Genomic DNA, 57516 nt, shown 5'->3' with positions numbered 1-57516 from the left:
GGCTCGGCAACGGTCGCGTAGACGTCCCAGTTGACCGACTTGGCTTCGCTGCCGGCCGAGACTTCGACCTTGTAGGCGCCGGCTTCAGCGATCGTCAGGCCACGCAGGAGGAGGGCCGAACCCAGGACCTTGTCCTCGGCGCCCTTTTCTTCCGCGACAAATTCGGCCTTCTTGCCGAAGACGGCTTCGTAATCCTGGCCGTTGACGGTGACCTTCACGTCTTCCGGCTTCACCACGGTGTCGAACTCGACCTTGAAGTCGAAGGGCGAGCCGACGAGGATCGTCGCGCGATCCAGCGGATAAACGGTTGCGGCATTTGCGGCGCCGGCGAGCATCGTTGCCGATGCCAGAGCGAGGATGAGTTTACGCATGGGGGTGCCTCTCTTGAGCGGTGCGTTACCCCCTTGCGATAGAAACTCAGCATGACAGGCGTATTACAGCCGTGTCACAGACGGCTTCACCCCTTGGCAGAAATCGCACTCAGCTCTTCGAGGTCGAGGTCCCGTTCCAGTTCGTGCAACGTCTCGTCGTCGATCTCACCGGCGCGGTGGAGCCGGATGAGTTCGCGACGCCCCGTCGCGACCGCTTCGAGAACGAGGTCGAAATGGGCGTGCAGCATGGGTGTGTAGTGCTGTGTGCGCTCGGCATAATCGACGATCGACACGGCCCTGCGCTGATATTTGTCCAGCAATTGCGGATGGATGAGCTTGCCTTCGCTGTCGTAAGCCCGGCTTTGCACGATGACGAATTGCGCCTGGGCCATGGCGGCTTCGGCCTGGCTCATGGTGAGCCGGGCCTTTTCCGACTCCGGTTCACTCAGCCGCGCCCAGGCGATCACACGTCCCAGCGTCGTGCCTTGCAGCAGCACGGTGCCGAGAATAACGGCAAAGGACGTCACCAGGATGAAGTCACGGCCGGGAAAGTTTTCCGGCACGCTCAGCGCCAGCGCCAGCGTGACCACGCCGCGAACACCCGCCCAACTGAGCACGGTCGCGCCACCGGCGCCGACTGGCGTGTATCGCTTGATCCCCAAAGAATTGCAGAGTCTGATCACGAGGTCTGACCCGAACACCCAGGCGAAGCGGGCGAGGGTGAGGGCCACCAGGATCACCAGGATCGGCCATCCGAGATCGGCGATCACCACGCCAAAGCCGCCGCCGCGTTCGACGACGCCACGCAGCGACAGGCCGATCAGGATGAAAACCGCCGCCTCCATCAGGAAGACGAGCACCGTCCAGAAGGAGGTGCCGCGCATGCGCGTCGCGGCCGAAAAGGCCGTGTGTTGATGCCAGCCGGCGATCAGACCGGTGGTCACGGTGGCAATGACGCCCGACACGTGGATGAATTCGCCGAGCAGGTAGGACACCCAGGAAAGCAGGGCCGTGGCGGCGATGATCAGATATTCGTCGCCAAGGCGGCGCACCAGCAAGACCCATGCCATGCCGATGGCGATGCCGACGAGCGCGCCGCCGACCGCCAGCACGAAAAAGCTGCCCATGGCATCGAGGGTACTGAAGACGCCGGTGACGCCGGCGGCAATGGCGAAGCGGAAGAGGACCAGGCCGCTTGCATCATTGAACAGGCTTTCTCCCTCGAGCAGGATCTGCAGGCGCCGTGGCAGCTTTACCCGTTGCAGCACGGCGCGGGCGGACACCGCATCGGGTGGCGAGACGATCGCTCCCAATGCCGCGCAGGCCGCCCAGGGAAGCGACGGGAACAGCAGATGCGTGACGACAGCCACGACGGCGCAGGTGAAAAACACCGCGCCAATGGCAAGCGAGGCGATGCCGATCATATGGCGGCGCAAGGGGCCGAGCGCAATGAACCAGGCCCCATCCATGAGAAGCGGCGGCAGGAAGATGACGAGCACCAGTTCCGGATCGACTTCAATGGCGGGCAGACCCGGCATGAAGGCAAGCAGCGCGCCCCCCGCAAGCAGCGCCACGGATGGCGGCAGCCCGAGCCGGTGGGCTGCGTAATGCAGCGCGATGATCGCCACGAACATGCCGATCACCAGCTCGAACAAATGTGTTGGATCCATAGGGCTTTATCCTGAAATAGCTTTATTACGACACGCTTCATTACAAGGCGCGTTTTGCCAAAACGCAATCGCTCAAGGACAACTACGAGATCAGACCCACGGAAAATTTCTCTACCAAACGGGGTGTAAAATCCCGTTCTACACTGTCTCCGAGATCGCCCTGACGAGCACTGTTGCGGAGACGGCGCCGGGGTCGAGGTGGCCGAGGGAGCGTTCCCGCAGGCGGGCGGCGCGGCCCTTGGCGGCAACCATCGTGGCGGTCGCGGCCGCTCCGTTGTCGGCTGCGGCCGTAACGGCGGCCCAGAATTCCTGTTTCGACCGGCCCTCGGCAACCGCCGTGGTGGCGGCTTCTGCGGCGGGCAGCCAGACGTCGAGCATCGTCTTGTCGCCGCGCTGTGCCTTGCCGCGGTCGCGAATGCCCTCCGAAATCGCGACCAGCATATCCCGGCAGGCGACGAGGTCGAGTTCGGAGCGCTCGGCAAGGACCTGGGCGGCTCGACGAAAGCCTGTCGAATAGAGAGGTCCCGTCGATGCTCCGACCGCGTCAAGGAAGCCGGCCGCCGCCGTCGACATCACCTCTGAAAGGCTCGCCGTGCCGAGGTCCAGTTTCGAAAGCGCCGCGTTCACGGCCTTGAAGCCGATCGACATGGTGATGCCGTGATCGCCATCGCCGATCGCGCCGTCGAGTTCGGACAGGCGATCCTTTTCCGTCTCGATCACCTGGGACATTCTCTCGAACATCCTGGCGAGAGCCTGTGCCGCATTTTCCGACATGTCTTCCTCCCCTTGGGCGCACGCGGCCTCAGCTCCGAGCCGCCTCGTCCGGTTCAGGTGCGTTGATGGTCAGGATCGCCGACTGGCATGGATGGTGCAGCAGATCGGTCAGTTGGCGGTCGAGATGCAGGATCGAGATGGAGGCGCCCGCCATGTCCAGCGACGTGCAGTAGTGCCCTACCCAGTTGGCCTCGATCGTGATGTTCTTGGCGGCAAGCCGTTGCTCCACCCGCCGGAACAGGATGTAGAGCTCCATCAGCGGTGTTGCGCCGAAGGAATTGACCAGCACCGCCACGCGGTCGCCGGGCTCGGCCTTCATCTCCTTGAAGATGTTGTCCATGATCGTGTCGACGATCTCGTCAGCAGTGCGCAGACGCTCGCGCGACACGCCGGGCTCGCCGTGGATGCCCATGCCGAGTTCCATGTCATCCGGGCCGATTTCGAAATTGTGCCGCCGTGTCTGCGGCATGGAGCAGGATTCGAGCGCGACGCCGACCGTGAAGGTGCGGTCGTTGGCCTTGCGGGTGATCGCCTCGCATTCGTCGAGCGTCAGGCCGCGATCACAGGCGGCGCCCGCGACCTTGAAGACGAAGAAATTACCGGCGACGCCGCGCCGGCCTTCCTTGTCTTCGATCGGCGAAGAAACGATATCGTCGGTGGTGAGGACGGTGCGGACGGGAATGCCCTGTTCCTCGACCAGTTCGGCTGCCATCTCGAAGTTCATCACGTCGCCGGCATAGTTGCCGTAGACGAAGAGCACCCCGGCGCCACCGGAGGCTGCGACGGCACACTTGGCGATCGGGTCGGGCGGAGGCGAGGAAAAGATGTTGCCGACGGCCACGGCATCGGCGAGCCCCTTACCGACATAGCCGACAAAACAGGGCTCGTGTCCCGTGCCGCCGCCGATGACGAGGCCGACCTTGCCGGGGCGGGGGCCGTTGCGTGCGACGAGCGCGCGGCGCGATCCGGTCACGGGTTGCAGATAGAGCTTGTGCGCGGCAATCAGGCCGTCGAGCATTTCCTCGACCACGTCGTTGGGATTGTTGAGGAATTTCTTGACATGCGTGCGGTAGGCATTGGCGATGGGCGCGCTTTTCTGCCGTTGCGAAAGCTTGCTGTCGAGGCTTGTCACACCATCGGCGCGCAGGATGCCGGCGCCCGTCGCCGCATCCGTCACCAGCACGTTGACATAGCCGCCGCGCAGGGCCGCCAGCAGTGCCGGCACCTTGTCGAAACCGCCGGCGACGGCGACGCGGGTGCCGATGCCGCGCAGCATCTCCAGCGACATGCCGATCGTGCGATCATCGAGGGGGCCACCGACCGGGCGGCCGCGCTCATCGATGAAACGTCCGGCCAGCACACCCGCCGCGCCCTTGGCGAGATAGTGCTGCAGCGGCACGGATTCGAAGAATCCGCTGGTGTGGATCGTCGAGTTTGGCCGGAGCGACGATATGCCGAAGACAATGCGGTTGGCCCGCGCGAGCGTGTCGAACTGCTCGCGGATCAGCGGCTCGGCAAGCAACATGCGCTGCATTTCGGCAGACGCGACGACGGCGGGTGCCGTGATGTTGACGCAGCGCGCCGAGATCGCCCGCGCGACGGCGGCGGTGGTGAGTTCCGGCGTATAGGCGAAGCTTGCCGTGGTGCCGCCGGTTGCCTGCACGACCGTCACGTCCTGCAAGGCTCCCACTTCCAGATGCTCGCCGACCGAGAGGATCGTGCGGCCCCAGGCGACGGCGAGCGTGTCGCCGGACTTGATCATCTTGGCAAGCGCCTGCGCGCCCGCCGCACCCAGCCGGCCGATCAGTGGCCGCGTGTTGTCGTCATTGGGTACGACCAGGCAATCCGACAGGCCGAAATGGCGCTTCAGTTCCTGCGCGATGGTGAGCGATGCAAGCCGCGCGGGCTCGATGGAGATGTTGACGATGCCTTTTTCGCGAGCGTCGGCGAGGTAGCTGTTGACGGTGGCGCGCGACACACCCATCGCCTCGGCGATCTCGCCCTGCGTCATGCCGTCTTCGTAGTAGAGCCAGCAGGCCCAGACATAGGGGTCGTCGCCATAGCGCAGCGGTATCGAATCCACGCCTTCCGGCCCGTTCGCCCGGCCGATGCCGCCTTTGCGCGGCGAGGAAGTCTTGATTGCCATCAGTTTCGCCGGTCCCCTTCTGGCGGCGAAGATGAAAGCAATGCCACCGGTTTGCAACCTGCCTTCATCAAAAAAGCGGTGCGCGGCCCGTCACGAAGGACAAGGCCGCGCTTCCTGGGAGGAACGCGCAAATTCCGGGCGTCACGAATGTCAGGTCAGCCGCGCGCGCGCGCCGTCGGACAATTCCTTGAGAATGATGGCGCAGGAGGTTGCTCCAGCATCCAGCACGCCGAGCGACCGTTCGCCGAGGCGGCTGGCGCGGCCGATTTTTGCGACCAGATCGATCGTCGAGTCGCGGCCGGCTTCGGCGGCGGCAACCAGGGCTTCCAGCGCGTCGCCGAACGATTTGCCTTCGGCCGTGGCCTTGTCGAACGCCTCGACGGCCGGAACGAGCGTGTCGATCAGCGTCTTGTCGCCGACCTTGGCGGAGCCGATCGACTGGATGCCGGCCAGGCCCGCATGCAGCATCTTGCTGTAGGCCGCGGCGTCGATCTTTTCGACACCCTCGATCGTCTCGGCAAATTCGGTGAACATCACGCCGTAGAGCGGGCCCATCGAGCCGCCGATCTCCGTCATCAGCACGGTGCCGAGCGTATCGAGGGATTCGGCGAGCGGGGCGTTTTTACCCTTTAGCCGTTCCGCCGCCATGGCAAAACCCTTGGCCATGTTCACGCCGTGATCGCCATCGCCGATCTTGCCGTCGATCTCGCTGAGATAGGCGCGGTTCTCGACGATCCGCTCTGCCATCGACAGAACGATGGCGCCGGAGGATGCGTTGTCGAAAGTCTGCATAGGGTCGTCCTCCGGTTACAGGATGATCGTGCACCGCGTCTCGACATCGAGCAGCGGCTTGAGGTCTTCGTCGAGCGCCATGACGGTGAGCGTCGCGCCGACCATTTCCAGCGAGGTGAAGTAGTTGCCGATCCAGGTCTTGACGATCTTCAGGCCGCGGGCCGAAATCTCGCTCTCGATCGTGTCGTTGAGGATGTAGAGTTCGTTGAGCGGCGTGGCGCCGAGGCCCGAGACAAGCACGGCGACTTCGGTGCCCTGCGGCAGGTTATGATCGTCGAGCACGATCTTCACCATGTCCTTGGCGACCTCGTCTGCCGTCTTCAGTGCTTCGACACGAACGCCCGGTTCGCCATGGTGGCCGATGCCGACTTCCATCGTGCCGGGCTCGATCTGGAAGTTCGGATGGCCGACGGCCGGCAGCGTGCAGGGGCCGAGGCCGACGCCGATCGAGCGGCAGTTGTCGATTGCCTTCTGGGCGGTGGCGCGCACCTCCTCGAGGCTGGCGCCGGTCGCGGCCTTCGCGCCGCCCATCTTCCACATGAAGATTTCACCGGCAACGCCACGGCGTTTCTCGCGCTCTTCGGGCGGGGCGGAGCAGACGTCGTCGTTGGCGACAACAGTTGCCACGTCGATGCCGGCCTTGGCGGCGAGCTTCATCGCCATCTTCACGTTCATGTTGTCGCCGGCATAGTTGCCGTAGAGCACAACGACGCCCTTGCCGCCGTTGGCTTCGCGGATGGCATCGTAGAAGCTCTTGGCTGTCGGCGAAGAGAAGAGTTCACCGACGGCGACCGCATCGAGCATGTTCTTGCCCGTATAGCCGATGAAGGCCGGCTCGTGTCCGGAGCCGCCGCCGGTCACCACGCCGACCTTGCCGGCAAAGGGGGCATCCTTGGCGACGATGACGCGCGGGTTTTCCGCGACGCGCACGATGTCCGAATGCGCCTTCACGAACCCCTTGACGGTATCCTCGACCACCAGGTCCGGATCGTTGATGAAACGCTGCATGGTAACTCCTCAAAACTGCGCGAGCCGGTCAGGGCTCAAAGAATGGTGTAACCACCGTCGATCAGAAGATCGGCGCCGTTGATCATGTCGGCACCCGGCGAGGCCAGGAACACCGCGGCGGCGGCGATCTCTTCCGGGAAGGCGAAACGGCCGGTCGGGATGCGCTTCTTGGCGTTTTCACCCTTTTCGCCGGCCCAGGCCGCCTTGCCGAGCTCCGTCAGCACGATGGTGGGGGAAATGGTGTTGACCGTGATGCCGTGTTTGCCCCATTCGGCGGCAAAGGTCTTGGACATGCCGATGACACCGAACTTGGACGCGCAATAGGCGACATGCTCTTCGATCGCGACGGAACCGGCCTGCGAGGCTAGATTGACGATCTTGCCGCCTTTTCCGGCGGCAATCATCTTGCGGCCGACAGCCTGCGTGATGAGGAAGCTGCCCTTCAGGTTGATGTCGATCGTCCTGTCCCACTGGATGAGTGTAAGGTCTTCAGCCGGCGCAAGTGCTACGATGCCGGCGCTGTTGACCGCAATGTCGATACCGCCGAAGGCGGCGACCACGTCATCGACCGCTTTCTGCACGGACGCGGCATCCGCCACGTCGCAAACGAAAGGCCTTGCCGAGCCACCGAGTTCATCCGCCTTCGCCTTGGCGATGTCGGCATTGATGTCGAGCACGGCGATCTTCGCACCCTTCGATGCAAAGGCAGCGGCGATGGCCGCGCCGATGCCGGAAGCGCCGCCGGTGACGAGCGCGACCTTGCCGTCGAGCGGGAAGTTGAGGTCGATATGCGGAGGGGTATCGGTCATCGGTCTGGCTTTCAGCGATTGGGTGGAACGGGGCGGCGTCGCCGCCCCGCATGTCATTCGTTACTTGCGCAGTTCCAGGAGCTTATCGACATTTTCGGTCGTGACCGGCGTCCACGGAACATTGTATTCCTTGTCCTTGCCGTCGTTGAACGCCATGTCGGGATACTGCGCCCAGATGTCCGACTGCGGCTTGTAGTCACCCTTTTTAGCATGGAGGATCGCGAGGTCGAGGGCACCCTGCGCCTGGGCACGGGCGTCCTGCAGGATGGAGGTCATCGTGCCTTCCTTGACGGCGCTGAGCGCATCCGTGATGCCGTCGATGCCGGCAATGGCGAAGTCCTCAGGCTTGAGGCCGGCGGCCTTGATCGCCTCGATTGCGCCGAGCGCCATCTCGTCGTTCTGGCCGATGACGCCGTTGATCTGGCCGGAATGCGAGGTCAGCCAGTTTTCCATCAGCGTCTGGGCTTCGGCACGCGACCAGTTGGCGGTCTGCTGTTCCAGAACCTTGACGTCCGGGCATTCGGCAAGCGCTTTCTTGTTGCCTTCGAGGCGGGAGATCTGCGCCGACTGGCCGATCGGGCCTTCGATGATGACGACGTTGCCCTTGCAGCCGATCTTGTCGAGTACGGTCTTGGCTTCCATGTAGCCGGAGATCGTGTCGTCGGAGCCGACATAGGCAGCGAGCAGGTCGGAATTCACGCGGGTGTTGGAACCGACGACCGGAATGCCGGCGTCGTTGGCCGCCTGCACGGCGGTGGCGCCGGCTTCGATGTCGATCGGCACGAAGATGATCGCGTTGAACTTCTGCGTAATCATCGTGTTGAACTGTTCCTGCTGGACCAGCGCGTCGTAGCGGCCGTCGAAGACCGTCAGTTCGACTTCGCCGCTCTTCACGGCCGGATGTTCTTCGAGGGCGGCGGACCAGATCTGCATGAATTCCGCATTCAGACCATAGGGTGCGGCGCCGATCTTCAGCTTTTCCTGGGCCATGGCGGACGAGGCGAGCAGCACCGTCGCAGAGGCAAGGGCGATCATCAGTTTCTTCATGACATTCTCCTCCTTTGAGAATTCCGGCTGCCTTTTGGCAAGCCGTTTCGACGACGGGCGCAGGGCGCCCGTATTTCCGGGGCTCAAGCGCCCTGATTGCGTTTCTGGTCGAGCATCACGGCGCCGACGATGAGCGCGCCCTTGAGGACCTGCTGGTAGTAGGATTGGATCCCCATCAGATCGAGGCCGTTGTTCATGACGCCGATGATGAGGGCGCCGATGAGCGTGCCGGTCACCCGGCCGACGCCGCCCGACAGGCTGGTGCCGCCGATGACGACCGCCGCGATGGCATCGAGTTCGTACGCGATGCCGGCCTGCGGCAGGGCGGAGCCCGTGCGCGCCGAGAGGATCATGCCGGCGAGGCCGGAGAGGGCGCCCGAGATCACATAGACGAGGAAGCGGATGCGCGTGACGTTGAGGCCGGAGGTCTTGGCAGCATGCGGGTTGCCGCCGACGGCGTAGATGTAGCGGCCGAAGCGCGTGCGCGTCAGCACCCACCAGGAGACCAGGAAGACGACGGCGAGCAGGATGACTGGCATCGGAATGCCGAGGATGTTGCCTGTGCCGATCCAGCGGAATTCCGCGCTCAGCGCCGGAACGGGCCGACCGCCGCCATAGATGAGTGTTGCGCCGCGCGCTGCCGACAGCATGCCGAGCGTCGCGACGAAGGCGGGTACCGAGAAGCGCGAGACGATGAAGCCGACCAGCGCGCCGCAGCAGACGCCGACGAGGATGCCGACCGCAAGCGCCACGACCATCGGGTAGGGCGCGCCGGCAATGCCGGCGGTGGCCGAACTGGTGACGAAGCTCGCGCTGACCATGCCGGCAAGCGCCACGACAGAGCCGACCGACAGGTCGATGCCGCGGGTCAGGATGACGAAGGTCATGCCGATCGCGAGAACGCCGTTGATCGACGTCTGCAGCAGCACGTTGGAAATGTTGCCCGGCGTCAGGAAGAACTCGTTCGAGAGGGCAAGAACACCGACCAGCAGCAGGAAGGCGAGGAAGATGCCGTATTCCTGCAGGATCAGCCGGCGGCGATCGGCGTTCAGCCAGGTGCTGGAGGTCTTGTTCTCTAAGCTGGACACGGTGTCACCTCTTGCCATGCGGGTTGGATGCTTGCGGCGGTCGTCGGGTCTTCAGATCAGGTCGACAGGTGCACAAGCGACTGGGCATCGGCGTCCTTCCGGCTGTAGATGCCAGCGGATCGGCCCTGCCGCATGACGAGGATGCGGTCGGACATGCCCAGGATTTCGTCGATTTCGGAGGAGATCATCACGACCGTACCGCCTTCGGCGGCGAAGTCGCAGATGATGCGGTAGATCTCGCGCTTGGCGCCGACATCGACGCCGCGCGTCGGCTCGTCGAGCAACAGCACGCGGGGTTCGCGCAAAAACCATTTGCCCAGCACGACCTTCTGCTGGTTGCCGCCGGACAGGCCGGAGACCGGCATCGTGTCCCGCGCAGCCTTGATGCCGAAGCGCACGATCATGTCGGCGGCGGAGGCCTGTTCGCGCCGGCGCTGCATGACGAAGCCCGGGCTCATTTCCGGCAGGCTTGCCAGGCAGATGTTGTTCCGCACGCTGTCGGTCAGGTTGAGGCCGGTGACCTTGCGATCCTCTGTCACGAAGGCCATGCCCTCGGCCATCGCGTCGGATGGCTGGCGGATGGCGACCGGCTGGCCTTCGAGGCGGATATTGCCGGCAGACGGGCGATCCATGCCGAACAGGCAGTTGAAGATTTCGGTGCGGCCGGAGCCCATCAGGCCGTAGATGCCGAAGATTTCGCCCTTGTGGGCGGTGAAGGAGATGTCCTCGATCTTGCCGGGCGCGGATAGGCCGGTGACTTCCAGGCCCGCAATTGCGGTCGGCGTGTTCGTCTTGATGTATTCCTCGCCAAGCTCGCGCCCGACGATCATGCGGATGAGACCGGGCCGGTCGATATCGGCAAGCTTGCCGTCGCCGACGAAACCGCCATCGCGGAAGACCGTGTAGCTGTCGGCGATCTGGAAGATTTCAGACAGCCGGTGCGAGACGTAGACGATGCCCTTGCCATCGGCCTTCAGGCGTTTGATCGCCTGGAAAAGGTGTTGGGCCTCCTTCTCGCCGATCGCCGAAGTCGGCTCATCCATGAAGATGACGTCCGCATCATGGCTCAGCGCCTTGGCGATCTCGACGAGCTGCATCTGCGCCACCGAGAGGTTCATCATGTACTGGGTCGCGGAAATGTTGAACTCGAGACGATCGAGCAGCGCCTGCGCGTTGCGGTTCATCGTCTTGAAGTCGATGCCGCCGAAGCGGGCTGAGGGTTCGCGGCCGAGATAGATGTTCTCCGCCACCGTCATGTGCGGAACCGGGCTCAGTTCCTGCTCGATGATGGCGATACCGGAGGCGAGCGCCTCGGCCGGGCTGTTGAATTCGACCGGCTTGCCGCGATGCAGGATCGTGCCGCCGTCGCGCTTGTGAATGCCCATAAGGATCGAGAGGAGCGTCGACTTGCCGGCGCCATTGCCGCCGCAAAGCGCGTGCACCGAGCCGGCTTCCAGCGCGAAACGGCCGTCACGAAGGGCTGCGACGCCGCCGAAGGACTTTTTCAGCCCTTCCACTTTCAACAGTGGTTGCATGCTTCCCTCCCAGTCGCCAGGGGATGCTCTCCCATCCCTTGTTTACAAAATACACATCTGTTTCGACATGTGTCAATCGATGAAATCGACAAAAGACATCACTAACTGTCTTTTGTCGATTTGTGGGATTGCATCGACTGCAGGCGCCGAGCATCGGGTTTGAAAATGTTGCTGAAATTTCCGCCTGGAAACCAATTTCGTGCAAGCACCGCCGCTACAACCGGACTTGCGTTTTCGCCAGCCTTCGCCCAGGTTTGGTTCTGGCGTCACGCAGCAGATCGATAGTTCGCAACCGGCTGGACAGGCACAAGTCAAAGGGAGCCAATGCAATGCCTTTCATCAAGACAGCAGACGACGTCGAAATCTTCTACAAGGACTGGGGGCCACGGAACGCCCAGGCCATCGTCTTCCACCACGGCTGGCCGCTCTCGGCAGACGATTGGGACAATCAGATGATGTACTTCCTCGAGCAGGGCTATCGCGTCATCGCCCATGACCGCCGTGGCCATGGGCGCTCCACGCAGACCTGGACCGGCAACGAGATGGATACCTATGCGGCGGATGTCGCCGCGCTCACCGATGCGCTCGACCTCAAGAATGCCGTGCATATCGGCCATTCGACGGGCGGCGGAGAGGTCGTGCACTATGTCGCCCGCGCCAAGAAGGGGCGTGTCGCCAAAGCGGTCATCATCGGCGCAGTGCCGCCGGTCATGGTCAAGTCGAACAAGAATCCGGGCGGCCTGCCGATCGAGGTTTTTGACGGCTTCCGGGCGGCCCTCGTCGCCAACCGCGCGCAGTTCTTCCGGGATGTCCCGGCCGGCCCGTTCTACGGCTACAACCGGCCCGGCGCGACGGTTTCCGAGGGCGTCATCACCAATTGGTGGCGGCAGGGCATGATGGGCGGTGCAAAAGCCCACTATGATTGCATCAAGGCGTTCTCCGAAACGGATTTCACCGAGGACCTCAAGGCAATCAACCTGCCCGTTCTCGTCATGCACGGCGATGACGACCAGATCGTCCCCTATGACGATTCCGCTCCGCTCTCGGCTAGGCTTTTGAAGAACGGCACGTTGAAGACCTACAAGGGCTTGCCACACGGCCTATGCACCACGCATCCGGAGGTCATCAACCCAGACCTGCTCGCTTTCATCAAGGGGTAACTCCCGGGCAAGCCGTCTCGCGTGCCGATGAGGGAAAGCCAGCAAGAAAAACACGATGGCGGCTCTGGTCTCCGGCGGCACGCCCGGTCGGCAAAAGCCTCCCCCGATTTTGCCTCCGTCATGGTGGGAAACGGTCCTCAATGCACATGGGTGGACTTGATGGGTTATCTGGCGTTCAGGCTGCGGCCTTGACCGAAGGTAGCCCGTATGGCCTATGCGAAAACTGTCCTCGCTTGACATGCGTCAAAGGTGTTCGATCTTAGCGGCAGTAAGAACATGGCCGTTCTCTTCTATCGGATCTGCTCATGGTCACCCTGTCTTTCGTGCTGTCCTCCATTCTGATCCTGGTGACGCCGGGGCCGACGAACACGGTGCTTGCGACCTGTGGCGCATCGCTTGGCGTGCGCCGGGCGGCGATCATGCCGCTCGCGGAAGCCATGGGATATATTCTGGCGATATCCGTGTTCGTTGCGGTGGCGGATGCCGTTCGCGGCAATTCCCTGGCCTTTGCCGCAATGAAGTTGCTGGCGGCGAGCTGGCTGTTCTATTCCGCGGTCAGGCTCTGGGGCATGCCATTCAGGACCGATGCGCGGTCGGCGCGCGAATCGTTCGTTCGCGTCTTCCTGACAACGCTGGTCAATCCGAAGGCCATGCTGGTCGGCACCGTGCTGATCCCCTCGGCGGCACCCATCCACACGTCGCTCTGGATTGCGGTCTATGCCGCGCTCTCGACGCTTGCCGGTCTTGGCTGGGTAGTCTTCGGCGCCTGCCTGCCGTTGGGTGTGCGGCAACATTCCTACAAGCTGGCGTCGCTGGTACTGGGCGGTTTTTCGATGGCTGCCGTGGCGAGCGCGCTGTCGAGCTGATTATTCGGCCTCGAAAGCCGGATTGCCCTATGGGGCGATTGAAAAGGGGCGACCTGTGTCGCCCCTTTGCAGTGCGTCAATCGATGGGAGGCAGGTCGGCGGCCGGTACGCCGTCGCGGACAAGGATGCGGCCGCGACGGATGACGGTGCGCGCCTGGGGCGTCAACGCCACGGCCTCGGCAAGCGTGCGTGCCGGCACCAGCACGAGATCGCCGAAATCCCCTTCGGACAATCCGTAATCGGAAAGGCCGATGCCTTCCGCGCCGCCGAAGGTGCAGATACGCGCGGTCTCAGCAAGATCCGCATCGTTGGTCATGCCGTTGCGTTGCGCCAGATATTTTGCCCGCTCCAGCATGTCGCTATTGCCCCAAGGCTCCCATGTGCCCTGGATGCCATCCGAGCCGGAGGAGACCACAAGGCCGCTTTGCCGCATCAGGCGCAACGGCAGGGCAGGGGCAGCGGGGCTACCGACCGTCATCACCGCGATCTGCTCCGTCGCAAGTGCTGATATCAGCGTCTGCTGCCGGGTAGAATCCAGCATGCCGAGGCAATAGGCGTGGCTCACCATCACGCGGTCCTGCATCGAGAGCGCCCGGGTGCGCTCGATGATGAGGTCCAGGCAGAAGGCGCCGAGCTCTCCAAGCTCGTGCAGATGGATGTCGATGGGTTTCCCGTAACGCTCGGCCAGCGCGAAAATGGCGTCGAGATGCTGGACGGGGTCGCGCTCGATGGTGGCGGGATCGATGCCGCCGACAATGTCGGCGCCGGCCCGCATGGCCGCATCCATCAGTTCAAGCGTGCCTGCGCGCGGCAGCATGCCGCTCTGCGGGAAGGCCACGATCTGTATATCGACGAGGTCGCGCAGTGCCTCGCGGGTTTCAAGCACCCCTTCAATATTGGCGATGCCGATTTCCGTGTCGACGTCGACATGGCTGCGAATGTGGAGGACGCCGTATTTCAGCGTCTGCAGGACTTGCCGGGCGGATTGGCGGCGCGCGTCGATGCCGAGATCACGCTTTGCCTTGCGATCGGCGAGAATGCGGTCGTTGCGGTTGGGGCCGACGCGGTTCTCGAACCAGTCCATGCCGATCAGCGTCTTGTCGAGATGGGTGTGCGCCTCCACGAAACCTGGCAGCGCGATGTACCCCGTTGCGTCGAATTCCTGCGCCGGCCGCGCATCGCCGGTGCTGAAGCGGCCGTTGCGGATGATGAGATCCACGGCTTCCCCGCCCATCGGCCGTGCATTGCGGATGACGATGTCGGCGGTCATGTACGGGTCTCCTCGCCAGCCAGCCCGGCGCGCCGCATCGCCAGCCGGAAGGCTTTTTCCGCGCGGTCGAGGATGGCGCATTCGTCATGATCGATGAGCCTGCGGCCACGCATCAGCAAGCGACCACCGACGATGGTCGTGTCAACGTCCGCGCCGTTGGCAAAGCGTGCAAGGCGCTGCACGGGATTGGTCGGCGGCCAGAGATGGGGCTGGCGCATGTTGACGAGCAGGATATCGGCGCGTTTGCCGGGCTCCAGCGAACCGATTTCCGCCTCCATCGACAGCGCGCGGGCACCATTGATCGTCGCCATTTCGAGAAGCTGGAGTGGCGGAAGGATGGCATCATCGCGAAAATGGCGGGCGTGGTAGCGGTGCGCCTGGAACATGTTGCGGAACATGTCGAAGGAGCGGTCGGGCGCGGCGGCGTCCGTGCCGAGCGAGACGGTGATCCCTTCGGCCATCATTTCCGGTGCCGGGCAGCGGGCAAAGACGGACATCAGCGCGCTCGGATTGTGCGCCACCTTGGCGCCGGTGCGCTTCAGCACGGCGCGGTCGGCATCGGTGAGGTCGACGCAATGGGCGAGCAGCGAGCGAGCATCGAAGAGGTCGAGTTTGACGTCGTTGGCGGCTATCGACCCGTCACGATGGCCGTCCTGTATAAGGAGCACGTTCTTCTCGCGCGCCAATCGCTGCGCCCGTCGCGACAGGTCGAGCACAGCGGCGTCCTCCAGTTCCTCCGCGTTGAAGACGGGGAGGGAGACGGCCAGTTGCAGCCGGTCATTGCGGCCTGCCCAGGCGTCGATCAGCGCGGCACTGACAGCCAGCTGCGCATCGGGAACGACGGCGATCTCATTGTATGAGCCGTTTCGATATTCACGGTATACACTTTTAGCGGACGGCCGATTGGGGCCGACGGCGAGTATTTCGCGCACGCCCATCTCGGCGATGGCGGCAAGGTGCGCTTCGGCGGCTTCCGGCGCCTCGGTCCGCATGATATCCGGCCCACCACCAAAGAGCAGGGCGGCGGTGGTCGTGCCGCACTTGATACGTTCGGCAGCGGAAAGAGCGGCCTCGGCCGCCCAGAATTCCGGATCGGTCGCCTCGGCATAGATGCGGCCGGTGATGTTCATCCAATCCTCGGAATCGCCGCCCAACCCCTTGGTCAGCATATGGCCGGCATGGGCGTGCGTGTCGATAAGGCCCGGCATCACCACCATGCCGCTCGCATCGATACGTTCGGCGTCCGCCGGGGCCATCGGCGCGCCTTCGCCGATGGCGGTGATGCGCCCGTCCTCCATCAGCACATAGCCCTTGTCGAGGATGCGCCGGTCGGCATCCATGGTGACGATTGCACCGTTTTCGATCAGCAAGGCCTTTTTCATAGGCATTCTCCCGCTAGAATTGCATACATCTTATGCGCATTGTGTGCGCAAATTCTAATTCTGGTATCTTGATATTGTCTGCATATTATGTACAGTCATATTGAGAATAATCGTATGCAATTTTTGGGAACATGCATACCTACCCGGGAGAATTCTTCGTGAAGACCACTGTGAAGACCCTTTTGGCGGGGCTTGCCATGCTGGCGCCGCTTTCCGCGCCCGCTTTTGCCGAAACGCTGCGCTGGGCAGCATCCGGCGACGTCATCTCCTACGACCCGAATGCGCAGGTCGACAGTTTCACCCAGAGCGTCCAACACGTCGTGTTTGATCCGCTGGTTCGCCGCAACAAGGAACTGAAGCTGGAGCCGGCGCTTGCCACGTCCTGGGAAGTCATCGAGCCGACGCGCTGGCGCTTCAAGCTGCGTGAGGGCGTGAAGTTCCACGAAGGCCAGGCCTTCAATGCCGACGACGTGGTGGCGACGATCCAACGCCAGATCGACCCGGGTTCGCGCAACCGCGAAAACCTCTCCGCCGTTACCGGCGTCGAGAAGGTGGACGACCACACGGTCGACCTCATCCTGCGCGGTCCCTATCCGCTGCTCCTCAACGACCTTGCCGCCATCTACATCATGAGCAAGCCGTGGATGGAAGAGCATGATGCGCTGAAGCCGGGCAACACCGCCACCGGCGTCGTGACCTATGCCAGCAGCCACGCCAACGGCACCGGTGCCTTCAAGCTGAAGAGCTACGAGCCCGATTCGCGCTCGATCTTCGAGGTGAACAAGGACTGGTGGGACAAGCCGCAGCATAACCTGACGGAAATCGAATTCCGTCCGATCGCCTCCGACGCCACCCGCATCGCGGCGTTGTTGTCCGGCGAAGTCGACATGGTCGTTCCGGTTCCGCTTCAGGACGTCGATCGCATCGCCTCCACCGAGGGGCTGAAGGTCGTCGAAAACCCGTCGCTGCGCACCATCATGCTTGCGCTGAACTTCAACAAGGAATTGCATGCGGCGCCCGGCGTGGCGAACCCGATGCTCAACGTCAAGGTGCGCCAGGCGCTCTGGCAGGCCATCGACCTCAACACGATCCAGAAGCGGCTGATGCGTGGCAAGTCGCGTGTTGCCTACATGCTGGTCGCCCCCGCCGTTACCGGCCATGATGACGCCATCGACGTGGCTCCGGAATACGACGTCGACAAGGCGAAGGCGCTGCTTGTCGAAGCCGGCTACCCGGATGGTTTCAAGACCGGCCTTTCCTGCTCGAACGACCGCTATATCGCTGACGAGCAGATCTGCCTGGCGATCTCCTCCATGTGGGCGAAAATCGGCGTGCAGGTCGATCTCAGCGTCGAAAGCAAGACGACCTATTTCCCGCGCATGGATAATGGCGAACTCGACGTCTACATGCTCGGCTGGGCCTCGCTTCCGGCGATGGATGGCTACAGCGTGCTCCAGGCACTGCTTGCCACCAATGATGGCACCTATGGCGGCTCGAACCCGAATGGCCTGTCCGACCCACGAATCGATGCGCTCACCCGCTCGGCTTCGGTCGAGCTCGACGAGACCAAGCGCATCGACATGCTGAAGGAAGCCTTCCGCATCACCCATGACGAGGCGCTGTTCATTCCGCTGCACCAGCAGCCGGTTGCCTGGGCGATGAGCAACAAGGTCGATATCCCGCAGTTCCCGGACGAATACGTTCGCCCGTGGTTCGCGCAGGTCAAGAAGTAACGGGTTTCTCCCAGGACACGATCCCGGCAGGCGCAAGCAGGCCGGGATCGTCTCGCAAGAACCGCCGGTGTCTCCGCAGGCCGAAGATGGAGCGAAACGGCCGGTTCCCGCTACGCTTCAACGCATTGTTTTGATGCAGTTCCGACCGCAGAGCCGCTTTCAGGCGCTTGCCGGAACTGCTCGCGGGGCTTGAGCGCTCCCTCCCAAGGACTATTCCGATGCTCAGACTTCTTTCGGTAAGGCTCCTCCAGGCCGCCCTCGTCATGCTTGCCGTGACGGCCATTGCCTTCATCATGTTCCGTTTCGTGGGCGATCCCATCTCCTCGATGGTGCGCGAGGGTGCTACCCAGGCGGAAAAAGACGCGCTGCGCCTGGCGCTCGGCCTCGACAAGCCGATCGTGACGCAGTTTTTCGATTTCGTCGGCCAGGTGCTGACGGGCAATCTCGGCACGAGCTTCCGCTACCAGCAGCCGGTGGTGAGCCTTCTGATGAGCCGGCTTCCCGCCACGCTGGAACTGGTGATCGTCGCGACGTTCCTGGCGCTCGCGATCGGCATTCCGCTCGGTGTGCTCTGCGCGCTGAAGCCGAATTCCTTTCTTTCGCGGCTTACCCAGGCAACGACGCTGATCGGCATTTCCATGCCCACCTTCGTCACCGGCCTGCTCTTGATCCTCGTCTTTGCAGTGAACCTGCGCTGGCTGCCGTCGTCCGGGCGCGGTGATCTTGTCGATCTCGGCTTCTGGCAGACCGGCTTCCTCACCCTTTCAGGGCTGAAATCGCTGATCCTCCCGTCGATCACACTGGCGCTGTTCCAGCTGACGCTGATCATGCGGCTGGTACGCTCCGAGATGATCGACGTCCTGTCGTCGGACTATATCCGCTTCGCCTTCGCTCGCGGCCTGCCGCGCACCTACATCTACGGGCGACTGGCACTGCGCAATGCGCTGATGCCGGTGGTCACCGTGACGGGCCTGCAGATCGGCCAGCTCATCGCCTTTGCTATCGTCACGGAAACGGTGTTCCAGTGGCCGGGCATGGGCCTGCTCTTCACCAATGCCGTCGGCTATCCCGACGTGCCGGTGCTCGCCGCCTACCTGCTCTTCGTCGGCTTCCTCTTTGTCATGATCAACATGGTCGTCGACATTCTCTATACCTTCATCGATCCCCGCCTGAGGACACGATAATGGCCACGCAATCCTTGATGCGCCGGCTCCCGCCGGTTTCCGTGATGATCGCCGGCCTGGTGGTCTTCATCATGCTGATCCTCGTCGTTTTCGCCCCGCTGATCGCACCAGTGGACCCGCGCGACGTTTCCTCCTATTCGCTGATCGACATGGAAATTCCACCCTCCTTCATAGACGGCGGCGATCCGCGTTTTCTGCTCGGCACGGACAACCAGGGCCGCGACCTCCTTTCGGTCATCCTGTTCGGGCTCAGAATTTCCGTCGTGATCGGCCTCGGCGCCGTGCTCTTCGCCGCGACGCTCGGCGTTGTGCTGGGGCTTGTCGCAGGCTTCTTCGGCGGCATTGTCGATGGCATCGTCATGCGCATCGCCGACGTGCTCGTCAGCTTCCCGACCATCCTCGTAGCACTGCTGATCAGCGGCATCGCCCGCGCCCAGCTCAGTGCGGACACGATGCTCACCTGGGCGCCGCTCGTGCTGATCTTCTCCATCGCCGTCAACGAGTGGGTGCAGTACGCCCGCACGGTGCGCGCCTCGACCATGGTGGAAGTCGCGCGTGACTATGTGCGTGCCGCCAAGGTCATCGGCCTGCCGCCGGGCCGCATCATGGGCCGACACATCCTGCCGAATGTTATGAGTTCGGTGATGGTCATCGCCACCATCAACCTCGCCGGCGCGATCCTGACGGAGGCGACGCTCTCCTTTCTCGGTGCCGGCATGCCGCCGACCTATCCCTCGCTCGGCACGCTGATCCGCATCGGCAACCAGTTCCTGTTTTCCGGTCTCTGGTGGATCGCCGTGATGCCGGCGGCCGTCCTGGTCATCCTCGTGCTGGCCGTCAACGTGATCGGCGACTATCTGCGCGACCGCTTCAACCCGAAACTGATGGCCCGCTGAGATGACAGACGCTAACACTCCCGTCCTCGACATCCGCAAGCTGCGCGTCGAGTATCCGCTGGCCAACGGCGACACGCTCGTCGCCGTCAAGGACATCGACCTCCTGATCCGCCCCGGCGAGATCCACGCCCTCGTCGGCGAATCCGGCGCGGGGAAAACCACCGTCGGCAACGCGCTGATGGGCCTGTTGCAGGCGCCGGGGAAAATCGTCTCCGGCTCCATCGAGATCGCTGGCAAGCCGATCGATCTGCGCACCGGCCGCACCGAAGGCATCGTGCCCGGCCGCGATGTCGGCGCGATTTTCCAGGATCCGATGACCAGCCTCAATCCGCTGTTCACGATAGAAAGCCAGCTTTGCGAGGGCATGCTCGCCCATCTTAAACTCTCCCAGAAGCAGGCGAAGGCCCGCGCGCTGGAATTGATGAAGGCTGTCGGCATTCCCGAGCCCGAACGTCGGCTCGGCAGCTATCCGCACCAGCTTTCCGGCGGCCAGCGCCAGCGCGTCGTCATCGCCACGGCGCTCGCCTGCGGCCCGCAGCTTATCGTTGCCGACGAGCCGACGACGGCGCTCGACGTCTCCGTGCAGGCGCAGATTCTCAAGCTCATTCGCGACCTTGCTGATCAGCGTGGCGTCGGCGTGCTGCTCGTCACCCACAATATGGGCGTCGTCGCCGAAATCGCAGATCGCGTTACCATCATGCAGAACGGTGCTGTGGTGGAAAGCGGGCTGGCCCGCGAGGTGCTGACGGCGCCGAAGGCCGCCTATGCCCGCACGCTGATCGCCGCCGTGCCGCCGATCGAAACCCGTCTCGACCGTCTGCCGGTGCCGAGCGAGGAAACGCAGGTGACGCTCGATGCCCGCGCGAGCGTGCGTCGTAACAGCACGACGGCCGAAACCGGAAGCCGCGACGACGTGGTGCTCTCCGTCACCGACCTTTGCGTCGAATATGGCGCGCGCTCGTTGATCCCGGGCCGCAAGGCCTCGGTCTTCAAGGCGGTGAAGGGCGTCTCCTTCGACGTCCGTCGCGGCGAAATCTTCGGTCTCGTCGGCGAATCCGGCTGCGGCAAGACCACCGTCGCGAACACCATCGCCGGCCTCGTCACCCAGAGCTCCGGCACCATCAACTTCCAGGGCACGGCGCTCGGAGCCAAGCGCGAAAAGTCGGTGCGGAAATCCTTGCAGATGGTGTTCCAGGATCCGTATTCCGCACTCAACCCGCGCCTGCGCATCAATGCCGCCATCGCCGAGCCGATCCTGTTCTACAAGCTTGCCTCCAATGCCGAAGAGGCCCGGCAGGATGCGAAGACGTTGCTGGAGGCGGTTGGCCTCCCCGCGGATGCGGGTTCGCGTTTCTCGCACGCCTTCTCCGGTGGCCAGCGCCAGCGCATCGCCATTGCCCGCGCCCTGGGGCCGCGTCCGTCGCTGCTGATCTGCGACGAACCGACGTCGGCGCTCGACGTTTCAGTGCAGGCGCAGCTTCTCAACCTGCTGAAGGATCTGCGCGACCTTGCCGGCCTCTCCATGCTGTTCATCAGCCATGATCTCGCGGTGATCCGCCAGATGTGCGATCGCATCGCGGTGATGAAGTCCGGCGAGATCGTCGAACTGGCCGAGACCGAGGCGCTGTTCACCGCGCCGAAGCACGACTACACCAGGGAACTGCTGCGCCTCGCACCCTCGCTGGACCGTATCCTGTCGCGGCAGGCTGCCGCGGAGTGACCTGACAGACCGGAGACCCGCCATGGCCGATATCCTCATCAAGAACGGCACCGTCATCGCCATCGATCCGGAGCGTCGGATCATCGCCGATGGGGCGGTCGCCATCACCGGCGACCGCATCGTCGCCGTCGGTCCAACGGCGGACGTGGAGGCTGCCCATCCGGCCCGCGAGGTCATCGATGCGCGCGGCATGGCGATCATGCCGGGCTTCGTCGACGCCCATGCCCATGCCGGTCACGGCCTGATCAAGACGCTCGGCGGCGGCAAGAGCGATCCGTGGTACCAGGCCTGCCGTGGTGCCTATACGGTCGGCTCGACGCCGGAGTTCTGGTTTGCGGAGGCGCAGCTTGCCGCGCTGGAGCGCCTGCGTTTCGGCGTCACCACCGGTGTCTCGCTGCTCGGCGGCGGCGATTCCGTCATGCGCACCGACGAGCCCGTCTATGGTGACGCCCATATGGAAGGCGTGCTTGGCATCGGCACACGCTCGGTGGTGGCCGTCGGCACCACGCGCCCGCCGCATCCGCTGACCTATGCCCGCTGGGACGGTGAGAAGCGCACCGATTATCCCGTTTCCTTCGAGCAGCAGTTTGCCACCTGCAAGACGCTCATCGATCGCTGGCATGGCAGTCATGACGGCCAGCTCCACGTTGCCCTGCTCACGCCGACGCTGCACCGGGGATATCATGAAACCGCCGGTGCAGAAGAGGCCGTCGCCCAGTCGCGCGCGGTCAAGCAGTTTGCCGAGGAACGCGGCCTCGTCTTCACGCAGGATGGCCACACCAAGGGCAGCGTTCGCATCGCCCACGAGGTCGGCATTCTCGGCCCGCGCACCCTGCTGTCGCATGCCACGGGGCTGGACGAAGAAGAGATCGCGATCTGCGCCGAGACCGGCACCACCATCGTGCACAATCCAAGCGCCGTCGCCGCCATTCTGGCGCGCTGCCCGGTCACGGAACTGCTGGATGCCGGCGTCACCGTCGTCATCGGCTCGGACGCCACGGCGCCGGATCGCTCGGCTGACATGTTCCGCCATATGCAGCAATGCATGCACTACCATCGCACCCATTTCCACGATCCGAGCTGGCTGCCGCCGGGCAAGGCACTGGAAATGTGCACCATCGACGCCGCCCGCGTGCTCGGCCTCGAAGCGGAGATCGGCTCGCTGGAGCCGGGCAAGAAGGCCGACATCATCCTCGTCGACCTGCGCCGCCCACATCTCTACCCGGCCCACATGCCGGAATTCCGCGTCACCTATTTCGCCAATGGCAACGACGTGCACACCGTGCTTGTCGGTGGCAAGGTCCTGCTGCGGGATCGGCAGCCGGTCCATGTCGATCAGGACGCCGTGCTCGACGCCGCGCAGCGCGAGGCGGACAAGATGATCGACCGACTGGGCCTGCGTTACGCGCTGGAGACGCCGCGCATGTTCTGGGGCCACAGCCGCGATCTGGACCTGATCGAATAATCCCGTCGCTGCCCCGCATCAAACCTGGCGCGGGGCATCCTGCAGCGACTCCGTATAGTACTGGTCGTAGAGCTGCCGGTACTTTTCGGCCGCCCCGAAGTCGCTGTAGCGGGGAAGCGCTGCCATATCGGTCTTGTTGAGGATGACACCCAGCACCTTCGCCTCGATGCGGTTTTCCGCGTTGAGCAGGTCACGCACCAGGGCCGAAGGGGTCTTGCCCCATTCCACGACGAAGACGAAGCCGTCGGCAAGCGGTTCGAAGGCCTTGGCATCGACCACCGGGCCGAGCGGCGCGAGGTCGACGATCACATAGTCGAAGGCCTTGCGAACCTCGGCGATGAGCCGTTTCATGCCGGGGGAGGAGACCAGCTCATTGGTATGGTGCAGCGCGCCGCTGCCGGAGCGGAGCGCGATCGGCAGCACGGCGAGCTTGGTCTGGCGGTCGATCTTGATCGCCTGGTTCCAGGGAATATCCCCGAGAATCGCCTCGACAAGGCCCACCTCGGGCGTCGGCTTCAGCATGGCGCTGAGGCTTGGTTTGCGCAGGTCCGCGTCGATCAGCAGCGTACGCTTGCCGCTGGCGGCGAGCAGGGCGGCGAAATTGGTCGCAACAGTGGATTTACCCTCACCGGGCAGCGACGACACGACGCCGATCACCCGGCTTTCCTGGCCTTGCAGCATCACGTCGCTGGCAAGCTTGGCATTGCGTAGCGTCTCGGCGAAGGCCGAACGCGGCGCATCCAGCACGATACGCGTCATGCGCTCGAGCGGAATGACGTCCTCCTCGTCGGGTTTGGTCGGTTCCGCCTTCATCGCCTTCGCGCCGATCATCGCCGGTTTGCGCTTCTTCTGCCCGCCGGCCAGCGGCAGGTAGCCGAGCGGCTTCAAGCCGAGCACGGTGCGCACATCGCCCTCGATGCGGAAGTAGCGTTCGCGCATTTCCTGCACGAAGGTGAGCGCCGCGCCCGCCATCAGGCCGAGTACCAGCGACAGGCCGATGACCATCGTCTTGCTGGGGCTCGACGGCGAGACCGGGACACCGGCATCGGAAATCACGCGCGCCTTGGCGATCGGGAAGGATTGCTGCTGCGAGGCCTGTTCGTAGCGGCTGAGATAGGATTCCGACAGCACCTTCAGCGCCGTCGCCTTCTGCTCCAGCTCGCGCAGGTGTACCAGCGAGCGGTTGGCCACGGCATTGTTGCCGGCGACCTTTTCAATGCTCTCACGCAAGGAATCCTCCCGGGAGCGGGCGACCTCGTATTCGTTGCGGTAGCTTGCCGTCAGTTGCTGGAGCTCCTGGTAGATCTGCCGGGTGAGGTCTTCCTTGTCGGTGCGGAGTGCCACGGCCTGCGGGTGGTCCGCACCAAAATTCTGGGTGATTTCCTGCTCGCGCTTGACGACGGAAATGTAGCGGCTGCGCAGATCCTGGATCAGTGAATTGTCTGTCTGGCGTGTCGGGATCGTCGCATTGTCGACGGCCTTTTCCGCGCCTTGCTCAATGATCGCCTTGAACTGGTCGTAGCGCGCCGAGGCGCTGGCAGTATCGGCCTGCGCGACGATAAGCTGGCTGTTCAAGTCGGAAAGCTGCTGCTCCGACATCAACTCTCCGCGGGCGGAGGTCAGTCCGTTCTCGTTCTTGTAGCGCTCCACTTCGAGCGCGGCAGACTGGGCACGGCCCTGGAGATCGGTCAGGCGCTCCTGCAACCAGATCGTCGCCTGTTCCGTCGCGTCGAAATTGGCGTTGAGCTGATCTTCGAGATAGGCGTCGGCATATTTCTTGGTGATCGCCGCGGCGAGCTGCGGATCGGACGAGCGGAAGGAAACCGCGACGACGGAGCTGCGCGCGACACGCTCGACATTCAGCGACTGCTGCAGGATCGCCGCCGCCTTCTGGCGCCGGCCGTTCAGCAGGTCGGCCTCCGACGGCCCGGGGCCGGTGGAAGCAAACGAGGTCAGCGACTTCATCCAGCCCTTGGCGATCGCCACAGGGGATTGTGGCGGGTTGAGGATGATTTCGTTGTCCCCGAGTTTCAGATCATCCACCACGCGCAGCGCCATGCGGCCCGATTTCAGGATTTCGACGGCGCTCGATATGCGCATGTCCGCCTGCTGGCTGCTCTGCGCCGACGGCTCGGTCTCCTCGGCATAACGCGACAGGTTCTCGTCGAGCAGCACCTGCGTCATCGATGTGTAAATCGGCGTCGCGAAGACAAGGTAGGAAACGCCCAGCGCGACCGCGAGGACGACCGTCATCGCAATCAGCCGCGTATGGCGCACGAGGATCGTGAGCAGGCGGTTGAGGTCGATGAAGGAATCGGACGGGTCCGGTTCTCCGCGGAAAACGCGGCTGTGCGGTACGGTGCGTTGATGCATGTGGCTCCGTTCTGCCTTTCGGCTCGGTGGGGGCTTTCGTCCTCCCGCAGGCGGTGGTCCCGGGCCGCACCGGCCCGGGACCAGGAATTATGCCGCGCGAATCCGGCTCTCGTGCGACATCACCATGTCGCGAAGGGATTCGTAGACGGCAGCGCCGATGTCCGGGCGGGCAAGCGCGAAGGCGACATTGGCCTCGATGAAGCCGTGCTTCGAGCCGCAGTCATAGGTTCGTCCCTCGTAGACATGGGCGTGGAAGTCCTGCGCTTCGGAGAGTTTCAGCATGCTGTCGGTGAGCTGAATCTCGTTGCCGGCGCCTCGCTTCTGATGGGCGAGATGACCGAAGACTTCCGGCTGCAGGATGTAACGGCCGTTGAGGAAGAAGTTGGACGGCGCGTCGCCTGCCTTCGGCTTTTCCACCATGTGGGTGACGGCAAAACCATGGCGCACGGCCTTCCCCTTGCCGACGATGCCATATTGGGAAGCGTCCTCCGGGGCGCATTGTTCGACGCCGACGACATTGCCGCCGACTTCCTCGTAGAGGTCCATGAGGCCGGCAAGGCAGCCGCGCGGGCCGAAGGAAATCATGTCGGGCAGTAGGAGCGCAAAGGGCTCGTCGCCGATCACGTCGCGCGCGCACCAGACGGCATGGCCGAGGCCAAGCGGTGCCTGCTGGCGGGTGAAGCTCACCGAACCGGCGGTCGGCAGAAGCCGGCCGAGTTCGCTGACCTTGTCGTCCTTACCGGATTTCTCCAGCGAGGAGATCAGCTCCGGCGTGTCGTCGAAATGGTCCTCGATGACCTGCTTGTTGCGGCTGGTGACGAAGACCACGTGCTCGATGCCGGCCTCACGCGCCTCATCGAGGGCGTATTGCACGACCGGACGGTCGACGATGGTCAGCATTTCCTTCGGCATGGCCTTGGTGGCCGGCAGGAAGCGTGTGCCGTTTCCGGCGACGGGAATGACGGCCTTGCGGACAGTCTTGGTTCGCTCCATGGCATTATCCTTTGTTCTTGAGCGGCAGATCTTGCGCTGTCGATGGGGAGGGAGCCGCGCGGGGCGCGGCCGTTTTGCGATGGGACGACGCGGCCATCAGGCGGCGCCATCGGGCGGCGAGCGGCATCCTGAGATGCCGGAGCGCGACGGGATCGCCGAGCGCCACCCTGAGGGCAGGCCCGAACGAACGATTCTTGAGATGCTGGATGAGGGCCAGGAAGGAGCGTGTCTCTTCGAGGTTGCGTGTGCGCCGACGTTGTGCGGCGTCGTCGTCGCCCTTCAGCGCAAACCGCGCGAGGAAACGCCGATCGCCCGCCAGCATCGCTTCCACATGGTGGAGGTGGAGCACGCGCGAAATCGAGGCTTCGCGAATATGGTAGCTGTAGCCCGCTTCCGGCACCACGACGCATGTGCCGTCGCTAGCAAGCGCGGAGGCAAGCAGCAGGTAGTCCTCGCCGATCCTCAGATCCTCGTCGAAGGAGAGAGTGTTGCCTTCGAGAAAGGCCCGGCGGAAGACGGGTTTCATATAGCCGAAATTGTGCGTGCTACGGAAAATCCGGTTGGCGTCGATGAAGTTCGAGAGGGTCAGCACGGGTGTGCGGGCCAGCAGGTCATGCGGGAACATCCGCTCCACACGACCATCGAGATGCAGCACGTCGAGATTGTCGACGGCCACAGCCGCGTCCTGGCGCTCCGCGATGTCGATCAGGCGGCGCAGGCGCTCGGGTCGCATCGTATCGTCGGAATCGAGCACGGCGATCCAGCGGCCGCGGGCGACTGCAAAGCCGGCATTGCGCGCCCCGCCCGGTCCGCGATTATGCTTGAGCGCGACGAGCTGCACATTGGCCGCGCTGATGGAGGAAACGATGTGGCGGGTCTCGTCCGTCGAGCGATCGTCGACGACAATGATTTCCACCGTCACATCGTGCTGGGCCGCGGCACTGAGGATCGCGCGCTGGATCGTGTCGGCGGCGTTGTAAGCAGCGATCACCACGCTGACATCGGGCTGAGGCGCGTCGCTCATCGGGCTGCCTCCAACTTTCCATAGGGTTCGATGGTGCGGGCGCCGAACAGGCCGGCTATGGCACCGGCATGAAGGAGGCCGCGCAGGAGAAAGCGATTGCGTCGTACCGGCAGCAAAGCGAGCGCCAGCGCTGCGGCAAAGCAGGCGGTGCATTTGGCCGTTGCGAGCGCCGCAGCCGCCCAGCGGGCAGCGCCTTCATGTCGTTCGGCCAGGATCCGGCCATGCGTCTGGCCCATGCGCAGACGCCGTTGCGCCAACCAGGAAAAGCGCGCGCGGGAAGCCGGCACGGGTTCGCGCACCCAGGCGTCCCTGGCAAAGGCGATGCGCCCGCCGGCGGCATGTACCTGATCGAAGAAAGCCGTGTCTTCGCCGCCGCTTCGCCCGAGTGCGAGATCAAAGCGCCGGCCCGCGAGGGATGGGGCCGCGAGGCGCATCAGGACGTTGCAGGTATAGCCGGTGCGGATTTCGCCCTTTACCCAGACCGGATGGGTGGAATGGAAGTCGCCGTGCCGCATCCAGCCGGGTGCCTCCGGTGCATAGACCGCCTGGACAGGACCGAGAACGACATCGGCACCGCTTGTCGCCGCTTCGGCAAGCAGGCGGTCGAGCCAGAGGGGCTCCACCGTCTCGTCGTCATCGACGAAGGCGAGGAAATCGGCATCCGCCGCATCCAGGCAGGCGTTGCGAGCGATGGAGATGTTACCGGCCGGGCAATGCACATACACCAGCTCCACCGGCATCGCCGTCTGGGCGGCGTCCACGCGCTCGCGGGCGCTGGGCTCGGCATCGTTGTCGGCAACGATGATCCGCAAATGCACACCCTCGGGCACGATCAGCCGGGCGAGCGATGCCAGGGTGTCGTCAAGTGCCTCGCGACGGAAGGTGCAGACGGCGATGTCGGCGCGAAGCGGGGTCATGCCACCACCCTCCGCTGTCGGAGATCCAGCACCTCGCGCCAGAAACCGGCCGACCAGGCAAAATGCATGATCATCGCGGAGACGGCGGCGAGCGGGCCATAGGGATTGCGTTGCCCCAGTGCCATCCAGGCGCCGTAGCTAAGGCAGGCCGCCGCCCACAGCACGAACGGCACTGCCGCAATCCAGGTGATGGCCGCCAGAAAGGCGCCGACGGCGACGGGGGCAACCATCAGCGGAATCATCTGCCGGAGGCTCGGGCGCGAGCGGTGTTTCAGGAAATTGCGGGCCCTCCCGCGGCCATAGCGGAAATACTGCTTGAACAGCAGCGGCGCGCTGCCGCGGGGATAGTAGATCATGCTCGTTCGCGCCGTCATCCAGATGCGGTAGCCGGCCTTGTTGAGGCGGTAGTCGCATTCGGCGTCTTCGTTGGCGTTGAAATTCTCGTCATAGCCGCCGACCGCGCGAAAGGCCGAAATGCGCATCAGCGCGTGGTGGCCATGATCCACCCAGTGGCTTTCTGCCCCGGCGCGATGTTTGGCGCCGCCATTGCCGAGCACGGAATTCTGTGCGACGGCGGTGGCCTTCTGGAACAGGCCGAAACCAACGGTCTGCATGGCGACCACGACGGAATCAGCCTCGGTCGCCAGTGCCTCCTCGACCAGCACGCGGCAATAGTCGTGCGGATAGGTGCCGTGAGCGTCGATGCGGATCAGATAGTCGTGCTCCAGGCCGAAGGTTTCGACGGCGAGGTTGATGGCAGCGGCCTGGATGCGCCTCGGATTGTCGAGCACGTGCAGGTTCGGCAGGCTTTGCGCGAGGCGCTTGGCGATGTCGCGCGTTCCATCCGTGCTGCCGCCATCCACGACCACAAGCGTGGCCGTGAGTTCCTTCAGCGTTGGCTCGAGCTGCTGGATCAGCGGCTCGAGATAGGATGCCTCGTTGAGGCACGGAATCACGATCAGGCAACGCACGGATTTTACAGCGTCAACGGTCATGGACATCCACCTTGGTTGCGACGAGGGAAGGGAGAGGGTGCGGCACCGCCGGCAGAGCGCCCGGTTGCCGAACTGCGGCGAGGCGCTGGACAAACGCCGTGCAATCCGCACGGTCGATGATCCATGGCCGCGGCCCGAGCTCAACGAGATTGGCGTGGAGTTCGCGGTAAGCCTTGCCGTCATAGGCAGCGAACTGCTCGATCAGCGTTTCGGGCCGCGCGTCGGCAAGCGAAATGCCGACCCCGCGCTGAACGGCAAGCCGCGCGGTTTCCGTGCCCGCAAGAACGATTGGAAGGGCGCCATGCCGGCAGCCTTCATAGAGCCGGTTGGGCAGGAGCCAGGCGGAATTCTGGCCTTCCTCGAAGAAATCGATCGCCCAGGAGAAATCCACCCCCGCATAGATCGCGGCAAGATCCTCCGGGTTGCGGTAAGGCCCCTCGAAGCGGATGAAGGGTTCGCGTGCCACCAGGCCATCGAAATCCTCGAATTCGGAGCGCGCCGGCCGGCCGCGCAACAGGACCTCGAAGCGCCCGTCCATGCGCCGGGTGAAATCCGACAGCAGTGCCAGGGATTTGCGGCAGCGGATCGCCCCGAACCAGCCGATACGCCAGGGCTCGTTCTCCGACTTCGTCCGCGCCGGCAGTTCGGCCACGTTGACATCCAGCTCCAGGACCTGGTTCTCCAGCAGATGCAGAGGTGCGCGAATGCCGGAGAGTGGCTTGAAGTAGTGTTCGACAAAGGCCGGCGAACTGGTGACAAGCAGGCTGGCATTTCGGCCGAAACGGCTTTCCGTCGCGCGCAAGGCACGGCCGATCAGATCCTTGCGTAGGAGCAGGCGATGGACGTCGAGGCATTCGTAGACGATCGGAACCGCCCCGCCGAAATATGCCGCCGCCTTGTTGGCAAGCGCCAGCATTTCGAGATTGCGCGCGATGATGACGTCGGGTCGAGCGACAGTGTGCAGCCGGCTCTCCAGCGTCGCCGCCGCGCCGATCACCGCAAGAAGGCGTCGGGCAAAGCGGGCGTCCTCGGTTGCGCCAAGTTCCAGCGGGACGATCCCCTCGATATCGGCAAGCCGGTTTTCGCCGCGCCGGAAACCGGCAAGTGTGATTTCGGCACCACCGGCGCGCAGCATCATCACCCGCCGGCGCACCGCCGGATCGGATAGGTCATGGACGAGATACAGGACACGGAGCATCAGGCAGATCCGATCGGGTTCAATTCATGAGGCAGGCGACGGAGCCGTCGAATTGGCAGGCTTCGCCTTCGGCGGTGAACGCAATGCGCTCGACCTCAAGCTTTGTCGGCCCGGCAAAGGCGAATCGCCCCATCCAGTCGGAGAGCGTGTCGGTGCCCCAAAGCGAGAGGAAAATCTTCTGGGCGTTGGTGGGGAGTTTTTGCGGATCCGTCACCTCGTGCACCAGCGCGCCATTGAGGTAGTAGCGAAGGCGATCCTTTTCCCAGACGAAGGCATAGTCGTTGAAACCGCTGTCGGCACCGCCAGGCACGTCGACCAGCTTTTCATTGCCGCCCTTGGCCGCGATGTACTGGTTGACCTGGACGCGTGACGTATCCTTGCCGAGAACTTCGAAATCGATCTCGTCATGCGGTTTCTTGTCGGTGGGGCCGATATAGGTGAAGAAGGCCGAGTTGAGCCCGGGGCCAGTCGCCGACTTCATGCGCACTTCATAGGTGCCGTAGCCGTAGCGCTTACGTGTCTGCACCTCACCGCAGACATATTGGCGCTCACCGCCTGACGCGGCATCGAAGGCGAGTTCCAGCTTGCCGTCATGCACCGCGACCTGCTTGGCCGACCAGGTGCAGTTTTGATGGGCGCCGTTGTTCCAGCCATCGGAGATGTACCAGAGCTTCTTGTCGAGCCGGTCGAACTCTTCGACGAAGGAGGTGCCGTCTGCATCCTCCTGAGCGGCGAGGGGACTGACTGTGGCCATCGCGGCAAGAATTGCGGTGGTCCACAGGATCGTTTTCGAGGGAGACGTCATTGTCGTCACCTCCTTTGAGCGAGGGTGTCTGAGGGCTTCATCGGTGCATGTTGGGATCGTTCGGCCGATTGCCGTTTCTGGCCGCCGAGACGGCGGCCGGTGAGGATGGCGTGCAGCGAGGGCAGAAAGCGCCGTGCCGCCGCATGCGTCGAAACGAGGATGGCGAGCGCCAGCACGGGGCTTGCCGCGTAAAACAGCGGATAATCGGGAATGCCGAGGCGGTTCCACACCATCCAGAACAGGATGAGCAGCGGATAGTGGGCACAGAAGATCCAGAAGCTGAGCCCGCCGAGCCGCGACAGGGCCTGACCCGTGCTGGTTCGAATGAGCAGCGCCGACAGCGCCCAGGCGCCGAAGATGCCGGCGATCGCCGCGAGACTGCGCGCCGCATCGAGCCAGACCGGGAACTCCGGGCCATAGGCATAGAGCGCCAGCGACAACAGGACGGCCATGGCGAGCACGGCCAGCACGACAGGGGCTGCAAACCGGTCCAGGCGCTTGATGTCGACGCGGTGCAGGGCGGCGCAGACGCCGAAACTGAAACCGAACAGGATTGCCTTCTTGAGGAAGATGCCGTTCGGTACCGGCAACACCGCATAGGCGAGCATCAAGGCGAGCACCGTGCGCGGGTAGCGCAGCACGGCGAGAGCGATAAACGGCGACAGCAGCAGGCAAAGCAGCAGGTCGCGCAGGAAATAGAGCGGGATGTTGATAGGCCAGGTTTCGATGGCGAGCGTGAGGTTCATCAGATCACGCGGCGAGGCGTTGACGACATCGGGCAGGTAGCCGAAGCCGATGCCCTGCGACTGGACCACATAGACGAGGACAAGGAAGGCCGTGTTCCACAACAGGAACGGCAGAAGGATCGTCGAGGCCTTCGTGCGCAGTGTCTTCGCGTAATCGAACGCCCCCCAGCCGCGCTGGAACAGCAGATAACCGGAAATGGCGCTAAGGCACGGCACGCCGATCCGGAAGAGGCTGTCGGCCAGGAACACGCGCATCCAGTCGAGCCCGCCGAACTGGCCGAGATACGGGCTGGTCGCCGGGTCATAGGGAACATGCACGAAGATGATCCCGGAGATCAGCACGATGCGCATCACATTGATGCGCGCTGAAACGGTCGCGTCGATATCCACGGTGTGGGTCACCCCTCTGGTGGACCGTTCCCCCCGGACGGTCGTTCAAACAAGAGCAGACTCGAGCCTACGAAGAGCAGTGTGGGTGATGGGACGGCAGAAAATATGGCGGTGCAGCAAATTTTCGTGATCGCTTGGTTGCATTGCAGCATGAGCGACCATGCCGATGGCCGCTGAAAATAGTCCGGCGGGGGCTGGCGCAGGACGAGCGAGCGCTAGGGCAACAATACTTTGCAGATTATGCGAATATACTGATTTACCCGCAATTTATGGCTGCAAGCGAGCCAGAATTTTTTTCGCTCTGCTTAACCGTTCCGGACGAACAAGACGGCAAATGAGGCGGAACGATACCGAATTGGGGCAGCTTACGGCAGGCTTGCCGCGGTTTGTGGCTTGGGGCGGCGAACGAGGGCGAGCAATTTTCGAAGCAGCGGGCGTTCGGTCAACAGCACCAGAGCCGCATAGATCACGCCGCCAAGCAGGATGCCGAGGCCGACCTGCAGAACCGTGTTAACGTGGAGTGCCAGATAGTGGTCCAGTGCGTAACGGACCACGATCGCCATCAGAGCGGCCGTGAGCATCGGGCGGATCGACGGGTAGAAACCGGAGAGAAACGGCGTGCCATCGGCGCGGAACACCACCCAGGAATAGCCAACGAGAACCAGCGCATTGACGATGCAGAGTGCCACCATGGCCTCGACCAGCGTGCCGTTATAGGCGCCGTAGGCGACCGCAGCGGTGGTGATGACGGCGCGGCCGACCGCCCACCAGAACAGCGCGCCGCCATGGCCGGAGCCCTTGAGGTAGGGGATGAACGTGCTGCACGGCGTCAGCAAGCCCTTGGAAAGCGCGAGCAACCCGAGCACCGGCCACGCCGCGGCCCATTGCGCGCCGAAGAGCAGCAGCATGGAGGGCTTTGCCAGCGCCCAGAGGCCGAACATCATGGGCGCGAGCAGCAGCGTCGTCACCTGTGTGCTCAGCATCAGCGCCTGCGATCGGCGCTCCCGGTCATGCATCATCGCGCTGAAGGCCGGGAAAAGTACACCCATGACGGCCGACAGCACCACCTGGTTGGGAATGCTGGAAAAGCGGTTGGCGGCGGAATAGGCGCCGGCATCCGCAAGGCCGAGGAAACGCGATATGACGACCATCGGCGATTGGAAGGTGATGAAATTGGCGATTTCCGAGCCCATCAGCCCGAGGCTGTAGCGCGTGAGCCTGGCGACCTCGCGCGGGCGGAAACGCAGGCGCGGCAGATAGCGGGAGACGAAGAAGAGGCCTGCAAGCCGGATGACGCCGGACACGAAGAGCTGCGTCACCAGCGCCCAGATGCCGAAACCGGCAAGCGCCATGATGACCGCCGCGATGGCTGCGACCGATTCGGAGATCATGCTCCACAGCGCGTCCTTGCTGAATTGCATGCTCCGCGCGATGAGCGCATAGGCGACATCACCCGCCAACTGCAAGGGAATGAGCAGGCACATCAGGTGCAGCAGATAGGCCGCATCGGCCGCGCCGAACCACTCGGCGAGCGGCTCGGCCCAGACATAAAGCCCCGCCGCCATCAGGCAGGCGAGCGCCAGGTTGGCCCAGAAAACCGAATGGATCGTCTCCTCGTCTTCCTTCGGTTCGAGGATGAGGGCGGAGGCAAGACCGGCCCCGCCGATCATCGCCAGGAATTGCACGACGGCCAGCGCCACGGCCACCGCGCCGAACTCTTCCGGCGTCAGCAACCTTGCCAGAATGGGCACCGTGACAAATTTAAGCCCGAATGTGCTTGTCTTGGATAGGACGCTCCAGCCGACGTTTCGTGTCACCGACGTCGCGTTTACTTGCTGGGACATGGCGGATTCCTATCGAAAAAGGAGCCTCGACGACGACGAAAAGCCTGCGCCGGAAACGGCCGCGCCCCGGTGGGAGGAGACCATGCGAAACTCTTTCTAGAGAAACCACAGGGACGAAAAGATGGCGAAGCTGACAGTTATCATCCCCTTCTATCAGAAGGAGCCGGGCATCCTGACGCGTGCACTCGCATCGGTGTTTGCCCAAAGTTTCAACGACTTCGACGTCATTGTCGTCGACGATGAATCGCCGTATCCGGCCGATGGCGACATCGTGACTTTTTCGGAGGCGGAACGCGCGCGGGTGCGTATCATCCGCCAGGAGAATGCCGGGCCGGGCGGTGCGCGCAATACCGGGCTCGATCACGTGCCGGCCGATTCGGCCTTCGTCGCCTTCCTTGATTCGGACGACGCGTGGGCGCCTGATCACCTCGCCGTCGCCCATGCGGCGATGACGGCGTTCGAGGCTGACTGCTACTTCGCCTCGATTACCGGCGGCGATGCCTTCTACTATCACTTCGGCGTCGCCGACCTCGAAAAGACCGAAGCGGTCGAGCGGTTGAGCGACGATCCGCTGCTCATCGAAATCCCCGGGCTGACGCAGGTCATGCTCAAGAACTGGAGCTTTCTCCACCTCTCCTCGATGGTGATCGGCCGGCCTTTGTTCGAAAAGGTGCGTTTCGACGCGGCCCTCCGGCTTGCCGCGGAGGATGTGCTGTTCTTCTGCGATTGCGTGCTCGCCGCCCGTCGCGTGGTGCTGAGCGGTGAAGCCGGCGCGGTGCGCGGCGAGGGCCTCAATATCTTCCACGGCGTCGATAACGATTCGCCGCAATTCCTGCACCAGCAGTTCAATACCTGGGTGGCGCTCGATCGGCTGGAATCACGGTTTGCCGGCCGGCCGGTGGAGGCCGCATCGCTGCGCTCCTATAAACAGACGGCGCGGCGCCAGGCGCTGTGGAGTCAGGCGCGGCTGGTCAAGCGTCGCAAGCTTCCCCAGTTCGACATGCTGGCGCGCTGGGCGATGCGCGACCCGCGCATCATCACCAGCGCTTTCGGGCTCGCCGTCGGCAAATTCTCCCGTTGACCCAGCGGCGGGCCACTGGCGGCCCGCCTCTTCGAGAAACGCCATTGCAAGGAGTGGGACATGAAGCCCTATTACTGGGAATCGGAACATGGCAATTTCGGTGACGACCTCAATCTCTGGCTTTGGGACTTTCTGCTGCCCGGCTTCCGGGAGGTGCATCCGGATGTGCTTCTGGTCGGCGTCGGCACGGTCCTGAACCGCGCGCTGCTGCCGGAAGAAGGGCGCAAGCTGGTGCTCGGCAGCGGTTTCGGCTACGGAAGTCTGCCGGACATGCGCGACGGAAACCTTTGGGATATTCGCTGCGTTCGCGGTCCGTTGACGGCGGAAAAGGTGGGCGTACCGGCGGATCTGGGCGTCATCGATCCGGCGGTTCTTGTCGCCGACATGCCGGAATTTGCAAACCTCCCGAAGCGCTACAGGCAGTCTTTCGTTCCCCATTGGGAATCGGCGGTGGCCGGGCTCTGGCCGGTCATCTGCGCCATGGCCGGCCTGCACTATATCGATCCGCGTGGCGAGGCGAAGGACGTGATCCGCCAGATCGCGCAGTCGGAATTGATCGTCGCCGAATCCATGCACGGCGCCATCCTCGCCGATGCCTTCCGTGTGCCGTGGGTGGCCGTCAGCACATCCGACAGCATCAACAGCTTCAAATGGCGCGACTGGGCGTCGACGGTCGGCGTCGAGCACAAACCGAGGCGCATCCCGATCTCGACGCGGGCGGAAGCGATCATCAAGGGCGCACGCTTCTGGGGTGTCGACTATGACAGGCAAGGGACGGCCGCCGTGGCCGTGGAGCCTGACAAGGTCGAGGCGGGCGACGTTGTCGTCGCGCAGGTCGCGCGCAAACCCGGTTTGCGCCTAGCGGTCAAGCAGGTGCTGGCGGCACCCTCGACTTTGGCGCTCTGGCAGGCAAGCCGGGCAGCCCCCCAGCTCAGCACCGATGCGCGCCTGTCCGAGCGCAAGGCGCGGCTCTATGAGGTGCTGGAAAGCGTGCGCCGCGACTATCTCTAGTCGCGGCGTGCTGCCGAGGTTGCGGGCAGCAGGTAGCGCAGCCCGCGGTCTTGCGGTGCGGGCGGTTGCGGCCGGCGCCGATGGCGCGCGGCATCGACCTTGTCGCGCAGGATGCCGCCGGCAATCGCCGGCACGGCCGTGGGGTTCGCGAAGGCATAGGCCAGCGCAGCACCTGCTCCCCTTTCCCGCCGGCTGTCGAGGAAATGGCGCAATGCATGCCGGTCGCCGATCTGCCGGCAGTGCCGGCGCATGACGCCGAGAGCCTCCCGGGGCACGTCGCCCGTCGCAAGGATGGCGCGTTCCGCGTCGCGAAGTGCTTCAAGGTCCTTCGTGCGGTGCTGTCCGCTGAGCGAATTGGCACGCACCACGGCACCGTAGCCGCAGCTCTCGATAACGGTGTACCGCGCCCCCCTCAGGAGGGCGCGCACATAGAGTTCGTAATCCTCGCCTAGACGCATGTCCTCGCGATAGCGCAGTTCGTGCGCATCGAGGAACGCCCGTCGCATCACCGGCTTGAGAAAGCCCAGCTCGCCGCGCGGCGCACCGCGGCGGGAGATGTTGCCGAGAATGAAGGCCTTGAGGTCGAGCTGGCGCGGGCGGGGGGCAAAGCGCGCCGGCTGCTGGGCGAGGTCGGGCGCCTCCATGAAGGCGATGTTGTCGGCGATGAAGTCCCAGTCCGTGCAGGCGAGAAGCTGGCGAAAACGGCCGGGAAAGAAGAAGTCGTCGGCGTCGAGAATGCTGATCAACGGCGCGCGGGAGATGGCGATGGCGTGGTTTCGGGCCGCTGACGGTCCCCGGTTTACCCGGAACCGGATGATGTCGAGCCGCCCGCTTCCATCGTCAGCCTCGCCCGCCGCCGCCATGGTGCGGTCGTCCGAGCCGTCATCCACCACCACGACCTCAGCCACTTCCGGCTCCGCCAGGGCCGAGCGCACAGCGCGCCCGATGGTCTCCTGCGCATTCTTCGCGGCAATGATAACGCAGACCTTTTCCTGCTGGGTCACGATCCATTCCTCTCTCGCGTTGGACTGTCGAGGCGCAGGGCAAGCCTACGCTGCAATGCAGCATGAAAGGCAAAGAGGGCACAAAAACGGCCCGTCGCAAATTGTGCGGATCAGAACTTGGAGTGGCCGGGCTCGTTGATCGACACGGGTACCTTCGGCTTGGCGGCGTCGAGCTCCTGCTTGCCGCGCAGGCCCTGGTCCGTTTCGGCCTTGCGCTGCTTGGCCGTCCGCCAGACCAGGAAGAGCGTCATCAGGAAATAGCCGACCTGTATGAGAACGGCGCAGATCAGCGTCTGAATCGCCGTCGTCGTGATCGAGCCCGTCGCGAAATAGGTCACGATGGCGAAAGCGACGAGCGCAACCACCATGCTCAGGAAAAAGCGCGGCGCGTAGGCCGTGCTGTCCCGCCATTTCGTTTCCGGTGCACGTTTCATCGGTGGTTCCGCCTTCTCCTCTGAGGCTCGGTCGAACTATAGGGGCCAGCTGCCGCCTTCGCAATCACTGGTGTTAACCAGTCCGCGGCAGGGCCGGTTCCAATTCTCCCCGATTTGTCTTGTGGTTCCGTTAAGGCAGATTCGGCCCGTTGCGGAACGCACGCCTTCTTGCTGCCCAGATTCCGACACGATTTTTGCGCGCTGGACGTTGGCTACGCCGATGGCGCGAGTTTGTCGATGAGGGGCGCACCCGATGGGTTGCGCGCTCCTCGGTGCGTGATCAACTTTTGTTACAAAGGTAGCGGCATGTCACGGAAAAATGTGCACCGCAATATAATATTGCATCGCAAAAATTTGCGCCTTGGTGGTGTATACAAGTCGCTGAATGTGAAGCCGATATGTGAAGTTTCTTACTTTTCGTGTTTTACTGGGCGGAGTGCGCGCGTCAAAAGAATTGATACGAAGCTTAAACCCATTGAAATGAGCCATTTGTTCTCGGTTTATGCTTTGCATGTCTGAGAATGATGAGTGGCCGTCTTTAGTTTAACCTTTAAATTAGGATATCAAGATCCTCTTAAATACGCTCTGCCTGTTTTTTAATCGGTAGATAACGCTTCAAAAAACAAACTGTGACCATACACTCCGCATTGGATGTCTGAACACGTCCGGGGGGACCCGACCAAATCGCAAATTGAAATGGAGCCATCTCTATGAAGTCCGCGAGTCGATCGGCCAGTTCGCCGTTTTTTAGTTCGGCCATAACCGGCGCTCCACCGATAGGGGGAATATCGAAACGGAGCTTTGATATTCTGGTGGCGCTTGCTGCCCTAGTCGTGCTCAGCCCGATCTTCGTGCTGATCATGGCGCTTGTGAAATATTCCGACGGCGGCAGTGTCTTCTACGGACACCGTCGCATCGGATACAACGGATCGATGTTCCGGTGCCTGAAGTTCCGGACCATGGCGGAAAACGGCGACACCGTTCTGCAGCAGTATTTCGAGCAGAACCCCGCCGCCCATGAGGAATGGCGCATGACGCGCAAGCTGCAGGACGATCCGCGTGTGACCGTCGTCGGCACCGTCCTGCGCAAGCTCAGCCTCGATGAGCTGCCTCAGCTCATCAACATCCTTCGAGGCGAGATGAGCATCGTCGGCCCGCGTCCGGTCGTCGAGGACGAGCTGGAGCTCTATGAGGCCTCGGCGGTCTACTACCTTCAGACCCGTCCAGGCCTCACGGGCCTGTGGCAGGTGAGCGGCCGCAACGACGTGTCCTATTCGGCGCGAATCGAATTCGACACGCATTATGTGCGCAACTGGTCGCTTGCCGCCGACCTCGTCATCGTTGCCCGCACCATTCCTGCCGTTTGCATGTCACGCGGCAGCTATTGATCCGAAGCTCTCTCCCGCATGCCCTCGTGGCTGCGGGAGACCAGAGACAGAGGTTTCCATGAAGATGATTTCGCACGCGGCTTCCGCCGCGGCTGCTTTTCGCACGGCGGTGCTTGGCGGGCTTTGCCTGCTGTTGGCGCTTTCGGCCCAGCCCGTCTCCGCAGCCGAGTACCGGCTGGGGGTAATGGACAAGCTGCGGATCCGCGTTGCGGAATGGCAGACGGCCGAAGGTGCCATCCGCGACTGGAGTGCGGTCAGCGGCGACTACAGCGTCGGGGCCGATGGCTCCGTCTCATTGCCGTTCATCGGGCAACTGCCGGCCGATGGCCGCACATCCGGCGAACTTGCCGAGGAGATCGGCAAGAAGATGCAGATCCTCTTCGGCCTGCGCGACCGGCCATCCGCTTCGGTGGAGATTGCCGAATACCGACCGGTCTATCTTGCCGGCGAGGTGCAGACGCCGGGCGCCTATCCCTATTCGCCGGGCCTCACCGTGCTCAAGGCCGTCAGCTTCGGCGGCGGCCTGCGGCGCGCGGATGCCGGCCAGCGGTTCGCCCGCGACTTCCTGCGTTCCGAAGGAGAGGCGGCCGTCTACCTCGCCGAGCGCAATCGTCTCCTGATCCGCCGGGCGCGCGTCGCGGCCGAAATGAGCGGAACCGAGGGCATCGAAATGCCGAAGGAGCTCGCCACGTCGCAGGAGGCCGGTGCCATCCTGGAAAGCGAAAAGGCGCTGAAGACCTCGCGGGAAAGGCGGCTGCGGGTGCAATTGACCGCGCTTGCCGACCTCAAGTCGCTGCTCACCAACGAAATCGAGGCGCTCGGCAAGAAATCGGAAACGCAGACCCGCCAGCTTGAACTCGTGCAGGGCGACTTGACGAAGGTGGATACGCTTGCCGAGAAGGGGCTCGCCATAAGTTCCCGCCGCCTGGCGCTGGAGCAGCGCACCGCCGACCTCCAGGCTGCCTTGCTCGACATCGATACCGCCTCGCTGAAGGCCAAACAGGACATCAACAAGGCGACGCAGGACGAGACCAACCTGCAGAACGATTGGGATTCGCAGCTGGCGCAGGAGTTGCAGAATACCGAGCAGGAACTCGATACACTCACCCTGAAGCTCGGCACGAGCCGGGACCTGATGTCCGAGGCGTTGATGCAGTCGGCCGACGCCGCATCCCTCAAGGGCGGGCTTTCGGCCGCCAACATTGCCTATTCCATCCTGCGCACGGCCGAGGGCAAGACCGAGCAGATCCGCGCCACCGAAACGACACCGGTCCTGCCGGGTGACATCGTGAAGGTGGATGTCGCTGTCGGAACCCAGTGAGGCGGGCATGCGGATAGCGAAGACACGCCTGATCGGACCTGTCGGTAACGAGGCCTATGCCGCGGTTGCCGTCACGCTGTCCTTTTTCGTCTTCGCCTATTCCTTCCGCTTCGGCCAGATATCGATCCTCGCCTACTATGCGCTGTGGTTGCCGCTGGTCGTCGTCGATTACCGGCGCGTGCTCGGCAACTACACGCGTTACCTCTGGATCTTCGCCTTCGCCATTTTCGCCTGCCTGTCCGTCTTCTGGTCGCAAGCGCCCGGTGCCACCGCCCGCGCCGGCGTGCAGTACCTTTCCCATGTCGCCTGCGCGCTGATCGCCATGCGGGTCGTCGACACGCGTACCCTCGTGCGCGGAGGGCTGATCGGGACCGGCCTCGTCCTGTTCTATTCGCTTGTCTTCGGCGTCTATCACCTTGATCCGCTGGATGGCACCTACAGCTTCGTCGGCGCTTTCGCCTCGAAAAACCAGCTCGGTTTCTATGCCTCGCTCGCCGTGCTCTTCGCCTTTGCGGCGCTGTTTCTCGGTGCTGAGCGCGGCCTCTGGCGGTTCACCGCCGTCGGCTGCATCGTGATTGCCCTTTATTGCCTCAAGGCCTCGCAATCGGCGACCTCGGTGTTGACGACGATTGCCATTGCTGGCCTGTGCCTGGCCCTGCGCGGGCTCGAACTGCTGGCGCCGGCCCACCGCAAGATGCTGTTTTTCGGCCTCGCGATCGCAACCGTTCTCACCCTCATCGCCGGGGCTTATGGCGGTGGCTATGAAATGCTGCTCGGCGCCTTCGGCAAGGACGCGACCCTGACCGGCCGCACCTATCTCTGGCAGCAGGGCATCGAGGCGGCAGGCGAGGCGCCGCTGGTCGGCATCGGCTACCAGGCGTTCTGGGTGCAGGGTTTTGCCGAGGCCGAGCGGCTTTGGGCCGCCTTCTTCATCGGCACGCGGTCCGGGTTCCACTTCCACAACACCTTCATCGCCGCCACGGTCGAGACGGGGCTGATCGGCTGCCTGCTGCTCTCCATGGTGTTGATCGTGACGTTTGCCGGGCACCTGCGTCGCCTGCTTTCAGCGGCGCATGATCTGGAGGCGCTGGTGCTCTGCACCGTGGCAGCATTGCTTGTGGTGCGCACCTTCGTCGAAATCGACATCCTGAACCCCTATCACGTGGGTTCCTTCCTGCTCTATTTCGCGGCCGGGAAACTTGCCGATACGCAGCGGAACGTTGCAGTGGAAGACAGGCGGCCCCTGCTTCGCCAGTCCGGGGCGGCGCTGACATGACGGACGTGGATCGGCCGGCGGCACAGCGCAGCACGCTATACGGCATCCAATATCTGCGGGCCTTCGCCGCGCTCGCGGTCGTGCTTTTCCATGCGGCGGAACGCAGCGGCTACGCCTTTGCCATCGGCGCGGCCGGCGTCGATGTCTTCTTCGTCATCAGCGGCTTCATCATGTGGGTCATCGTGGAGCGGCGTCCCGTCTCACCCGGGCGTTTCCTGATCGACCGCATCCGCCGCATCGTGCCGGTCTACTGGCTGGCGACCGCCCTCATGGTGGCGGGCGGGCTTGCCGGCCTGTTTCCCAATCTGACGCTGACGGCCGGCCATGTCCTCGCATCGTTTCTCTTCGTCCCGTTGCCCTCGCCGAGCAGCGGCGGTCTCTGGCCGGTGCTCGTGCAGGGCTGGACGCTCAATTTCGAAATGTTCTTCTACGTCGTCTTCGCCGCCTGCCTCGCCCTGCCTCGGTGCCTCCTGCTTCCCGCGATGGTGGTCGCATTCGTCGGCCTCGTTGCCATCGGATTTGCGGTGGAGAGCAGCAATCCCCTGTTCGTGACGTATACGCGACCAATCATCCTGGAGTTCGTCGTCGGCATGCTGGTTGGGCGGCTCTGGCTCGCCGGCCGGGTTCCAAACGCATTCGCTTCGCTGCTCCTGATCGTCGGGGCACTCACTGGATTTGCGTTGATCGGCATTCTAAGATTGCCTTTCGATGAATGGATCTGTGGCCCGCTCGCCTGCGCGCTTGTCTACGGCACTGCAGCGCTTGAGACGCAGCGCGGCGTCCCGAGGTTAAAGATCCCGGCTGTCCTCGGCGACGCGTCCTATTCGATCTATCTCTGGCACACCTTCGCCATCTCGGTGGTGGCGAAGGTCGGCATGATGCTCGGCCTTGCATCATGGCTTGTTTTGGTGGCCTCGTTCGCTGCCGGCACGCTGGTGGGGCTCTGCGGTTACTACCTGATCGAGCGACCTCTTTTGCGTGGGGCGGGCGGCATGCTCAAGTCGAGGCGTTTGCCCGCCTGAAAAGGCGGAAGGCAGGATGCGGCCCCAGCATCAGATGTGAATGGCGCTACCACTGAGGCCAAGCGCTGCTTCCTTGATTGCTTCGCTGTGGGTGGGATGGGCGTGGCAGGTATAGGCGATGTCCTCCGCGGTTGCGCCGAATTCCATGGCCTGCGTGATCTGCGCGATCATCGTACCCGCCATGTCACCGATGACATGCGCACCGAGCACCACGCCCGACCCCGCGTGGCACAGCAGCTTGACGAACCCTTCGGTACTGCCATTGGCCTTCGCCCGGCTGTTGGCGAGCATGGGAAACGTCGAGGCGCGATAGGGTACACCGTCCGCCTTGACGGCCTGTTCGGTCCTGCCGACGGAGGCGACCTCTGGATTGGTGTAGACGACCGCCGGAATAAGGTCGTGGTTGACCATGCCGGGCTTGCCGGCGAGCCGCTCGGCAATGGCGATGCCCTCATCCTGCGCGCGATGGGCCAGCATGGGGCCGCGCGTTACATCACCGAGAGCATAGATGCCGTTCGCGCTCGTCCGCCCGCGCCCATCGACTGGGATGAAACCACCGTCGTCCGGTGCGATGCCAGCCTCTTTCAGTCCGAGATCGTGTGTGTTCGGCCGGCGTCCGGTGGCAACGAGCACGACATCCGCTGCCAGTTCCGAGGTTTTTCCATTCGCAACCGTCAGGGGCAGGTGCACCCCGTCATCATCCACCCTGGCGGCTGAGACGGATGACGAACTCAGGATCGTTAGCCCTTGTTTTGTGAGCAGCTTCGTCATCGTTGCGCGGATATCGTCATCCATGCCCGGAAGGATGCGGTCGGCATATTCGACGATCGTCACCTTCGCGCCGAGACGACCCCAGACCGAGCCAAGCTCGAGGCCGATAACGCCGCCGCCGATGACGGCAAGCCGCTCCGGTACGTGCGGCAAGGACAGGGCGCCCGTCGAGTCGACGATGATGCCGGCGGCATTGTCCACCAGCACGCCGGCCAGCGTCGCGGGCAGGGAGCCGGTGGCGATGACAAGGGATGCGGCGCTGACCGTCTTTCCAGCGATATCGACGCGGCCCTGCCCAGCGAGACGCGCGCGACCGGTGAGGCGGGCCACGCCATTCTTGCGGAACAGGCTATCGATGCCCTTGGTGAGCGAGGTAACCGTCGCGTCCTTGCGCTCCATCAGTGTCACAAGGTCGATGGAGACGGGACCGGTACGGATGCCGAAACCGGCCATGTGGCCATCGCGGGCGGTTTCGAGCAGATGGGTCGCGTGCAGCAACGTCTTCGAGGGGATGCAGCCGACATTGAGGCAGGTGCCGCCGAGTGTCGGACGCTCTTCGACGCAGGCCGTCTTCAGACCGAGCTGAGCGGCGCGGATGGCGCAGGAATAGCCGCCGGGGCCGCCGCCGATGATCAGGAGATCATAGTCGTGCGAAGCGCTCATTGCGGCCAGCTTTCGAGCGTCTCAACGAAGCGGGTGAGCCAGGCATTGGTCTGGTGCCCATCGAGCGCACGGTGGTCGATGGTGAGCGAAACATAGGCCATCGGCCGGATCTGGATCGTGTCGATGCCGTCCACCTCACGTACCACGACCCGCTTTTCCAGCTTGCCGACGCCGAGGATCGCCGATTGCGGCTGGTTGATGATGATCGGCGTGGCGACGAGCGACCCGGACACGCCGTGGTTGGAGATGGTGAAGGTGCCGCCGCGCATGTCGGCGGGCGTCAGCGCGTTCGCGCGGGCGCGGGCGGTGAGGTCCTGCAAACGTGCGGCAATGCCGGCAAGCGAAAGGTTCTGTGCATCGCGGATGACCGGCACGACGATGCCGTCATTGCCAAGCGCCGTGCCGATGCCGATGTTCACATCCTCGAAGATTTCCAGGCGATCGCTGTGCCAGCGGCTGTTTACCTCGGGTACCGCCTTCATGGCGGACACACAGGCCGCGACGATATAGGCGGTGTAAGACAGCGCTATGCCGGAGGCGGCCTTGCTCCTGTCGCGATGGCGGATCACCGTGCTGAAATCGGCTTCGAACACCGCGGTGACATGCGGCGCCGTCGAGACGGACATCTGCATGTGTTCGGCAATGGCGAGCCGCATCGGCGAATGGGGAACGGAGCGCGCGCGCCGATCGCTCGACGGCTTGTCCGTCCGGGTCGAGGGCGGGGAGGGTGCCTTTGCGGGTGGTGTTGTGGACACGGCGCTGTGAGCAAGGGCCGCTTCGTGGGCGGCATCCATGTCGCCGCGCGTGACCCGTCCACCTTTACCGGTGCCGGTCACCGTTGCGGGATCGATGCCGTAGTCCTCGATCGCGCGCCGAACCGCCGGGGAATAGTGAATGGTTTGGTCGACATGTGCGTGTTGTGTTGCCGTCGCTGCGGCAGGCGCGCCCACAGCCGCAATCGAAACCCCCTCCCGCTTGATTCGACCGAGAACGGCGCCGGGTTCGGCGTTTTCGCCGCCCTGCATGAGGATTTCATGCAGGATGCCGGTGAGGGGGGCGGGGATCTCCTGGGTGACCTTGTCGGTCTCCAGTTCCACCAGCGGCTCATCGAGCGCCACCGGCTCGCCAATCGCCTTCAGCCAGTTGCGCACCACCGCCTTGGTGCCTTCCTGTTCTTCAGGCGCGAGAACGTCGATCAGGTCGGCCATGCTCAGAACTCCAGCAACGCTTCGAGCTTGGCCCGGATCCGGCCGACCGAGGGCACCGCCCAGTCGAGCAGCACGGGGTTATGCGGGCTTGGTATGTCTGGCATGGTGAGGCGGGAGACGGGGGCGTCGAGATCCATGAAGGCTTCGTCGGCGACGACGGCGGAAATTTCCGCGCCGAAGCCGGCGGTGCCCAAATCCTCATGCACGATGAGGCAGCGCCGCGTGCGCCGCACGGAGGACAGCACTGCCTCCTTGTCCCAGGGCATCAGCGTGCGCAGGTCGATGACATCCGCGGAAAGGCCATCGGCCGCCTCTTCGCAGCGATGCACCATGGCACCCCAGGTGACGAGCGTGATCCGGTCGCCGCGCCGCGTGAACTGGGCCTTGCCGAAAGGCAGGGCATAGGCATCACCGGGATAGGGGCGCCGTGCCCAGGCATGGTCCAGCATGGCGCGGTGCTCGAAGAAGATCACCGGATCGTTGCCGCGCAGGCTAGTGCGCAGCAGCCCGACGGCGTCGGCGGCGTTGGAGGGCACCGCGACCTTCCAGCCGGGCTGGTGCACGAAGGCGACCTCGTTCGTCTGGCTGTGCCAGGGGTCGCCGCATTTGAAGTAGCCGCCCGGCATGCGCAGCACCATGGGGGCTGCAAAGCGATTGTTGGTGCGCCAGCGGATCGTGCCGCAATCGTTGATCTGCTCGGTCGCCGGTTCGGCATATTTGCGGAACTGGATTTCCGGCACGGGCATCAGCCCCGCCAGCGCCATGCCGACCGCGCGGCCGACGATACCCTCTTCGGACAGCGAGGTGTCGAACACCCGCTCGCGGCCGAATTTTTCCTGGAGCCCGAGCGTGACGGCATGCACCCCGCCCTTCGGCCCAATATCCTCGCCGAACAGCACGACGCGCTCGTTGATCGAAAGCTCGTGGTCCAGCGTGCGGCGGATGGCGGTCACCATGTTGATGCGCTGGCCGGTCGTCTCTGCAATCTCCGTCATCTCGGGTGCCATGTAGCCGTGGCGGAGCTGCCCGCCCATTACCTGCTCGTCGCCCTCGAAGAAGACGTGCCGCGTCACCGTTTCCGGCACGGCAACCGGGCGTGCCTCCGCGGCAATCCGCGCGGCCTCGGCAGCCTGCCTGGCGTCGTCGTTCGCAGCGTCCCATTCCGCTTCGCTGAGCACGGCCGGCACAATGTAATCCTTGAGGCGCGGCAGGGGATCGCGCGCCCATTCGCCGCGCACCGTTTCCTCACTCTTGTAAGCCTGCGTATCCTGGAAACTGTGGCCCTGCAGGCGCGGTACCGTAAGGCGCAGAAGCACGGGCGCGCGGCTGCGGCGGACATGCTCCACGGCCTCGCTTGTCAGGCACGCGGCCGCCGCCGGGTCGGTGCCGTCGCCTTCGAAGATCGTCAGGTTCTTCCAACCGGAGAGGTTGGCGGCGATGTTGCCGCCCGGCGTCTGGACGGTCGAGGGCACGGAGATGCCATAGCCGTTGTCCTCGATATAGAACAACATCGGCAGGCTCTGGGTGGTGGCGATAGTCAGCGCCGACCAGAAGCCGTTCGAGGCGACCGAGCCGTCGCCGCCGAGCACGACGGCGATGCTTTCGGCATAGTCGGTCTTGCCCAGAACGCCGGCATAATATTTCACCGCCTGTGCCCAGCCGGCCGTCGGTGTATACTGCGTGCCGACCCCGCCGCACATCGGCAGCGCGGATGCGCCCTCAAGGTTCGGATAGTTGAAGACGACGCCGATGTCGCGTCCGTCGGAGTAACCGCCGGCACGGCCCATCGCCGAGCCGAGCGCGTCCGTGGGGTCGACGCCAAGCGACAGCAGAAGCGGACGGGAGCGATAGTAGCCACAGGTCGCGTCGTGCCGGTCGGTCAGGAGGCTGCCCAGGAGGATCTGCGCCATGTCGTGGCCGCGGGCGGAGAACTGGTAGAGCACCTTCTTCTCCGGCACGAGGCGGGTTTCTTCCATCTCGTCGAGCGCGCGGGACAGGTGCACGAGATAGGCGACGCGCCGCCAGTCGACGGAAGCGTCCGGCGCGTTCCGGATGATGGGTTTGAAAGCAGCCTGCGCCATGGTTTCCTCCCGCATGTGCATGGATGGAAAGTCTAGAACGCTGTGGCCGAAAAAGCGTTTCAAACGGGTCGGCTTTTATGATAAAAATGAAACGTCTGTATCAGATTTCCGGAAAATCCGATGAATACAATTCAGATCGACGCAATCGACAGAAAAATCCTGAAGGTTCTGCAACAGCGCGGCGACATCAGCCATGCGGCTTTGGCCGAGGAGGTGGGGGCCTCCAGCGCTTCCTGCTGGCGGCGGATCAAGGCGTTGGAGGAGGCGGGTGTCCTTGGCCCGACCGTCCGCCTGCTCGATCCCGACCGCATCGGGCGTGGCCTCAACGTTTTCTGCCAGGTCCGCATGAAATCGCATGACCCCATCGCCCGGCGCGACTTCGAGCGTTTCGTTCAGCGGCATGAGGAAGTGCTGGAATGTTACTCGATGTCCGGCGAATGGGACTACCTCATCCGCGTCGTCGTCCGGGATGTGAAGGACTACGAACAATTGCTGATGCAGGCGATCCTGACCCATGAGGCGGTCGCCAATTCCTCATCGCATTTCGCGCTGAAAAGCGTGAAATATACTACCGAACTGCCACTTTGAGCCGGCAGGTTTCGCGCCTCGTTGCTAGGGCAGCGTTATCGCAAGGGCGTTACCTTCCTTTTCGCCATCGAACAGGATCAGGAATTTCTTGTCGGCCAGGGGCAGGATGACTTCCGCCTTGCGAGTGTCGCCAGCGTCTGGAATGTCCGTCAGGGAAACAAGGGACGTGACCGTGTCGCCCGCGCCATCCCAGGAAAAGACGGTGTAGGCCCCTGCCGTGTCCGGGCCGGGGCCGGCGAGCACCAGGATACGGTCGCCATCCCGTGCAAGGTCTCGAATGCCGATGCCCTCGCCGAGGGGCAGTTTGAACACTTTGCTTTTCAGGTCGCCGCCCGTCGCCAGCCCCTCCAGCGAGACCGCAAGCACGGCAGCGTGGCCGCCGGGAAGCAAAGGCCCACGAAAGCCTGCGAAAAGTTGGCCGTCCTTGATCGCGATGCCTTCGATCGTCACGCCGTTTTCATCGAGCCTCTTGCCGGCCAAGTCCCCGAGGTCGGGCTGGCCCTGGATGGCTTTCGCCAGGGATAAAGCTGTCGTTTCGACCGTCGCCGTACCGCCCGTGTTGATCGTCACTTTCGCGATCTGGCTTGCTGCCGCGATGTGCGCCGCGATGCGCTCCGCATCCTTCGTCGGGTCGAGTTCATGGTCCTTGTCGCGGGGGTGGCCGTGCGAGCCGATGACGTAAAAGGCGCCATCCGCAAAGGCGACACCTTCGCCATCGAGTTCGAGCGCCTTGCCGTCGAAAGTGTTGCTGATCAGCGGAACCATTGCTCCCGCGAGCAGCTTGCCATCCTCCAGGGTGATGATCTGCGCGGCTTGAATATTGTCATCGATGATAAGGCAGGTTCGGGGAAAGCCGGCGGTCGTCGAACAGGAAAATCCGCTGACGTCTTCCGCTTTCTTGTCCTTTTTGCCGATGATCTTTCCCTCGGCAGGCCAATGTTCAGCTTTGACATCGGCAGTGAATGCCGGGCCTGCTGAAACGGCAGCCAAGAGGCATCCGGCAAGTAAATGCATTGATCGCATGACACCCCTCCCGAGCAAACGCGAGATAGCGGGGAATGTACACTGAAGGGGCGTGTTTTGCTATGGATCTCTCGCCTTATGCGAGAATCGCGAGAGCGTTCTCCGCGACGGCGGAGAGGTGTGGTGGCGACCATTCAGCCGCCACCGCCTTTGTTTACTGCGCCTTCTTCACCAGGCGGTAGTAGACGAAGTCGGAGTTGGCGCCGTTGACATAGCCTTCGACCGACGGGCTCATCGCCACCTGCTTCTGGGCCTGGAACATCACGATGATCGGCGAATTGGCCTGTACATTCTTCTGAAGGTCGACATACATCGCGTCACGCTTGGCCGGGTCGGCCTCGGCCAGCGCCGCCTTCGTTTCCTTGTTCAGCTCTTCCGGAACCGCCCAGGCATTCCGCCAGGTGGTGGTCGACTGGTACTTGTCGTCCGCATTGTCCTCGTTATAGGCGAAGGCCTTGGCGTTGGAATGCGGGTCCATGAAGTCCGGCCCCCAATAGAGCAGCATCGCCTCATGGGTGCGGGCACGGTACTTGGTGATCACCTGGCTGCCGGTGCCGGGCAGGATCTCGAAGTTGATGCCGGCCTGGCCGAAGGAGGCCTGCAGCGACTGCGCCATGTCGGTGAAGGGCGTGGAGTTGATCACGTCCAGCGTCACGTTGATCGGCGTCGTGATGCCGGCATCGGCGAGGATCTTCTTGGCCTTTTCCGGGTCGAAGCTGTAGGGGTTTTCGTCGAACGAGCCCGGGAAACCCTTCGGCCAGAAGGCCTGGTGCGTTTCCATCTGGCCCTTCAGGAAGGAGCCGGTCATGCCCTCGTAGTCGACGAGGTAGCGCGCGGCTTCCCACACGGCCGGCGGCGTCAGCGACTGCGTCTTCTGGTTCAGGGACAGGAAGTGCACGGCGGCCTGCGGATAGGTTTCGACCTTCACGCCATCGCCGAGGCCACCCACCTGGTCGGGCGTCAGGTTCTTGGCCATGTCGATATCACCCGACTTCAGCATGAGCTGCTGGGTCGCCGCCTCTGCGACGTGGCGGATAATGACCTGGCGCAGGATGGGCGCGCCCTTGAAGTAGTCCGGGTTGGCTTCAAGCGCCAGCATTTCACCGGCGCGGTAGGTGCGCAGCTTGAACGGGCCAGTGCCGGCCGAGTTGGCGTTGAGCCAGGCATTGCCGAAATCGCCGTCAACCTCGTTGGCCTTGACGGTCTCGGCATCGATCACCGAGCCCGGGCGGGCGGCGAGCACGTTCAGCACGAAAGCGGAGGAGAAGTCGCCCTCATACTTCACGACCACCTTGTTGGCGCCGTCGGCGGTGACCATCTTCTCGATGTTTTCCGGGGTCCAGCCGAGCTGGGTGAGAATGAAGGCCGGCGCCTTGTTGAGCGCGATGACGCGCTTGAACGTATAGATGACGTCCTCGGGGCGCAGCGGATTGCCGGAGTGGAACTTTACGCCGTCGCGCAGCGTGAAGGTGATGGTCTTGGCCGCATCGTCGGCCACCCATTCGGAAGCGACGCCACCGGTGAGCTTCGTCGGATCCTCGGCGTCATACTGCACGAGGCGGTCATAGACCTGCGTGACATATTCGCCGGACGAGAATTCGTAGGCCTGCGCGGGGTCGATCGCGACGATGTCGTCGATGTTCTGTGCCACGACGAGCACGTCGGCGGGCGTGGCGGCGAGGCTCGCCGTCGATACCATCGGCAGGGCGAGGGCGGTTGCGAGCAGGGCTGCCCGGAAGAAATTCATGTCTTGTTCCCTTTCTTGCTGGAAGTTTTGGTGCGCGCAGCTGGCTGCACGGTCTTGCCGCCGCCGAGATCCGGCAGCGGGGTGATTTCGCGGGAGCGGAACATGAAGAGTGTGCCGGTCCAGAGCATTTTTGCGGGCTTGCCGCTGTCGTTCCACCAGGCATGCGGGCGGTTGCCGCGGAAATGCAGGCTGTCACCCGCCGAGATCGTCATCTCGACATCGTCCACCCGCTGGGTGATCACGCCGTCGAGCATGAACAGGATTTCCTCGCCTTCATGGCTCACCACCTCGGAGCGATAGCCCGGTGGAATGGTGAGGATGAAGGAGGAAAGCACGCTGCCGGGAAACTCCGCGCCGATGCGCTCGTAGACGATGGAGGAACCGTCGACGGAGAAGCGCTGGCGCTCGCCATTGCGGGTCAGCGCATCCTCGGCGCTCGGTGCCGCAATGAAGAATTCGATGCCGACCTCCAGCGCGCGGCTGATCTGTGCCAGCGTGCCGAGCGAGGGCGTGAAGTGATCACGCTCGACCTGGCTCAGGTAGCCGACCGATATGCCGGAGGCGTCGCCGAGCTGCTGGAGCGTCATCTTCAACTGGCGGCGGCGGGCGCGGATGAGGGCGCCGACCTTTGGCGTCCCGTCCGTGTCCTGCTTCAGAGCCTCAGCGGCCATTTCGCGCCTCCACAATAATTTTTTTGATATAACCAAAATTTTATGTATGGTCGCAAGCGAAATCTTCCGCCGGGCGATCATCGGCGGCACGAAAAGAGGGGCGTTCGGTACGTGAGTTTGGACCAGCAGGCCGTTGCGGCATTGGACAGGACGTCCAGGCCCCCATCATCCCCCGGTCCCGGCCGGGTATTGCCGTTTCTTCGCGGCCTCGGCGGCTTTGCCGCCACCGTCGCCTTCACCTTCCTCGGGCTTCTGGCGATCACCTTCTTCATCGGCCGCGTCGTGCCGATCGATCCGGTGCTGGCCGTCGTCGGCGATCGTGCGCCGCAGGCCGTCTATGAGCAGGCGAGGGTGGAGATGGGGCTGGACAGGCCGTTGCCGCTGCAGTTCGTCTCCTATGTCGGCAAGGTGCTGTCCGGCGATCTCGGCAAGTCGGTTTCGACCAACAATCCCGTCGCGTCCGATCTCGCCCGCGTCTTCCCGGCAACGCTCGAAATGGCAACGCTTGGCATCATCATCGGCGTGCTGCTCGGCGTTCCGATGGGCGTCATGGCGGCAAGCCGGCAAGGCTCGCTCATCGACCAGGTGATCCGCGTCGTCGGCCTGCTCGGCTATTCGGTGCCAGCCTTCTGGCTCGGCCTCGTCGGGCTTGCGGTGTTCTATGCGCATTTCGGCTGGGTCAGCGGCCCCGGCCGCGTCGAGATCTATCTCGATGGCATGGTGCCGACCGTCACTGGGCTGCTTCTGGTGGACAGTCTTATTGCCGGCGACATGGAGGTGTTCCGCAGTGCGGTGTCGCATATCATCCTGCCCGCCGCCGTGCTCGGCTTTTTCAGTCTCGCCTATATCGGCCGCATGACGCGCTCCTTCATGCTCGACCAGCTGAACCAGGAATTCGTCACCACCGCCCGCGTCAAGGGCGTGCCGGAACGCGTCGTGCTCTGGCGTCATGCCTTCAAGCCGATCCGCGTGCCGCTGATCACCGTCATCGGCCTGTCCTATGCAGGCCTGCTCGAGGGTTCGGTGATGATCGAGACGATCTTCTCCTGGCCGGGCATCGGTAACTACCTCACCGTGGCCCTCCTCAATGCGGATATGAATGCCGTGCTGGGCTCCACCCTCGTCATCGGCGCGGTCTTCGTCGGCATCAATAAGCTGTCCGACCTCAGCTACCGCATCCTCGATCCCCGCGCACGATAGGAGAGCCCCATGGCAAACGTCACCGATTGGCTGCTTGACGATTCTCCCGCCTCGCGCATGCAGGCGCGGCTCGGCCGCAGCTACCGCATTGTCCTGGCGCTCGCGCGTAACCCGCTCGCCGTCGTCGGCGCGATCATCGTCGCGCTGCTCGTCGTCACGGCGCTTGCTGCGCCGTTGATCGCCGCGGCTGATCCGATCGCGCAGAACCTGTCGCAGCGCCTGCTGCCGCCCAGTGCGGCGCACTGGATGGGCACGGATGAACTCGGTCGCGATATCTGGTCGCGCGTCGTGTTCGGTTCGCGCATCACGCTCACCATCGTTCTGCTCGTCGCGGTCATCGCCGCGCCTGTCGGGCTGGTGGTGGGGGCCGTTGCGGGCTATTTCGGCGGCTGGACCGACCGTATCCTGATGGGCATCACCGACATCTTCCTGTCGATGCCGAAGCTCATCCTGGCGCTCGCCTTCGTCGCGGCCCTCGGTCCGGGCATCCAGAACGCCATCATCGCCATCGCGATCGCCGCTTGGCCGAGCTATGCGCGCATCGCCCGCGCCGAAACGCTGACTTTCCGCAATTCGGAGTTCATCGCGGCCGTCCAACTCCAGGGTGCTTCGGCGACGCGGGTCATCGGACGCCACATCCTGCCGCTCTGCACCTCGTCAATGATCATCCGCGTGACGCTCGATATGGCGGGCATCATCCTCACGGCGGCCGGTCTCGGCTTCATCGGGCTCGGCGCACAGCCGCCGCTGCCGGAATGGGGCGCGATGATCTCGCGTGGCCGCACCTTCATCGTCGACCAGTGGTGGGTCGCCACTATGCCGGGCTTTGCCATCATCCTCGTCAGCCTCGGCTTCTGCTTCCTAGGCGATGGCCTGCGCGACGTGCTCGATCCCAAGCAGGGAGAAAAGCAATGAGCGCTCTCCTCGATGTGAAAAACCTGCGCGTCAGTTTCCCGACACCAAGGGGACCGGTGGAGGTGGTGCGCGGCATTTCCTTCACGCTCGGCCGCGAACGGCTCGGCATCGTCGGCGAAAGCGGCTCGGGCAAGTCGATGACGGGGCGTTCGATCCTGAAGCTGGTACGCGCCCCCGGCAAGGTCACGGCGGACCGGCTGTCCTTCGATGGCATCGAGCTTACCGCCAGAAGCGAGCGGCAGATGCGCGCCATCCGCGGCGCCCGCATTTCCATGGTCATGCAGGACCCGAAATTCTCGCTCAATCCGGTCATGACCATCGGCGAGCAGATCGCCGAGGCGCTGCTCACCCACAAGAAGCTGCCGCGCAACGAAATCCGCGCCCGTGTGTTTGCCATGCTGGAATCGGTGCGCATCAACGATCCGGAGCGCGTCGCAAAGCTCTATCCGCATGAAGTGTCGGGCGGCATGGGTCAGCGCGTCATGATCGCCATGATGCTGATCCCCGAGCCCGACCTCCTCATCGCCGACGAACCGACCTCGGCGCTCGACGTCTCGGTGCAAGCGCAGGTGCTCGACATCATCAACGAGCAGATCGTCGGCAAGGGCATGGGCCTGATCCTGATCAGCCACGACCTCAATCTCGTTTCGTCCTATTGCGACCGCATCCTGGTGATGTATCGCGGCGAGGTGGTGGAGGAGTGCAAGGCTTCGGAACTGGGACAAGCCAAGCACCCCTATACGCGCGGGCTGCTTGCCGCCATGCCGCGCATCGATGAAAACCGCGACGAGCTTCCCGTGCTCGACCGCAGCGCATGGGCCACCGCATGACCGCCATATCGCTCAAGAACCTAGACATTTCCTACGGTCATGCGCAGATCACGCATGGCGTGACCCTCGATATCGCCGCCGGTGAGAGTTTTGCCCTCGTTGGCGAAAGCGGCTCCGGCAAATCCACGGTGCTGAAGGCCATTGCCGGCCTTGCGCCCGAATGGAAGGGCGACATCGTGGTCGACGGCAAGCCGCGCGGCCACGGTATTGACCGGGGCTTCTCCAAAATGTGCCAGATGGTGTTCCAGGACCCCTACGGCTCGCTGCACCCGCGCAAGACCATCGATACGACCCTGTCCGAACCGCTGGACATTCACGGTATCGGCAATCAGGGCAAGCGGGTGGATGAGATCATGGCGGCGGTCGGCCTCGACCGGCGCTTCCGGTTCCGCTTCCCGCACCAGCTTTCCGGCGGCCAGCGCCAGCGCGTGGCGATTGCCCGTGCGCTCATGCTGGAGCCGCGCATCCTTCTGCTGGACGAGCCGACATCGGCGCTCGATGTCTCCGTCCAGGCCGAAATCCTCAACCTCCTCAAGCGCCTGCGCCGGGAGCAGGGGCTCACCTATCTCCTGGTGACGCACAACCTGCCCGTGGTGTCGTTCCTCTGCGACCGCCTTGCGGTCATGCGGGGTGGGCGCATCGTCGAGGTTGCGGATGTCGTGCAGCTCAAGACGGGGACGCTTGTCGATCCCTATTCACGCGAGCTGCTCGCCGCCAACAAAGGCCATGCGCTGGAGAGCGCATAATCCATAGAGTCCAGGAAAATTGCCATGACGACCGACCACACCGCCGCGCTCGCCGCGTTCGATCACGCCATCGCCACCGAGAAGGGGCCGGGCGCTGCCTATGCCGCGCTGGAAAAGCTCACCCAGGCGGTGGTGGGCGTAAAACTCTTCACCGTCATGGAAGCGAACATGGCCGAGGAAATCTCCAGCCGCTCCTATTCGTCGGACCCGGAGAGCTATCCTGTGTCCGGCAGCAAGCCGATCAACCGCACCCGCTGGTTCGATGCCATCCATGTCGAGCGTCAGCCCTTCGTCGCCAACACGATTGCCGACATTGCCACGGTCTTCCCGGACCATGCGCAGATCTGGTCGCTCGGCTGCGGCTCGGTCGTCAACTTGCCGATCTTCATCGCCGATGACTTCATGGGCACGATGAACATTCTGCACGAAGAGCATTTCTACACGCCCGAACGCGTGAAGCTCGTCACGGATGCGCTTTCCATCCCCGCCAAGCTCGCGTTCCTGGCGTCGCCGCGTATTTGAGCATCGGTTGCAGAGGCCGGAGAGGAAGATGTTAATTTTCCTCTCACAGCCTCAAGACAATTGTAATTGTATATTAACATCGATTTAACTCAAATTGCTCACGTGCCAACTTAACCATTGGCTTCCCGCCCCATCGAATGCAGGCTCCAGCGTACGGGTACAGACAGATGCCCGATCGCCACCCCGTCATCCATGGGTTTGTTCGGAATGATCTCGTTCGTCATCCGGCTGAGAAGCCGTGCGCACTTTGCCGTGCAAAGCAAAAACGGCGCCTTCGTCGGCAGCGGGCGCCGGCGGCAGGACGCGCGGCAGCGGATCGGTATCCTGATCGCCATTTTTGCCGTTGCCTTCATGGCAGTCGGTGGCCGCCTCATCCAGTACGGCCTTGACGACGTCACCGCGACGGCATCGTTGCGCAGCGATCTCAGCGCCATGGCCTCCCGCCCGGACATTCTCGACCGCAACGGCCTGATGCTGGCAACCGACCTCAATATGGTGTCGCTCTATGCCGAGCCGCGCAGGATCGTCGACCCGGACGAGGCTATCGAGAAGCTGGCGACCGTCATTCCGAACCTTGACTGGAACGAGACAAACAGGAGGCTTCGCTCCGGCTCGGCCTTCCAGTGGCTGCGGCGTCACCTGACCCCGCGCCAGCAGGCGGATATCATGGCGCTCGGCATTCCGGGGCTTGGCTTCCGGCCGGAGAAGCGCCGCTTCTATCCGGGCGGTGCCATAGCCTCGCACATCGTCGGTCACGTCAACATCGACAATATGGGCCTCGCCGGCATGGAGCGCTACCTCGACCAGCAGGGCCTCATTGCACTGCGCGAAGCCGGCTTGACGAGCGGGATGGCGCTTGAGCCCGTGCGTCTGTCGATCGACCTGCGCGTCCAAGCCATCGTGCGCGACGTCGTCGCAAAGGCGATGACCGACTATAAGGCCGAAGCCGCGGGCGCCGTGGTCCTGGACGTCGCGACCGGCGAGGTTCTCGCCATGGCATCGGTGCCGGATTACGACCCGAACGAACCCTCGCGCCAGCTTCCGGACGGCAGCGTCGACAAGGAATACGAGAAGGGTTGGTTCAACCGGATGAGCAATGCGACATTCGAGATGGGATCGACGTTCAAGGCGTTCACGCTGGCCATGGGGCTCGACGCAGGCAGCATCAACCTCAACTCGGTCATCGACGCGTCGAACCCCATTCGCATGGGTGGTTTCACCATCAAGGATTTCCGGGGAAAGAGGCGGCCCCTGTCGATCCCGGAAGTGTTTCAGTTTTCCTCCAACATCGGAACCGCGACCATAGCCGACATGGTCGGGATCGAAGGCCATCAGGCGTTTTTGACGAAGCTCGGGCTTCTCACCAAGATGGATACGGAGATGCCCGGGGTTGCGACGCCGACACAGCCGAGAACCTGGCGGAAGATCAACTCGGCGACGATCTCCTACGGTCATGGTGCCGCCACCACGCCGCTGCAAACCGCTGTCGCCGCTGCCGCCCTGCTCAATGGCGGAAGCCTGGTTTCTCCGACGTTTATGCCCCGAAGCCTGGAAGAGGCGAGCGGCGGCGCCGTGCAGGTTCTCGCTGAAAAAACCAGCGCGGACATGCGCTATCTCTTCACCTGGAACGGCCTGAACGGCTCTGGCCGCAGCGCGCAGGTCCCAGGCTTTCGCGTCGGCGGAAAGACCGGCACGGCCGACAAGGTGATCAACGGTCGTTATGCGACGAACATCAACTTCAACGCCTTCCTCGCCGGCTTTCCCATGGACAAGCCGCGTTACGTCGTGCTCTCCATCGTCGATGCGCCGCTGA

Annotated in this window: 49 protein-coding genes (2 of these 49 cut by a window edge); 20 read left to right on the top strand and 29 right to left on the bottom strand. The window is 63.6% G+C overall.

From position 1 onward, the window contains the following. From AC1RT2_RS01275 to AC1RT2_RS01230, 10 genes are all read right to left on the bottom strand, one after another. Positions 1-371: the beginning of an alkaline phosphatase gene (locus AC1RT2_RS01275; RefSeq protein ID WP_493098726.1), read on the bottom strand. The gene continues 1384 nt to the left of window position 1, outside the view; the window shows 371 of its 1755 coding nt (coding positions 1-371); the start codon lies at positions 369-371; the stop codon falls past the left edge of the window. An 86-nt stretch (positions 372-457) separates the two neighbouring features. Continuing rightward, the gene (locus tag AC1RT2_RS01270) at positions 458-2041 is read right to left on the bottom strand and encodes a Na+/H+ antiporter (protein WP_493098724.1); all 1584 of its coding nucleotides are present in this window, start codon (positions 2039-2041) and stop codon (positions 458-460) included. Between the two features lie 138 nt (positions 2042-2179). Continuing rightward, on the bottom strand, positions 2180-2815 hold the full coding sequence (dhaL, locus tag AC1RT2_RS01265) for a dihydroxyacetone kinase subunit DhaL (protein ID WP_493098722.1): 636 nt from the start codon (positions 2813-2815) through the stop codon (positions 2180-2182). 28 nt (positions 2816-2843) lie between these two features. Next, on the bottom strand, positions 2844-4961 hold the full coding sequence (locus AC1RT2_RS01260) for a bifunctional sugar-binding transcriptional regulator/dihydroxyacetone kinase subunit DhaK (protein WP_493098720.1): 2118 nt from the start codon (positions 4959-4961) through the stop codon (positions 2844-2846). Positions 4962-5111: 150 nt separating this feature from the next. Beyond that, complete coding sequence (gene dhaL, locus AC1RT2_RS01255; RefSeq protein ID WP_069062812.1) at positions 5112-5753, bottom strand: dihydroxyacetone kinase subunit DhaL; 642 nt, start codon at positions 5751-5753, stop codon at positions 5112-5114. Between the two features lie 15 nt (positions 5754-5768). Beyond that, entirely contained in the window at positions 5769-6761 is a 993-nt protein-coding gene (locus tag AC1RT2_RS01250; protein WP_069062813.1) for a dihydroxyacetone kinase subunit DhaK, read from the bottom strand. Between the two features lie 35 nt (positions 6762-6796). After that, complete coding sequence (locus tag AC1RT2_RS01245) at positions 6797-7570, bottom strand: SDR family oxidoreductase (protein ID WP_069062814.1); 774 nt, start codon at positions 7568-7570, stop codon at positions 6797-6799. A gap of 60 nt (positions 7571-7630) precedes the next feature. Next, the gene (locus AC1RT2_RS01240) at positions 7631-8617 is read right to left on the bottom strand and encodes a substrate-binding domain-containing protein (protein ID WP_160860041.1); all 987 of its coding nucleotides are present in this window, start codon (positions 8615-8617) and stop codon (positions 7631-7633) included. 83 nt (positions 8618-8700) lie between these two features. Next, the gene (locus tag AC1RT2_RS01235; RefSeq protein WP_160860042.1) at positions 8701-9705 is read right to left on the bottom strand and encodes an ABC transporter permease subunit; all 1005 of its coding nucleotides are present in this window, start codon (positions 9703-9705) and stop codon (positions 8701-8703) included. A gap of 56 nt (positions 9706-9761) precedes the next feature. Continuing rightward, complete coding sequence (locus tag AC1RT2_RS01230; RefSeq protein ID WP_493098714.1) at positions 9762-11240, bottom strand: sugar ABC transporter ATP-binding protein; 1479 nt, start codon at positions 11238-11240, stop codon at positions 9762-9764. A 329-nt stretch (positions 11241-11569) separates the two neighbouring features. Here AC1RT2_RS01230 and AC1RT2_RS01225 point away from each other — a divergent pair, with 329 nt between their 5' ends. Together AC1RT2_RS01225 and AC1RT2_RS01220 are read left to right on the top strand one after the other, a co-directional pair. Further along, positions 11570-12400: an alpha/beta fold hydrolase gene (locus AC1RT2_RS01225; RefSeq protein WP_493098712.1), complete on the top strand. Its 831-nt coding sequence runs from the start codon at positions 11570-11572 to the stop codon at positions 12398-12400. Between the two features lie 305 nt (positions 12401-12705). Continuing rightward, positions 12706-13266, top strand: coding sequence for a LysE family translocator (locus AC1RT2_RS01220; RefSeq protein ID WP_493098710.1), 561 nt, complete (start codon positions 12706-12708; stop codon positions 13264-13266). Positions 13267-13342: 76 nt separating this feature from the next. Here AC1RT2_RS01220 and AC1RT2_RS01215 read toward each other — a convergent pair whose 3' ends face one another. After that, positions 13343-14536 (bottom strand): amidohydrolase, encoded by a 1194-nt coding sequence (locus tag AC1RT2_RS01215; RefSeq protein ID WP_493098708.1) that lies wholly within the window; start codon positions 14534-14536, stop codon positions 13343-13345. Next, complete coding sequence (locus AC1RT2_RS01210) at positions 14533-15918, bottom strand: amidohydrolase family protein (protein WP_493098706.1); 1386 nt, start codon at positions 15916-15918, stop codon at positions 14533-14535. The genes AC1RT2_RS01215 and AC1RT2_RS01210 overlap by 4 nt, the downstream gene beginning before the upstream one ends. 158 nt (positions 15919-16076) lie before the next feature. On the opposite strand from AC1RT2_RS01210, the gene AC1RT2_RS01205 reads away from it, so the two are divergent. The 5 genes from AC1RT2_RS01205 (at position 16077) to AC1RT2_RS01185 (ending at position 22916) form a co-directional block, all read left to right on the top strand. Beyond that, entirely contained in the window at positions 16077-17651 is a 1575-nt protein-coding gene (locus AC1RT2_RS01205; protein ID WP_493098704.1) for an ABC transporter substrate-binding protein, read from the top strand. A gap of 218 nt (positions 17652-17869) precedes the next feature. Next, positions 17870-18835, top strand: a complete 966-nt coding sequence (locus AC1RT2_RS01200) for an ABC transporter permease (RefSeq protein WP_069062821.1) — start codon at positions 17870-17872, stop codon at positions 18833-18835. Further along, positions 18835-19731, top strand: a complete 897-nt coding sequence (locus AC1RT2_RS01195; protein ID WP_493098701.1) for an ABC transporter permease — start codon at positions 18835-18837, stop codon at positions 19729-19731. Before AC1RT2_RS01200 ends, AC1RT2_RS01195 begins: the two co-directional genes overlap by 1 nt. Before the next feature lies 1 nt (position 19732). Next, entirely contained in the window at positions 19733-21451 is a 1719-nt protein-coding gene (locus AC1RT2_RS01190) for a dipeptide ABC transporter ATP-binding protein (RefSeq protein WP_493098699.1), read from the top strand. A 22-nt stretch (positions 21452-21473) separates the two neighbouring features. Further along, positions 21474-22916, top strand: a complete 1443-nt coding sequence (locus tag AC1RT2_RS01185) for an amidohydrolase family protein (RefSeq protein ID WP_493098697.1) — start codon at positions 21474-21476, stop codon at positions 22914-22916. 18 nt (positions 22917-22934) lie between these two features. Here the strand turns inward: AC1RT2_RS01185 and AC1RT2_RS01180 are convergent, their stop codons facing one another. The 9 genes from AC1RT2_RS01180 to AC1RT2_RS01140 form a co-directional block, all read right to left on the bottom strand. Beyond that, complete coding sequence (locus AC1RT2_RS01180; protein WP_493098695.1) at positions 22935-25289, bottom strand: polysaccharide biosynthesis tyrosine autokinase; 2355 nt, start codon at positions 25287-25289, stop codon at positions 22935-22937. Positions 25290-25376: 87 nt separating this feature from the next. After that, positions 25377-26282 (bottom strand): UTP--glucose-1-phosphate uridylyltransferase, encoded by a 906-nt coding sequence (locus tag AC1RT2_RS01175; protein ID WP_069062825.1) that lies wholly within the window; start codon positions 26280-26282, stop codon positions 25377-25379. Between the two features lie 4 nt (positions 26283-26286). Continuing rightward, positions 26287-27306 (bottom strand): glycosyltransferase family 2 protein, encoded by a 1020-nt coding sequence (locus AC1RT2_RS01170; protein ID WP_493098693.1) that lies wholly within the window; start codon positions 27304-27306, stop codon positions 26287-26289. Continuing rightward, positions 27303-28223: a glycosyltransferase family 2 protein gene (locus AC1RT2_RS01165; RefSeq protein ID WP_493098691.1), complete on the bottom strand. Its 921-nt coding sequence runs from the start codon at positions 28221-28223 to the stop codon at positions 27303-27305. The genes AC1RT2_RS01170 and AC1RT2_RS01165 overlap by 4 nt, the downstream gene beginning before the upstream one ends. Next, entirely contained in the window at positions 28220-29218 is a 999-nt protein-coding gene (locus AC1RT2_RS01160; RefSeq protein WP_493098689.1) for a glycosyltransferase family 2 protein, read from the bottom strand. The genes AC1RT2_RS01165 and AC1RT2_RS01160 overlap by 4 nt, the downstream gene beginning before the upstream one ends. Further along, the gene (locus AC1RT2_RS01155; RefSeq protein WP_493098687.1) at positions 29208-30416 is read right to left on the bottom strand and encodes a glycosyltransferase family protein; all 1209 of its coding nucleotides are present in this window, start codon (positions 30414-30416) and stop codon (positions 29208-29210) included. The genes AC1RT2_RS01160 and AC1RT2_RS01155 overlap by 11 nt, the downstream gene beginning before the upstream one ends. A 19-nt stretch (positions 30417-30435) precedes the next feature. Continuing rightward, complete coding sequence (gene exoK, locus AC1RT2_RS01150) at positions 30436-31221, bottom strand: endo-1,3-1,4-beta-glycanase ExoK (protein WP_493098685.1); 786 nt, start codon at positions 31219-31221, stop codon at positions 30436-30438. Positions 31222-31226: 5 nt separating this feature from the next. Next, positions 31227-32318: an acyltransferase family protein gene (locus AC1RT2_RS01145; RefSeq protein ID WP_493099543.1), complete on the bottom strand. Its 1092-nt coding sequence runs from the start codon at positions 32316-32318 to the stop codon at positions 31227-31229. A 404-nt stretch (positions 32319-32722) separates the two neighbouring features. Then, on the bottom strand, positions 32723-34201 hold the full coding sequence (locus AC1RT2_RS01140; RefSeq protein ID WP_493098683.1) for a lipopolysaccharide biosynthesis protein: 1479 nt from the start codon (positions 34199-34201) through the stop codon (positions 32723-32725). Between the two features lie 121 nt (positions 34202-34322). Here AC1RT2_RS01140 and AC1RT2_RS01135 point away from each other — a divergent pair, with 121 nt between their 5' ends. Both AC1RT2_RS01135 and AC1RT2_RS01130 read left to right on the top strand, forming a co-directional pair. Further along, a complete protein-coding gene (locus AC1RT2_RS01135) occupies positions 34323-35282 on the top strand; it encodes a glycosyltransferase family 2 protein (protein ID WP_493098681.1) in 960 nt (319 codons plus the stop codon). Between the two features lie 60 nt (positions 35283-35342). Further along, positions 35343-36293 (top strand): polysaccharide pyruvyl transferase family protein, encoded by a 951-nt coding sequence (locus AC1RT2_RS01130; protein ID WP_493098679.1) that lies wholly within the window; start codon positions 35343-35345, stop codon positions 36291-36293. Here the strand turns inward: AC1RT2_RS01130 and AC1RT2_RS01125 are convergent. Continuing rightward, the gene (locus tag AC1RT2_RS01125; RefSeq protein ID WP_493098677.1) at positions 36290-37297 is read right to left on the bottom strand and encodes a glycosyltransferase family 2 protein; all 1008 of its coding nucleotides are present in this window, start codon (positions 37295-37297) and stop codon (positions 36290-36292) included. The two genes, AC1RT2_RS01130 and AC1RT2_RS01125, sit on opposite strands and share 4 nt — an antisense overlap. Positions 37298-37407: 110 nt before the next feature. Beyond that, entirely contained in the window at positions 37408-37731 is a 324-nt protein-coding gene (locus AC1RT2_RS01120; protein ID WP_069062835.1) for an exopolysaccharide production repressor protein, read from the bottom strand. A gap of 710 nt (positions 37732-38441) precedes the next feature. Between AC1RT2_RS01120 and AC1RT2_RS01115 the strand changes: the two genes are divergently transcribed. The 4 genes from AC1RT2_RS01115 to AC1RT2_RS01100 all read left to right on the top strand — a co-directional run bounded on the left by AC1RT2_RS01115 (position 38442) and on the right by AC1RT2_RS01100 (position 42738). Next, positions 38442-39119, top strand: coding sequence for a sugar transferase (locus AC1RT2_RS01115; RefSeq protein WP_069062836.1), 678 nt, complete (start codon positions 38442-38444; stop codon positions 39117-39119). A 64-nt stretch (positions 39120-39183) separates the two neighbouring features. Beyond that, positions 39184-40440 carry a polysaccharide biosynthesis/export family protein gene (locus AC1RT2_RS01110; protein ID WP_493099541.1) on the top strand — a complete coding sequence of 419 codons (1257 nt, stop codon included), beginning with the start codon at positions 39184-39186 and terminating at the stop codon, positions 40438-40440. A gap of 7 nt (positions 40441-40447) precedes the next feature. After that, positions 40448-41716: an O-antigen ligase family protein gene (locus AC1RT2_RS01105; RefSeq protein ID WP_493098674.1), complete on the top strand. Its 1269-nt coding sequence runs from the start codon at positions 40448-40450 to the stop codon at positions 41714-41716. Then, on the top strand, positions 41713-42738 hold the full coding sequence (locus AC1RT2_RS01100) for an acyltransferase family protein (protein WP_493098673.1): 1026 nt from the start codon (positions 41713-41715) through the stop codon (positions 42736-42738). The genes AC1RT2_RS01105 and AC1RT2_RS01100 overlap by 4 nt, the downstream gene beginning before the upstream one ends. A gap of 30 nt (positions 42739-42768) precedes the next feature. On the opposite strand, the gene lpdA is transcribed toward AC1RT2_RS01100, so the two are convergent. From lpdA to AC1RT2_RS01085, 3 genes are read right to left on the bottom strand one after another with little or no spacing between them, the layout of a single operon-like run. Beyond that, a complete protein-coding gene (gene lpdA / locus AC1RT2_RS01095; RefSeq protein WP_493098671.1) occupies positions 42769-44172 on the bottom strand; it encodes a dihydrolipoyl dehydrogenase in 1404 nt (467 codons plus the stop codon). After that, positions 44169-45380 carry a dihydrolipoamide acetyltransferase family protein gene (locus AC1RT2_RS01090; protein ID WP_493098669.1) on the bottom strand — a complete coding sequence of 404 codons (1212 nt, stop codon included), beginning with the start codon at positions 45378-45380 and terminating at the stop codon, positions 44169-44171. The genes lpdA and AC1RT2_RS01090 overlap by 4 nt, the downstream gene beginning before the upstream one ends. A 2-nt stretch (positions 45381-45382) precedes the next feature. Next, positions 45383-47461, bottom strand: a complete 2079-nt coding sequence (locus tag AC1RT2_RS01085; RefSeq protein WP_493098667.1) for an alpha-ketoacid dehydrogenase subunit alpha/beta — start codon at positions 47459-47461, stop codon at positions 45383-45385. 120 nt (positions 47462-47581) lie between these two features. Between AC1RT2_RS01085 and AC1RT2_RS01080 the strand changes: the two genes are divergently transcribed. Next, complete coding sequence (locus AC1RT2_RS01080; protein WP_444798457.1) at positions 47582-48049, top strand: Lrp/AsnC family transcriptional regulator; 468 nt, start codon at positions 47582-47584, stop codon at positions 48047-48049. A 24-nt stretch (positions 48050-48073) separates the two neighbouring features. Here AC1RT2_RS01080 and AC1RT2_RS01075 read toward each other — a convergent pair whose 3' ends face one another. The 3 genes from AC1RT2_RS01075 to AC1RT2_RS01065 all read right to left on the bottom strand — a co-directional run bounded on the left by AC1RT2_RS01075 (position 48074) and on the right by AC1RT2_RS01065 (position 51490). Next, complete coding sequence (locus tag AC1RT2_RS01075) at positions 48074-49039, bottom strand: DUF3616 domain-containing protein (RefSeq protein ID WP_493098665.1); 966 nt, start codon at positions 49037-49039, stop codon at positions 48074-48076. A 187-nt stretch (positions 49040-49226) separates the two neighbouring features. Continuing rightward, on the bottom strand, positions 49227-50819 hold the full coding sequence (locus tag AC1RT2_RS01070) for an ABC transporter substrate-binding protein (RefSeq protein WP_493098663.1): 1593 nt from the start codon (positions 50817-50819) through the stop codon (positions 49227-49229). Next, on the bottom strand, positions 50816-51490 hold the full coding sequence (locus tag AC1RT2_RS01065; protein WP_493098662.1) for a helix-turn-helix domain-containing protein: 675 nt from the start codon (positions 51488-51490) through the stop codon (positions 50816-50818). Before AC1RT2_RS01065 ends, AC1RT2_RS01070 begins: the two co-directional genes overlap by 4 nt. 189 nt (positions 51491-51679) lie before the next feature. Between AC1RT2_RS01065 and AC1RT2_RS01060 the strand changes: the two genes are divergently transcribed. From AC1RT2_RS01060 to AC1RT2_RS01035, 6 genes are all read left to right on the top strand, one after another. Beyond that, positions 51680-52690: an ABC transporter permease gene (locus tag AC1RT2_RS01060; protein WP_493098660.1), complete on the top strand. Its 1011-nt coding sequence runs from the start codon at positions 51680-51682 to the stop codon at positions 52688-52690. Positions 52691-52699: 9 nt separating this feature from the next. Continuing rightward, positions 52700-53605 carry an ABC transporter permease gene (locus AC1RT2_RS01055; protein ID WP_493098658.1) on the top strand — a complete coding sequence of 302 codons (906 nt, stop codon included), beginning with the start codon at positions 52700-52702 and terminating at the stop codon, positions 53603-53605. After that, on the top strand, positions 53602-54435 hold the full coding sequence (locus AC1RT2_RS01050; protein WP_493098656.1) for an ABC transporter ATP-binding protein: 834 nt from the start codon (positions 53602-53604) through the stop codon (positions 54433-54435). The genes AC1RT2_RS01055 and AC1RT2_RS01050 overlap by 4 nt, the downstream gene beginning before the upstream one ends. Beyond that, the gene (locus tag AC1RT2_RS01045; protein WP_493098654.1) at positions 54432-55181 is read left to right on the top strand and encodes an ABC transporter ATP-binding protein; all 750 of its coding nucleotides are present in this window, start codon (positions 54432-54434) and stop codon (positions 55179-55181) included. Before AC1RT2_RS01050 ends, AC1RT2_RS01045 begins: the two co-directional genes overlap by 4 nt. Positions 55182-55205: 24 nt before the next feature. Continuing rightward, complete coding sequence (locus tag AC1RT2_RS01040; protein WP_493098652.1) at positions 55206-55703, top strand: GAF domain-containing protein; 498 nt, start codon at positions 55206-55208, stop codon at positions 55701-55703. 207 nt (positions 55704-55910) lie between these two features. After that, on the top strand, positions 55911-57516 hold the 5' portion of the coding sequence (locus AC1RT2_RS01035; protein WP_493098650.1) for a peptidoglycan D,D-transpeptidase FtsI family protein. The gene runs 140 nt beyond the window's last position; only the first 1606 of its 1746 coding nucleotides appear in the window; the start codon lies at positions 55911-55913; the stop codon falls past the right edge of the window.

Source organism: Shinella sp. GW821-FHT11G07 (assembly GCF_058808115.1).
Note: the sequence above shows the minus strand (reverse complement) of the source record. Positions and strands in the feature narration are given on the sequence as shown.

Bases quoted from the DNA above. Each gene is read 5' to 3' on its own strand.
- AC1RT2_RS01135 (WP_493098681.1), top strand. From the start codon at position 34,323: ATGGCGAAGCTGACAGTTATCATCCCCTTCTATCAGAAGGAGCCGGGC.
- AC1RT2_RS01080 (WP_444798457.1), top strand. From the start codon at position 47,582: ATGAATACAATTCAGATCGACGCAATCGACAGAAAAATCCTGAAGGTT.
- AC1RT2_RS01110 (WP_493099541.1), top strand. From the start codon at position 39,184: ATGATTTCGCACGCGGCTTCCGCCGCGGCTGCTTTTCGCACGGCGGTG.
- AC1RT2_RS01210 (WP_493098706.1), bottom strand. From the start codon at position 15,918: ATGAAAAAGGCCTTGCTGATCGAAAACGGTGCAATCGTCACCATGGAT.
- AC1RT2_RS01185 (WP_493098697.1), top strand. From the start codon at position 21,474: ATGGCCGATATCCTCATCAAGAACGGCACCGTCATCGCCATCGATCCG.
- AC1RT2_RS01225 (WP_493098712.1), top strand. From the start codon at position 11,570: ATGCCTTTCATCAAGACAGCAGACGACGTCGAAATCTTCTACAAGGAC.
- AC1RT2_RS01190 (WP_493098699.1), top strand. From the start codon at position 19,733: ATGACAGACGCTAACACTCCCGTCCTCGACATCCGCAAGCTGCGCGTC.
- AC1RT2_RS01100 (WP_493098673.1), top strand. From the start codon at position 41,713: ATGACGGACGTGGATCGGCCGGCGGCACAGCGCAGCACGCTATACGGC.
- AC1RT2_RS01050 (WP_493098656.1), top strand. From the start codon at position 53,602: ATGAGCGCTCTCCTCGATGTGAAAAACCTGCGCGTCAGTTTCCCGACA.
- AC1RT2_RS01165 (WP_493098691.1), bottom strand. From the start codon at position 28,223: ATGACCCCGCTTCGCGCCGACATCGCCGTCTGCACCTTCCGTCGCGAG.
- dhaL (WP_493098722.1), bottom strand. From the start codon at position 2,815: ATGTCGGAAAATGCGGCACAGGCTCTCGCCAGGATGTTCGAGAGAATG.
- AC1RT2_RS01270 (WP_493098724.1), bottom strand. From the start codon at position 2,041: ATGGATCCAACACATTTGTTCGAGCTGGTGATCGGCATGTTCGTGGCG.
- AC1RT2_RS01145 (WP_493099543.1), bottom strand. From the start codon at position 32,318: ATGCGCATCGTGCTGATCTCCGGGATCATCTTCGTGCATGTTCCCTAT.
- AC1RT2_RS01195 (WP_493098701.1), top strand. From the start codon at position 18,835: ATGGCCACGCAATCCTTGATGCGCCGGCTCCCGCCGGTTTCCGTGATG.
- AC1RT2_RS01245 (WP_069062814.1), bottom strand. From the start codon at position 7,570: ATGACCGATACCCCTCCGCATATCGACCTCAACTTCCCGCTCGACGGC.
- AC1RT2_RS01045 (WP_493098654.1), top strand. From the start codon at position 54,432: ATGACCGCCATATCGCTCAAGAACCTAGACATTTCCTACGGTCATGCG.
- AC1RT2_RS01140 (WP_493098683.1), bottom strand. From the start codon at position 34,201: ATGTCCCAGCAAGTAAACGCGACGTCGGTGACACGAAACGTCGGCTGG.
- AC1RT2_RS01170 (WP_493098693.1), bottom strand. From the start codon at position 27,306: ATGAGCGACGCGCCTCAGCCCGATGTCAGCGTGGTGATCGCTGCTTAC.
- AC1RT2_RS01130 (WP_493098679.1), top strand. From the start codon at position 35,343: ATGAAGCCCTATTACTGGGAATCGGAACATGGCAATTTCGGTGACGAC.
- AC1RT2_RS01220 (WP_493098710.1), top strand. From the start codon at position 12,706: ATGGTCACCCTGTCTTTCGTGCTGTCCTCCATTCTGATCCTGGTGACG.
- AC1RT2_RS01200 (WP_069062821.1), top strand. From the start codon at position 17,870: ATGCTCAGACTTCTTTCGGTAAGGCTCCTCCAGGCCGCCCTCGTCATG.
- AC1RT2_RS01090 (WP_493098669.1), bottom strand. From the start codon at position 45,380: ATGGCCGACCTGATCGACGTTCTCGCGCCTGAAGAACAGGAAGGCACC.
- AC1RT2_RS01070 (WP_493098663.1), bottom strand. From the start codon at position 50,819: ATGAATTTCTTCCGGGCAGCCCTGCTCGCAACCGCCCTCGCCCTGCCG.
- AC1RT2_RS01215 (WP_493098708.1), bottom strand. From the start codon at position 14,536: ATGACCGCCGACATCGTCATCCGCAATGCACGGCCGATGGGCGGGGAA.
- AC1RT2_RS01155 (WP_493098687.1), bottom strand. From the start codon at position 30,416: ATGCTCCGTGTCCTGTATCTCGTCCATGACCTATCCGATCCGGCGGTG.
- AC1RT2_RS01250 (WP_069062813.1), bottom strand. From the start codon at position 6,761: ATGCAGCGTTTCATCAACGATCCGGACCTGGTGGTCGAGGATACCGTC.
- AC1RT2_RS01240 (WP_160860041.1), bottom strand. From the start codon at position 8,617: ATGAAGAAACTGATGATCGCCCTTGCCTCTGCGACGGTGCTGCTCGCC.
- AC1RT2_RS01105 (WP_493098674.1), top strand. From the start codon at position 40,448: ATGCGGATAGCGAAGACACGCCTGATCGGACCTGTCGGTAACGAGGCC.
- dhaL (WP_069062812.1), bottom strand. From the start codon at position 5,753: ATGCAGACTTTCGACAACGCATCCTCCGGCGCCATCGTTCTGTCGATG.
- AC1RT2_RS01260 (WP_493098720.1), bottom strand. From the start codon at position 4,961: ATGGCAATCAAGACTTCCTCGCCGCGCAAAGGCGGCATCGGCCGGGCG.
- lpdA (WP_493098671.1), bottom strand. From the start codon at position 44,172: ATGAGCGCTTCGCACGACTATGATCTCCTGATCATCGGCGGCGGCCCC.
- AC1RT2_RS01175 (WP_069062825.1), bottom strand. From the start codon at position 26,282: ATGGAGCGAACCAAGACTGTCCGCAAGGCCGTCATTCCCGTCGCCGGA.
- AC1RT2_RS01230 (WP_493098714.1), bottom strand. From the start codon at position 11,240: ATGCAACCACTGTTGAAAGTGGAAGGGCTGAAAAAGTCCTTCGGCGGC.
- AC1RT2_RS01065 (WP_493098662.1), bottom strand. From the start codon at position 51,490: ATGGCCGCTGAGGCTCTGAAGCAGGACACGGACGGGACGCCAAAGGTC.
- AC1RT2_RS01120 (WP_069062835.1), bottom strand. From the start codon at position 37,731: ATGAAACGTGCACCGGAAACGAAATGGCGGGACAGCACGGCCTACGCG.
- AC1RT2_RS01160 (WP_493098689.1), bottom strand. From the start codon at position 29,218: ATGACCGTTGACGCTGTAAAATCCGTGCGTTGCCTGATCGTGATTCCG.
- AC1RT2_RS01055 (WP_493098658.1), top strand. From the start codon at position 52,700: ATGGCAAACGTCACCGATTGGCTGCTTGACGATTCTCCCGCCTCGCGC.
- AC1RT2_RS01085 (WP_493098667.1), bottom strand. From the start codon at position 47,461: ATGGCGCAGGCTGCTTTCAAACCCATCATCCGGAACGCGCCGGACGCT.
- exoK (WP_493098685.1), bottom strand. From the start codon at position 31,221: ATGACGTCTCCCTCGAAAACGATCCTGTGGACCACCGCAATTCTTGCC.
- AC1RT2_RS01040 (WP_493098652.1), top strand. From the start codon at position 55,206: ATGACGACCGACCACACCGCCGCGCTCGCCGCGTTCGATCACGCCATC.
- AC1RT2_RS01115 (WP_069062836.1), top strand. From the start codon at position 38,442: ATGAAGTCCGCGAGTCGATCGGCCAGTTCGCCGTTTTTTAGTTCGGCC.
- AC1RT2_RS01180 (WP_493098695.1), bottom strand. From the start codon at position 25,289: ATGCATCAACGCACCGTACCGCACAGCCGCGTTTTCCGCGGAGAACCG.